This is a genomic window from Halopelagius fulvigenes, from assembly GCF_042662625.1.
GTDB classification, from domain to species: domain Archaea; phylum Halobacteriota; class Halobacteria; order Halobacteriales; family Haloferacaceae; genus Halopelagius; species Halopelagius fulvigenes.
In genome coordinates this window covers 760,242-815,314 of the sequence record NZ_JBHSXH010000009.1, presented here as the reverse complement: position 1 = coordinate 815,314, position 55,073 = coordinate 760,242, and the positions used below count along the sequence as shown (strand labels likewise).

The window sequence follows — 55,073 nt, the reverse complement described above, 5'->3', positions numbered from 1 at the left end:
GATGGCCCACCTCGGCCTGACGCCCCAACGGATGAAGGAGACGGGGTACGGCCGACAGGGGACGAACCGCGACGAGGCGCACGAGATTCTCGATTTGGCGCGCCGGCACGAACAGGCCGGCGCGTTCGCCCTCGTCCTCGAACACGTCCCGTCGAACCTCGCGGAGCAGGTGACCCAAGCGCTCTCGATTCCGACCATCGGCATCGGCGCGGGCGCGGAGTGCGACGGGCAGGTTCTGGTCGTGGACGACGTGCTCGGACTCAGCGACCGGTCGCCGCCGTTCGCGAAGCAGTTCGGCAACGTCCGCGAGGAGATGGCCGACGCCGTCTCGGCGTACCGCGAGGCGGTCGAATCCGGCGAGTTCCCCGGGGAGGAACACGGCCACGTACAGGAGGAGTTAGAGGACCTCTACTAACCCACCTTTTTCTCGAATCCGTTACTCGGCCCGCCGGTCCAGAAAGTCCGTCAGGGCGGCGTTGAACGCGGTGGGCGCTTCGAGCATCGCCAGGTGGGCGGCGTCCTCAACGACGGCCAGTTCGCAGTCGGGCAGTTCGTGGACGAAGTACTCGTGGTATGACCGAGGGGTGAGCTTGTCGTGTTCGCCGACGAGAGCCAGCGTCGGAGCGTCCACGTCGTCTAATTGCCCGCGCACGTCGAAGTCGTGGCAGGTCAGGAAGTCCCGTTCAGTGACCGCCCGCCCTGCCGCGAGCATCGCCTCGCGGGACTGCTCGACGTACTCCTCGGAGGGGTCGTGGAACAGTCGGTCCGGTTCGTGGAGGAACTCGACCGCACGCTCGAAGTCGTCGCGAAGCCACGCGAGCAAGTCGTCCAGAACGGACAGTCTCGCACCCGTGCCCGCGAGGACGAGGGCGTCGAGGGACACCTCGCGTTCGATGACGGCGGTGAGTGCGACCGCGCCGCCCAGCGAGTTGCCGACGAGGACGCTCGCGCCCGTCTCCTCCGTGACCGCCAGCACGTCGTCCACGTACGCAGAGAGCGCCTCGTAGCCCGCGTCGGCGTCCGCGTCGTCGCTCTCGCCGTGCCCGCTCAGATCGAGGGCGACGACCGGGTACTCGTCGGCGATTCGCAACTGCGACTTCCAGACGTCCTTCGTCCCGCCGCTACCGTGGACGAACAGAACCGTCGGCCCGCCCCCACCGCGGTCCGCCGTCCGATAGACCGTCTCTCGCCCGTGGTGTGTGACCGACTCCATACGGGAAGTTCGCTCCGTCGGCGTATAAACCCAACCCCATCCCTCTCCAGGAGGGGTGTGAACCGCAATTCAACCTGATTTCGAGAACCCCGACGCCGTCCACCGATTACCCTGCGACAGATTTAAATGTTCTCGGGCCTAACTTAGGGTTAGGAACCAACATGGACACGCAACAGTTCGCCGGTGGAAACGAGCGTTTCGTCCGCCGCTACGAATACGACGACAGTTGGGTAATCGCCGCGGACACGGGCCTCCCCGAGGAAGACCTGAATGTGGACATCGTCGGGACGACGGCCATCGTGGTCGCCGAATCGGGCGACAGAGTTACCGAAACGGAACTCGAACTTCCCGGAGAGGATGCATCGGTCGAGATGAACAACGGCGTACTCACTATCACCGTTCAAAAATGAAATTAATCGTTAAACCCCTGAAGCAGAAGGACGCCGGTCGAGGACTGGCGGCCATCGACCGCGAGGCGGCCGAGTCGCTCGGTCTCGAAGGCGGGGACTACATCCGCATCGAGAACGACGACGGCACGGCCATCGCTCGCGTCTGGCCGGGGTACCCCGAGGACCGGGGAACCGGCGTCATCCGTATCGACGGCCGACTCCGCCAGCAGGCGGGCGTCGGCATCGACGACCGCGTGCAGGTGGAGAAAGCCGACGTGAAGCCCGCCCAGCGGGTCTCCATCGCGCTCCCGCAGAACCTCCGCATCGGCGGTAACGTCGGGACGTACATCCGGGACAAGCTCTCCGGACAGCCCGTCACGAAGGGGCAGAGCCTCCAGCTTCCGCTGGGCTTCGGCTTCATGACCTCCTCGAACCAGACGGTCCCCGTCCGCGTCGCCTCCACCCAACCGCAGGGGACGGTCGTCATCACCGACTCGACCGAGGTCCAGATAAGCCAGAAACCCGCGGAGGAGATCCGCGAAACCGGCGGCGGCGGCACCGGCGAAGGCCCCTCCGTCGCGTACGAGGACATCGGCGGCCTCGACAGGGAACTCGAACAGGTCCGGGAGATGATCGAACTCCCGATGCGCCACCCGGAGCTGTTCAAGCGCCTCGGTATCCAACCGCCGCAGGGCGTGCTTCTCCACGGCCCGCCGGGCACCGGGAAGACGCTCATCGCGAAGGCCGTCGCCAACGAAATCGACGCCTCGTTCCACACCATCTCGGGCCCCGAGATAATGTCGAAGTACTACGGGGAGTCCGAGGAGCAACTCCGCGAGATATTCGAGGAGGCCGAGGAGAACGCCCCGGCCATCGTCTTCATCGACGAGATAGACTCCATCGCGCCCAAGCGCGGTGAAGCGGGCGGCGACGTCGAACGCCGCGTCGTCGCGCAGTTGCTCTCGCTGATGGACGGCCTCGACGAACGCGGCGAAGTGGTCGTCATCGGGGCGACCAACCGCGTGGACGCCATCGACCCGGCCCTGCGCCGCGGCGGCCGCTTCGACCGCGAGATCGAAATCGGCGTCCCCGACCGGGACGGCCGCAAGGAGATCCTGCAGGTCCACACGCGGAACATGCCGCTCACCGACGACGTCGACATCGACGCGTACGCCGACAACACGCACGGCTTCGTCGGCGCGGACTTGGAGAGTCTCGCCAAGGAGGCGGCGATGACGGCGCTCCGCCGCATCCGCCCGCAGCTCGACCTCGAAGCCGAGGAGATAGACGCCGAAGTGCTCGAATCGCTCGAAGTCCGCCCCGACGACTTCAAGGAGGCGATGAAGGGCATCGAGCCCTCCGCCCTCCGCGAGGTGTTCGTCGAAGTCCCCGACGTGACGTGGGAGGACGTCGGCGGCCTCGAGGACACGAAAGAGCGCCTCCGCGAGACCATCCAGTGGCCCCTCGAGTACCCCGAGGTGTTCGAGGCCATGGACATGCAGTCCGCGAAGGGCGTCATGCTCTACGGCCCGCCGGGGACGGGGAAGACGCTCTTGGCGAAGGCCGTCGCCAACGAGGCCGACTCGAACTTCATCTCCGTGAAGGGCCCCGAACTCCTCAACAAGTTCGTCGGGGAGTCCGAGAAGGGCGTCCGCGAGGTGTTCTCGAAGGCTCGGGAGAACGCCCCCACGGTGGTGTTCTTCGACGAGATAGACTCCATCGCGACCGAACGCGGGCAGAACACCGGCGACTCGGGTGTCTCCGAACGCGTCGTCTCGCAACTGCTGACCGAACTCGACGGCCTCGAAGCCCTCGAGGACGTGGTCGTCATCGCCACGTCGAACCGTCCGGACCTCATCGACTCGGCCCTCCTGCGACCGGGCCGCCTCGACAGGCACGTCCACGTGCCCGTCCCGGACGAGGACGCGCGCCGCGCCATCTTCGACGTGCACACCCAGCGCAAACCGCTGGCCGACGACGTGGACTTAGACGAACTCGCGGAACGCACCGAGGGTTACGTCGGCGCCGACATCGAAGCGGTCTGCCGCGAGGCGTCGATGGCCGCGAGTCGGGAGTTCATCCACAGCGTCTCGCCCGAGGAAGTCGCCGAGTCCGTCGGCAACGTCCGCGTGACGATGGGGCACTTCGAGGACGCCCTCAAGGAAGTCAGCCCCAGCGTCACCCAAGAGGTGCGCGAACGCTACGAGGAGATAGAGGAACGGTTCCAGACGAGCGGCGTCGAACCGGCCTCCGAGGCCGAAGTCAGCCGCACGTTCCAGTAATCGGCTGACCGCGGTCCCGAACCCCTCCCTCTGCCGCTCTGCGGTCTGCTCTCCCCCGTTCTCTCGTTTCTCGTCCCCCCTTCCGTCTCCGTCTCGGCGCTCCGATTCGGGAGCGAACACGATGGGTTTTTATCGCTCACGAGGACTACGTAGAAGTACGGCTTCTCTCGCTCGGACACGAGCAACTAGTTGAGCGTTTATTTCACCGGAAACGTGGTGTGTGAGAGTCACGTCTCTCGGCGCGTTCTCCCTCTCGATAGGGTCCGCAGGAACTCCGGAGTCGGCGTCGAAACTCCGATTCCGGCCGACGAGATACGGAGTCGCGTCCGGCGTTACGCGTCCAGTTCCTCGATGTCGGAGAGGATCTCCTCGGCGTGGCCCTCGGGGGAGACGCCCTCGTACGCGAGGACGACGTCGCCCTCCGGGCCGACGACGTACGTGTTGCGGAAGACGCCGTCGAAGGTGTTTCCGAACATGTTCTTCTCGCCGTAGGAGTCGTACGCCGACGCGACGTCGCCGTCCTCGTCCGACAGGAGGGAGAACGGCAGGTCGTGGTCGTCCTCGAACTCCTTGAGGTCCGAGACGGGGTCGTCGCTGACGCCGAGGACGGCCACGTCTCGCGTCTCGAACTCGTCCCATGCGTCGCGGAATCCGCAGGCCTCGGTCGTACACCCGGGCGTGTTCGCGCGCGGGTAGAAGTAGACGACAACGTAGTCGCCGCGGTAGTCCGACAGCGAAACCGTCTCGCCGTCCTGGTCCTGCAGTTCGAAATCGGGTGCCTCGTCGCCGACGCTGAGCATGTACGCTTCGTCGGTCTCGCGCCCCAAAATCTCGCCGGTTGCCGACCGCTCAGTCGAGTCGCTCCGCCGCCCCGCGTTCGACGAGGGGTTCGGCGTTCGTCGTCGGCAGGGTCACCACGTCCTCCGTCGCGAGGTCGTACTCGCGTTCGTCCACGCCGAATATCTGCCCCACGTCGCTGGTGATGCGGAGGGTCACGCGGTCGGTGTCGTCCGTCGGGGCCGGCGCGGCGGGTTCCGCCGACTCGTCGCCCGCCGGGGGTTCGGCGTCGGCGTCGGCCGTCGCACCCGCCTCGCCGTCCGGACGGCCGGCGTCGTCGGTCACCGCGTCGGCCGCCCCGTCTCCCGCGGGTCGGTCCGGCGTCTCGGCCGTCGGCGTCTCGGCGGCTTGAGCCTCCGCGGTCGGCGCGTCGGCGTCCGAATCGGATGTCTCGCCCGAGGGAGCGTCGCCGCCCATCGCCTCCGCGAGAACGTCGTCGGTCGAAGTCCCGTCCGCCGAGGGTTCGTCGGCGTTCCCGGAGGCCCCGTCGGTCAGTTCGTCGGACTCGGGGGCGGGGGCCGCGTCGCGGACGACCGACGCTCCGTCGCTTTCGCTCGTCTGGTCGTGCGTCGGCATCGGTTCGGTCGTCTCGTGCGGTTCGACCGTCCGCTTGCCGCCGAGAACCTCGAGGACGGTCCGCCGGTTCTCCTTGATGCGGCGCACCATGTCGTCGAACAGCGCTCGTTCCTCGGCGGTGAGGCCGTTGGTGTCGGCGCTCATGTCCGCGGCGGCGAAGGAGGCGAGCTTGACGACTTTGCCGACTCGGCGCTCGTAGATGGCCTCGACGACGTCCTCGGCCGTCTCTATCTCGTCGGTGAGTCGCCCCACGTCGGGGTCGGAGAAGGGGTCCTCGGCGGCCTCGGCGGCGCGCGTTCGCTCCGCCTTCCGTTCGGCGATGTAGTCTGCGACGTCCGCGTAGAACGAGTCGCGGAGGTGCTGGAGGCTGTCCTTCTGTCGCTCCGTCCGTCGGACGCTCCGTAACTCGTCTAAGTTCATTCTCTCACCTTCTCGGCTCTGCCGCGGGCCATCAGGAAGACCCCGAGGCACTCTTCGACGGACTGTCCTCCGCCGCTGAGTGTAAAGGTATCGCCGTCGAACTCCGCGGGTCCGGGGTCCGTCACGTCGATTTTGATCTCGCGCCCGCGGAACCGGTCGGGAACCGCGTCCTGGAGGGGGTCGAACGACTCCACCTCGTCGCGGTCCAACGCCCGGACGCGGAGGCCGGACCCGCCGTGGAGGCTCCCCGGAAGGCGGATGAGGCGCTTCGTGTCCGTCGTCACCGGTTCGTCGATGGGCGCGGTTTCCTCCTCTATCGCCTCCGCCGCGAGGGCGTCCACGAGGATTCGGGTGCCGGGGCCGCCGGCCTCGACGTTCCCCTCGCGGATGGCCTCGAAGTTGTGCCGGAGTTGGCCGTAGATGGTCTTCGCCCGGCCCTCGCCGATTCCCCGTAGTTCCTGCAACCGTTCGAGCGCCGCCTCCTCCTCCATCTCCCTGAGCGTCGAGGCGAGGTCGAGGAGGCGGTCGTGGACGCGTTCGCCCCACCCGCCGCGGCGTCGGAGGACGCGCCGGGTCGTCCCGCGAACCGATTCGGTCGCGATCAATCCGTCCACGTCTACGTCTATCGCGCGGACGTAGTCCACGATTTCGCGGCGGGCCTCGCTGTCGAGGGTCCGGACGCTCTCGTCTCTGACGTGGACGTGGTACCCGCGCCCGCCGGAGAAGACGACCTGCGTCTCCTCGAAGGCGAAGTCGTCCTCGACGAACTCCAGAAGGCGGAGGAGCGACTCCTTGCACGCCGCGAGCATCTCCGCGTACGACGTCTCCTCGGGGTCCACGCCCGGCAGGTGGTCGGCGTCCAAGTCGAAGACCAGGTCGGCCCCCTGCCATCCCTTCTCCTCCATCGTCCCCGCGCCGGGGTCGTCGAACCGCGCCGAGGAGAAGTAGACGTGCCGGGGGGCCGTCCGACGGAGGAAGTCCCCCAGGTCGCCCACGTCGAGGAGCGACTGGTGTCGCACCATCGTCGTCCCCCCCGCACTCCACGGGATGTACCCCCACTCGCGGCGTTCGGGCGCGGGAGGCAGCGAAGCGCCGACGCTCCGGTAGTAGTCCCCGAAACGCCCCTCCAGATACTCGCGTGTGCGCGCCTCCATGTCCTGCGGTGATTTCGAAGGAGGGGCTAAAGCCGTTGCGTCTCCGTCCGCCGCCCCGCCGCGACCCGCGAACGCCGCCGTCTCGCGCCAAACATAACTAACGATTAGAATAAACATTCTTACGCGTGCTATAACGCGGAAGGATTATCCCCGTCGAACGCTTACCTGCGAAAGCGGGCGAACCGTGCGACGGAGTAAGCTGGAGGGACATCGGCTCTAAAGCACGCACGACGGAGGGGAGAGACGGCCGGAAAATTCACCACAACACCGGTAGTATACAGTTCACCACAACGATAGTAGTAAGCGGCACCAAAACTATAAATAATTTTGATTCAAAGACACAGATTGTAATGGTTGATACTGACTCACGGACAGAAAAGCGGAGCCGCGTTTCGCGGCGACGCTTCGTGAAGGCGGCAGGCGCATCTGGAGTTGCGGTCGGTCTCGCGGGGTGTGTGAGCACCGGCGGCGGCGGGGGCGGCGGTGGCGGAAATACCGGCACGTCCACGCCGATAAGCACCAAAGAAGTGACCGAGGACGTCACCGTCCAAATCGCCGGCGACACTCGGATGGGTGACAACTCGAAGGCGTTCAAGAAGGCGCTGCACGACGCCGGCCTCCCGGACAACATCACCGTAGAGATCATCGCCGGCTCGCAGGTGACGAACAACCGACAGAACCAGTATCAGCAGTGGCTCTCCGGCGGTCGGAAGGAGCCGACGCTGATGATGATGGACAGCGGGTGGACGATTCCGTTCATTGCCCGCAACCAGATTCAGAACCTCACGGACGCGCTGCCGAGCGACATGGTGAATACGGTCGAAAACGAGTACTTCCAGGCCTCGGTCCAGACGGCCAAGAGCCCGGACTCGGGCGACCTGTACGGGATTCCGCTGTTCCCGGACTTCCCGACGATGCAGTACCGCAAGGACCTGCTTCGGAACGCCGGCTACAGCGACTCCGACTTCAACAAGTGGGCCACAGAGTCCATGTCGTGGAAGGAGTTCTCGAAGGTCACGAAGAAGGCCATGGAGGCGAACCAGGACATCGGTAACGGGTACACCTTCCAGGCCTCCGTCTACGAGGGGCTGTCGTGCTGTGACTTCAACGAGTTCATGACCTCCCACGGCGGGGCGTACTTCGGCAACCCCGAGAAGAACCTCTTCGGCCCCATCGGCGAGCGACCCATCACCGTCGACGAGCAGCCGGTTCTGGACTCCATCAAGATGGTCCGGACCTTCATCAACGGGTCCAAGGACAAACACTCCCTGGACGGGTACGAGGGCAACATCGCGCCGTCCGCGGTCCTGCAGTGGACCGAGGAACCCTCGCGCAAACCGTTCACCGGCGGCGACGCCATCATGCACCGCAACTGGCCGTACTCCATCACCATCAACGGTGCGGAGGACGTCTTCGGCAAGGACCTCGGCGTCATGCCCATCCCGTACGGCGTGCCCGAGAGCGAGGCGCAGTACCCGATGACCGGCGGTCCGGTCGCCGCGCTCGGCGGCTGGCACATGACGGTGAACCCGAACTCGCCGGGTAAGAAGAAGCAGGCCGCGGTGAAGGTCCTGCAAGCGCTGATGCAGGAGCAGTTCCAGCTCGATATCTTCGGGATCATGGGTTGGATCCCGCCGCGCCCGAAGCTCCTCGACTCGGACAAGGCGAAGCAGGTGGAGGTCATCGGCCGCTACCTGCCGCAGCTGAAGGTGGCCGGCGAGAACGCGATTCCGCGCCCCGTCACCGTGGTCTGGCCGCAGCAGTCCAGCAAGATAGCGAGCGAGGTCAACGCGTCGTACGCGCAGGAGAAGTCGCCGGAACAGGCGATGTCCGACCTCAAGTCCTCGCTCAAACAGATCGAACAGAGCGCTTAAGGGAAGCGCATACACATAAGTTCCCTCAACCACGTTATTATTTGTCATGGCGACCGAACAGGAGTCAGGTGAGGCACTGCGGGAGAGCTCCCGGAGTGGGCCATACGTGGCGCTCATCCGATGGATGGAGTCTCTATCGGAGACTGCGTACGCATACCTCCTTCTGGCGCCGGCGCTACTCCTCTTGTTAGTCATAGCGGTGTACCCCCTCATACAGACGTTCGGCTACTCGCTGTTCGCCGATCAGCTGACGGGGTCGTCGCGACTGGGGGAGTTCGTCGGACTCCAGAACTACGTGGCCCTTTTAACCGGTGCACGCAACTTCGCACTCCCGTCGAACTTCCTCCCGAATCTCACGTCACAGTTCCCGTTCATCAAGAACGTGTACAGCAGCGCGCTGATGGTCACGCTCATCTTCACAGGGTTCAGCGTCCTGTTCGAGACCCTCGTCGGGTTCGCACAGGCCCTCGTCCTCGACCAGGACTTCCGCGGTCGTCGGTGGGTCCGCGTGGCCATCATCATCCCGTGGGCCGTCCCCATCGTCATCCAGGGGATGATCTTCTACCTGATGTTCCAGCCGAACATCGGGTTCCTCGTCGGGACGCCGCAGGACCCGGCGTTCCTGAACCAGATCGGCCCGCTGAGCATCAGTTACACGCCGCTTCGGAACACCGCGGACTCGTTGTTCCTCATCATCATCGCCGACGTCTGGAAGACGTCCGCGTTCATGGCGCTTCTCATCCTCGCGGGTCTGCAGAGCATCGACCGCTCTCTGTACAACGTCGCGAGGGTGTCGGGCGCGACCAAGTGGCAGCAGTTCAAGATGATAACGTTCCCGCTCATCCTGCCGACGGTGCTGGTCGCGATGCTGTTCCGCACCATCGCGGCGATGCGGGTGTACGGTATCATCGAGACGATGGCGGGGTGTACGACCGTCCCGTCGCTGTCGTGTCTGGTCGTCACGACGTTCAACAACTCGTTGTACGCGACGTCCGCGACGGTGGCGTTCATCACGGCGGTGCTCATCGGCATCGTCGTCTCCGTGTACATCGTCAAGTTCGCGGACGCCGAAGGAGGGTTCTGACCATGCCAGGAAAGACACGACCCGACGGCGGAACGAACGTCGGAACGAGGCAGGATGCAGAGATCCACCGTGGCCCGTTCGAGCGGTGGGTGAACAAGGCCATCAAGAACCCCGAGCGGGCCAACAGAGCGATGTTCTACGTCGCGACCATCTTCTTCCTGGTCACGACGCTGTTCCCGTTCTACTGGCTGTTGGTGCTGGCGCTGACGCCGAACAACCTCATCACCGACATGGGGTTGGTGCCGAAGGGGTTCAACCCCGAGGTGTTCGTGACCATGTTCCAGCGGGTGCCGTTCCACTGGTACATGTTCAACAGCTTCGTGCTCGGCATCGCGACGACGGCCATCGTGCTGGTGTTGGCCAGTCTGGCGGGGTACGTCTTCGGTCGCCTCAACTTCCCCGGGAAGTCGGTGCTGATGCTGGCCATCCTGGCGATATCGTACTTCCCGCCGGCGGCGTTCTTCCTTCCGCTGTTCGAGCTATTCACCGGTAATCTCGCCATCTCGATCGGCCCGGTTACCGTCTCCAGCCCGGACCTGTTCAACACGCCAGCGCCGATGGTGCTACCGTTCAGCGCGCTGTTCATGCCGCTGTCCATCTTCATCCTCACCACCTTCTACGGGCAGATCCCCGACGGGTTGGAGGACGCGGCGCGGGTCGAGGGGACGACGCGGCTCGGAGCCCTGTTCCGGGTCATCATCCCCCTCTCCGCGCCGGGCGTCGCCACTGCGGGCGTCCTCACGTTCATCAGCGTGTACAACGAGTTCTTCTTCTCGTTCCTGATGAACAACGGCGAGGCGTCCTCGTGGGCACCCATCGTCGCGGGTATCCTGAAGTACCAAGGGCAGTTCGACACGCCCTACAACCTGATGGCGGCGGCGAGCATCGTCGGCGTCCTCCCGGTCGCCATCCTCGTCATCATCGCACAGGAGAAGATCGTCAGCGGACTAACCGCCGGAGCACTCAAGGAGTAAACCAATGGGAGAAGTCAAACTCGAACACGTAACGAAACGATACGCCGACGTAACGGCCGTAGACGACATGAACGTCGAAATAAGGGACGGCGAGTTCGTCTGTCTCGTCGGTCCCTCGGGCTGCGGTAAATCGACGACCATGGAGATGGTCGCCGGACTCACCAAACCCACGGAGGGCGAGGTGCACATCGCCGGCCGCAACGTGACGAACCTGCCGCCGAAGGACCGCGGGATCGCGATGGTGTTCCAGAACATCGCGCTGTTCCCGCACATGGACGTCTACGACAACATCTCCTTCGGTCTTCGCCTCCGCGACTTCGACAAGGAGGAGATAGACCGACGGGTCGACCGCGCCTCCGACATCGTCCAGTTGGAGGGCATGCTCGACCGCATGCCCGACGAGATGTCGGGCGGCCAGCGACAACGCGTCGCCATCGCGCGCGCCATCGTCCGGAACCCCGAAGTGTTCCTGATGGACGAACCGCTGGCGAACCTCGACGCGAAGCTCCGCGTCCACATGCGGACGGAGCTCCAGCGCCTCCACAAGGAGCTGGACACGACCATCATCTACGTCACCCACGACCAGGCGGAGGCGATGACGATGTCCGACCGCATCGCGGTCATCGACTCGGGGCAGCTCCAGCAGATAGACCCGCCGTTGACCTGCTACAACGAGCCCGCGAACCTGTTCGTCGCGGGCTTCATCGGGTCGCCCGCGATGAACTTCGTGGAGGGAGAGGTGGCCGAAAACGGCTTCGCCAGCGAGAACGTCGAAGTGGCGTTCGACCCCGCCGACCACGGCCTCACGGTGGGCGACGAAGTGACGCTCGGGGTCCGCCCCGAGGACGTCTACCTGACGCGGGACTCCGAACTCACGACGCCGACGCAGCCCATCGACGCGAAGACGGACGTCCTCGAACCGATGGGCGACGAGATATTCGTCTACCTCCTCTTAGACGAGGAGGCGGGCACGGACCTCGACGACATGGCCGGCGATGCATTCGCAGGCCAACTACTGATGAGCGTCGCACCCGACTCGGAAATCGAAGAAGAGGAGGACGTCGACGTCGTACTCGACCGCTCGCGCGTCCACCTGTTCGACACGAACTCCGGCGAAGCGATCGTCCACGGCATCACCTCGAAGATGCCGACGACGAGTGCGGACGAGACGCCCGCCGAGGGCGACGACTGAAACGGAACGGCGCGCGAAACGACCCGGCACGATAAGTGCCACCAATCCCTCCTTCAGAACATGGTCAACGAACTCGGGTGGCTCTATCTCGGCGGGATGACCGTGCTGTTCTTCTTCTGGGCGTACGGCATCGTGTCGTTCGTCCTCGACCTGAAGAACACCATCGTCCCGAAGACGAGACAGTACATCCGCGGCCGCCGCCGCCTCAAAGAAGAAGAGGAAAGAGAGAAGGAGAGGGAGGAGCGTGAGAAACAGCTGTACTGATTCCGCTTCGAGCAGAACGCCCGGAGCAGGACGGAACGAGTCACTTAACAATACGAGTAGTAAATGATTGCAACATGAATTCCGAGACCCCCGTACGCGTCGGCATTATCGGCCTCGGCAACATCGGCCACTACCACGCTGACAGATTACTCGAACTTGGAGCCAACCTCGTGGGAGGGTTGGATATCCAAGCCGATGCCCGCCGTCGCTTCGCCGAGAAGTACGACGTGAACACGTACGAAGAGAAGGGACAGCTGTTCGCGGACGCGGACGCCGTCATCATCACCACCCCGAACAGGTTCCACGAAGAGTACGCCGTCGCGGCGTTGGAGGCCGGTCTGGACGTACTTCTGGAGAAACCGCTCGCGCACTCGCTGGAATCCGCCGAGAACATCGTCGAAGCCGCAGAGGCCGCCGAGGGCTTCTGCATGGTCGGGTTCAACAACCGCTTCGGAAGCCCGGTGGAGGTCATAAAGCACCACCAGTCGCAGGGCCGGTTCGGCGAGATTCAGCACATCGAAGCGAACTACATGCGCCGCCGCGGCATCCCCGGGCGGGGGTCGTGGTTCACCTCGAAGAGCATCGCCGGCGGCGGGTCCGTCATCGACATCGGCGTCCACGCCATCGACCTCGCCCTCTTCTTCCTCGATTTCCCCGAGGTGGAGGAAGTGTCGGCGATCACCCGGTCGCAGTTCGGTAACCGCGAGGACTACGCGTTCGTCGAGATGTGGGGCGAAGACGTCGGGCCCGAGGGGTTCAACGTGGACGACTCCGCCTCGGCGTTCATCCGGTGCGCCGACGGCAAGACCATCTCGCTCGAAGTCGCGTGGGCGACGAACCGACCGACGAACGACGAGTTCTTCCTCCGCGGGACGGACGCCGGCGCACTGTTCGACCGGGGGAACCACGAACTGACCATCTACGAGTCCGGCGTCGGCGGCCGGAACCACCTCACCGAGAGTCAGGTCGAGACGCAGTCGAACGACACCCACAAGTCCGAACAGAAGATCTTCCTCGACGCCGTCCGGAAGGGCGAAGCGCCGGGCGTCAACACGCCCGAACAGGGTCTCGAAGTCCAGCGCGTCATCGACGCCATCTACCGCTCCTCCGAGATGGGACAGGCGATTCAACTCGACGGGGCGAGCGCGACGCCCGAAGCGACGCCGAGCGACGACTGACGGCCCCGCGTTCTCCCCTTCTTTCCCTCTCCTCTCTCCGGTCTACCCTTCTCTCCCTCTCCTCTCTCCGGTCTACCCTTCTCTCCCTCTCCTCTCTCCGGTCTCTCCTCCACCCTCTCTCCGAAACCGAACGCCGCAGTCGGGAAAGGCTGAAGCGTTCGGCCACTCCACGCACTGGTATGTCACTACTCGACTCGCTCCGTCGGCCGGAGTACACGGGCGAGAGACGCTGTTGGCCGTGTACCGCCGTGAACGGGTTCGTCGTCGTCGTCGCCGCCGGGATTCTCGCCATCCTCTCCTTTCCCGTCGGCGTCCTCGCCCTCGGCGTCGGGGCCGCCCTCGTCTACCTCCGCGGGTACGTCGTCCCCGGCACGCCCGAGTTCGCGCCGCGCCTCGTCGCGTCGCTCGGGGTGGAGTCGCTGTTCCCCCACGCCGACGGGGGGCGGACGCGGCGCTCCGACGACCTGACCGACGAGGCGGTGGACGGCGAGGAACTCGTCGGTGTCCTGTTCGAGACGGGCGTCGTAGAGGAAGCTCCGGACGGAGCGCTCGAACTCTCCGAGGAGTTCGACGAGTCGTGGGAGCGAGAGATGGCGGCGCTCCGCGACCGCTCCGACGACGAACTCGCGGCCGTCGTCGCCGACGCCGCGCCGTTCGAGGCGGCGGGCGAACGCGCCTACGGCGGACTGAGCATCGAGGGACCGACGCGCGCCGTCTGGCTCTCGCGGGTCCACGGCATCGCCGACGCCGCCGCGGTTCGCGCCCTCGCGGAGGCCGGCGTGCCGGAGCGATACCGCGCCCACGCGACGACGCCGCTTCGGATGTTCGTCGAGACGTGCCCCGACTGCGGCGGCGACGTGGTGGAGACGACGAAGAGCAACTGCTGCGGCGGGTCGGGGAGCGTCTACGAGTCGCCGGACGACGAGGTGTTGGCGTGCGAGTCCTGCGGCGCCGTCGTCTACCAGTTCGACGAGGAGGTCGCCGACGGGGACGAACCGGAATCGGCGTGAGAAGGCGGTCTCAGATGGTGTGCTCTCGGTCCGGCACGGAGTCGCGGCCGAGCAGGATCTCCTGCGCTTCGACCTCTTCGAGTGCGGCGACGAGGCCCCCCACAGAGACGGTTCCGTCCGGCGTCTCCACTTCGAGCGAGGCGACTTCCTCGGACTCCTCGAACTGCGTCTGGTTGACGCGCCCCTCGACGACGACGGGGTCGCCCGTCTCTATCTCCCGCCCCGCGACGGAGGCGTAGAACTCGCCGTCGAGTTCGCGGACGTCCTTGACGGCGCGGCGGATGGAGGCGTACCGCCGCGGGAACGGCCGGCGCTTCCCGTTGGCGGCCAGCGTCTCGGCCGTCGTCCAGAGGACGGTGCCGAAGAACCCGGAGACGAGGAACCCGAGCGCCGAGCGGTTGAAGATGACGCCGTAGCGGTCCCGGTCGTCGCGGAGGGCGTCCTGCGTCGCGTAGATGGAGTACTCGCCGTCGGCGACGGCGAGGACGGGCGTCGTGATGCCGCGACGGGCGCGGGCGCGGGTCGCCACTTCGAGGTAGTCGAACTCCTCGGGCGAGGGTGCGCGCGCGGCGGGTGTCACGAGCAGGTCGATACTGACGCCGCCGTCGATGGCCTCCGCGAGGTCGTCGCGGAACCGACGGAGGAGGTCCGGCGTCAGAGAGAGGACGAGTTCGTACTCCGCGTTGTCGATAATCTCCTCGATGTACCGGAGGATGGTCGAACGCGACTTCACGAGGGAGACGGCCTCGGTGTCGCGGGCGGGGGCGGTGTACCGCGCTTCGAGTTCGTCGATGAGTTCGCCGAGCGACGTCTGGATGTTGCCGAAGGCGTCCTCGGGGTTGACCGCGACTATCTTCATCGGGCGGGACTCGCGGAGTTCGACCAGCCCCCGGTCCGAGAGGCTCCGGACCGTGTCGTACACCCTCGGTTGCGGGATGTCCGTCCGGTCTGCGATTTCGGAGGCGGTGAGTTCGCCGTGTTCCAGAACCGCGAGGTAGGCGTCTATCTCGTACTCGCCGAGGTTGAACCGGTCCCCGACGCGTTCCATCGTCAGCCGAAGATCGTCTGCCATACCACGTAGTATTCTTCATGGACCTTGATGTTTACTATGGTTCGAGTAGCACCGATTTTCGGAACATCGTGGTATCCCACGGTCCCGAACGGCCGCTTACATGTACATCCGGTCTTCCGACAGGTCCGCCTCCTGTTCGTGCATCCGCTCTTCGATTTCGCTGTAGTGTTGGCGCACCTCCGCGGCGAACTGTTCGAGGGGGCCGGCGTCCACGCCGAGTTCGTAGACGGACTCGACGGCTTCGACGAGTCGAATCGACGCCTCGACGTCCGGCGCCTGCGCGTGAACGGGCGTGACGTAGACGCCGACTTCGAGCGGGGAGGTGAGGCCGCGTTCGACGAGTGCGCCGTTCACGCCGTCGAGGAAGCCGTTGCCCATCGGCGTGACGTCCGTCTCGTCGAGTCGCCGTTCGCGGTAGCCGTCGGTGGCGACGAAGTACGTGCGGTGTTCGTCGGGGCCGTGTGGCATGGGGACGCCGGCGAGGACGGCCACGTCCGCGACGCCGTTCTCCCCCGCCCACGCCGCGACGGCGTCGGCGAACGTCTGCCCGACGGGGGCGGGCACGAACAGGTCGCCGACGAGGACGGTCACGTCCAAATCGTCCCGCGAGAACAGTCGCGTGTGGTGCCGCGGACGCCCGTTCTCGAACGGCGTGACCGAGGGCAGACCGTCCACTTCGAGGTGCCCCCGTTCTTCGAGGCTCAGGTGGTTCACGAGGTAGTCCGCGGCGGTTCGCCCCGCGAACCCGAACGAGGAGAGTCCGACGAGAAGCGTCTCGCTCGGGTCGCTCTTGTGGGCGATGCGAAAGTCGGGCGACTTCTGGAAGCGGCCGAACATCGGTACTCCGTAGGCGGCGCCTCGACTTATTCTTCCCTCGTGTCTCACCCGAACAGTCCCGTTCCCGTGGGAGGGACGAACGCAACGAGCCGAGAGCCACGACCGGCGACGAGTGTGGGCCTTTTTTCTTCCGGTAGCGCCGAGGGTGTCCGTATGCAGTCGGGCACGACTACGGGGACGACGGGGACGACCACGCCCGGAACGCCCGGCGGCCCCGTACAGACGCCGCCTACCGAGGCCGGCGAGGCGTTGGGGAACGTCCTCCCCGAATGGCTGTTCGTTCCGGGGTGGCAGTACGTCGCCGCCGCCGTCGTCCTCGTGGCCGGGTACGCCCTCTCGCAGTACGCCAGTCGGTTGCTCGGGCGACGCGTCGCCCGACGCTTCCGCAGGCAGAGCGTCGCCCAGACGGTTCTCAGGCTGATTCGGTTCTCGGTGATGGCCGTCGCCGTCGCCGTCGCCATCAACCTCCTCGGCTTCGAGTTCGGCGACATCGTGCTGTCGGTGACGGTGTTCTCGGCCGTCCTCGGTGTCGTCCTCGCGCCCCTCGTCGGCAGCATCATCAGCGGCCTGTTCATCCTCGCCGACGAACCGTACGAGATCGGCGACATGATAGAGTTGGAGGACGGGCGCAGGGGGTTCGTCGACGAGATCACCATCCGCTACACGAAGGTGTACACGCTCGACAACACCTCGCTCGTCATCCCGAACGCGAACATGCGCGAACGGTTCGTGACGAACTACTCCGCCGAGGACGAGCGAATCCGCCTCAGCCTGCAGGTTCTCGTCACCTACGAGTCCGACGTGGAACGCGCGCGGACACTGATGGAGAACGCCGCCAGCGGCGTCGATGAGGTCATCGAGGGCGGCCCGAACATCCGTATCGGAAGCGCGCGCTACCCCGCGCGGCCGACGGCGTACATCGACGAGTTCGCAGACAACGGCATCCTCGTCACCCTCCGGTACTGGGCGAAGAAGCCGTACAAACTCCTCACGGTTCGCTCCCGCATCCAGACGAAACTCTGGGAGCAGTTCGAGTCCGACCCCGACGTCGAGATGGCCTACCCCCACCAGCACGTCGTCTTCGACGACACCAGCGGAACGCTGCACGCCGAGATGACGGCGAACGGCGAGGCGGAGAACCCGACGGCGTCCGCGCCGGACGCCGCCGCGAATCCGGACGAGGGGACGTCGTCGCCCCGCGGGACGAACTCCGGCGACGTCGACGGACGGACCGGCGGCCCGTCGGACGGGGTCTGACCGCGGCGCGCCGAACGGTCCGTCCGACCGCCGAACGGGCGACGGACCGCGGACCGAGAAGGGAGGGACTTCGGACGCGAAACGCCGCTCTTCCGACCGTCTGGGGCGCTACTCGCTGGCCACCTGCCCGGGTTGCACCGTGATGACGGTGCAGTCGAGTTTCTGTCTGAGGTACGTCTCGATGTCCGGGTCGTCGAGGAAGCGCCGGAGCATCCGCCGCCACCGACTCGCCTGCTTCGACCCGATGACGACGATGTCGGCGCGTTCGGCGGCCACCTCCTCCAGGATAGTCTCCTCGACGAGGAAGCCGCGGCGGACGACGTAGCGCGTCTGTTCGAGCGATCCGAACTCGCGTTCCACCGCGCGCTTGAGTTCGGCGCGAGTCACGCCCCGGTTCTCCTGATACAGGTCGACGTGGAGGACGGTCAGTTCCGCCGTTCGCTCCTCGGCGATGCGGGTTGCTTCGGTCAGCGTCGCTTCGGAGTGTTTCGTCAACGGGTACCGGACGGGGACCACCACACGGGTCATCGATTTATGAAAGTGCCCGCCTGTTCTCAACCTTTCCCCTTCGGAGAGCAACCCCGCGACTCAGTCGTCGTCCGCGGGCGCGCCCTGGACGCGGCGCATCCGCCCCTCGACTTCGGGGCTGACGCCGCACTCGCGGGCATACTCCGCGAGGACGTCGTGGAGGATGTCGCCCTCGCCGACGCGGTGGGACTCCTCGATGGTCGGGAACTCGTGGTCGGAGTGGAGGACGTAGTCGGAGGTGGCGACGGTGTACGTCGCCTCGGGGTCCACGGGGTCGCCGCCGACGCGGGCGGCGAGGACTGCCGCCGTCTCCTCGTCTAAGACGAACGACGCGCCGCTAACGTGACCGTGCCACCAGTCTGGTTCGCCGAAGTCCACCGTCGCCGACGAGCACTCGCTGAACACCCGCTTCAGTTCCGCGCCTGTCAACTCGACGGTGACGAGGGGTTCCTCGAACGGGACGAGGCTGATGCAGTCTTTCAGCGTCACCTCCCCCGAGATGGCGGGGCCGTCGCGGATGCCCCCGCTGTTTTGAAGCCCGACGTCCGCGCCGGAGGCCCACCGGTAGGCGTCCGCGACGAAGTTGCCGACGCGGCACTCCCCGCGGTGGACGGCTTGGTCCGACCGTTGGATGGGCGTCTCGACGGTTGCGACCACCTCGTCCAGTCCGGCGGCCTCGATTCGCCCCCGCAGTCGGGATGCGACGGCGGCGACGGGCGGGGCATCCACCGTCTCGTGTCGCGTCGCAGTCGCGCCGTCGTCGCCGAGTTCAACTTCGTAGACGGCGTGACCGTTGACCCCCGGCCGGAGAAGGAGCGTGTCTGCGACGCGCTCGTGCCGCTCTGAGTGGACGTGTCCGCCGAGGACGACGTCCACGTCCGCCCGGCGGGCCAGTTCGTCGTCGCCGCCGCCGAGGTGCGAGAGGGCGACGACGTAGTCGACCCCCTCGTCTCGAATCGCCGCGACGGCGCGTTCGGCCGCCTCGTAGGGGTCCGAGAAGGAGAGGTCCGCCGCCATCGGATTCAGCGAGGGCGTCGCGGGGTCGGTGACGCCGAAGAAGCCGACGCTGTCGCCGTCCGCTTCGAGGACGGCGTAGGGGTCCACGTGGTCCGCGGCGAACCGGTTCCCGTCCTCCTCGCGGACGTTCGCGGACACCCACGTCTGCGGGGCGTCGGCGACGAGGGACCGCGCCGCCGCGGGGCCGTAGTCGAAGTCGTGGTTGCCGAACGTGGAGATATCGGTGCCGACGGCGTCGAAGAAATCCAGCGCCTGCCGCCCCCGGTCTACGAGGGGCAGGACGCCCGGCGACGTGTTGTCGCCGCTACCGCAGACGAGAGCGTCCTCGTCGTCGAGTGCGCGGATGCGCCCGGCGAGGCGGGCGACGCGTACGGGGTCGTCGTAGACGTTCTCGATGTCGGAGTAGTGGAGGAGACGCGGCATCCACGTGTGGTGGCCCTGCGACGGAAATGAATTCGTCGGTTACTGTCAGAACGACGCTCTATCGCGTGATCTGATCCGTCTCCGGACGAGACGGTTCGGTCGGCGTCGGTTCGAGGCACCGTCCGGTCGGGAGAGCGGGTTACTCCTCCGGCGATTCGAGTTCGAAGGCGACGGTGACTTCCGCTTGGTACTCTCGGTTCTCCACGGCGGCGATCTCGACGCCGAGTTCGTCCACCTCCAACCACTTGACGTTGTTCAGCGTCTCGTCGGCGCGGTCTATCGCGTCGTCCACCGCGCGGTCGAAACTCTCCTCGCTCCGCCCGATGAGCGTTATCTTCTTGAACACCATGTTCGCGGTATTGTTATCGGTCTGTTATGATAAAGAACGGGGCCGATTCGACGACCGGCGGTCCCTCGGACCGGCGGACGCCGCGGTTCACCCCCTCCGCGGGCGCGAGGACTCCAGTTTCGCGACGAGGTGTTGGACGACGACGCTCAGCTGACTGCTCCCCCAGAGGGCGACGACGACGCCGCCCACCATATCGAACACGAGGTCCATCATCGAGTCGCCGAGTCCGTACTGCGTGAGGACGGCGTCCGCCCCCAGCAACTGCGCCGCGAGACCGATGAGGAACTCCAGAACCTCCCAGAAGACGCCGGCGGCGACGACGAAGAGCAGGATGAACACCAACATGAACTCGTCGGGGAGGTAGATGCTCGCCGTGTGTTCGTCGAGGGCGCGCGCGACGGAGTAGCCGACGGCCGCCACGAGGGTCGCAGAGAGGGTGTGGGTGAGGTGGTCCCACCCCGGGACGTTGGCGTAGAAACTGCCGACGCCGGGGAGGCCCACCGTCCCCCACGCATGGAGGAAGACGGCCCCGGTTATCCAGAGGACGAGTCCGGCGTCGAGGGGGACGGAGTAGTCGTGTTCGAAGATGCCGGGGAGGAACGTCACGCCGAGTGCGAACAGCGTGTTGACGATGACGCCGACGTTGCGCTCCCAGAGTCCGACGAACAGGAAGCCCACGAGGGCCGTCTGCATCGCGCCGACGAGTACGAGTTCCTGCTCCGAGGAGAGGTCGAGGTGGAAGACGTCGCGCCACTTCATCGCGCCGCTTCCTCGCTCTCGCGGATTCGCTCCGTCTCGGGAAGCCGCCGTTCGAGGTGCGCGCGGCGGCGGAAGTAGTACTCGAAGAGGACGCCGCCGAAGACGCCCGCCACCGTCGCCGCGACGAAGTCCCACATCAGCATCTCCTCTATCACCTCCTCGGGGCGGCCGTCGTAGAGGAACGACGTCCCGAGGAGCACGTCCGAGAGCCATCGGACGACCGCCCAGATGCCCGCGGCGGCCATCGTGGCGACGACGACGAACACGAGCGCGAAGGTGTAGTTCATCCGGACGGGGGTGAACACGTCGAGTTCGACGGCGACGATGAGCGCCACCGCCGCGACGGCGACGTACGTCGTCACTCGCCCGGTGAACGTCATCCCGCCGACGGTTTCGCCGACGATGAGGGCGCGTCCGAGAAACGGCAGCGCCGCGATGAAGAGCACTTCCCACGGGAGCATGGCGCTGGAGTCGCGGAACGCCACCGCGGGGACGACGGCGACGGCGGCGACGGCCACCGCGAACCCGGCCCACTCCAGTTCGCCGAGGAGGAACCGCGTGGCGCCGACCGCCAAGAGAGCGACGACGAGAATCCATCCGAGCACCGCGTTGACCCGCCGACTCTCGACGACGCTACGCAGTCCGGTGTCTGGCATGACTCACGATTGGTTCGCTCGCACAGAAAAGAGTTACCGCACCGTCGTCACCGCGCTTCGGGGTGGACCACGTCGTAGTCGCCGCCGTCCTCGACGCCGATGACCGCCCACTCGAACGAGGGGTCGGCGCTGCGCAGCTTCTCCGTGAGGTTCCCCGTCGCCTCCTTCCACGTGACGAAACACCGGAGACCATAGCCGTCGTCGGTGTCCGCCGGCGAACCGCCGTCCGCGATGGCGCGCCGTCGTAACTCTACCGTATCGGTATCGAGTGCGGTCACGCGGACCGTTCGCCACTTTCTCTCGGCGACGAAATCGGAGCCGTCGCCCGAGACGGTGTACCCGAGTCCGCTGAATATCGACTGGGCTTCCTCCGCGGGAGGCATGCTGACAGGGGGCATGTACTCGACCGTACTACTCCCCGGAGCATAAACCTTGTCACGAATTCACACACGTGCGGAACGACGTACCGTCCGTTCGGCCGTCACTCGTGGGCGGCGTCCCACTCGTCGGGCTTTCGGATGTTCCCGCAGACGTTGCACTCGATACGACCCATCGTGTCCATTGCGTTGTCGAGGGAGTCGCAGTTTCCGCAGAAGTAGCCCCAGCGATGTTCCCTGTTCGGGTCGGAGTACACGACGAAGAACGGTCCCTTCGCGCCTCTGTCGGCGTCGCTCCGGTCGAGAAACAGCGTCTCTCCGTCCTCGGTCCGCACTCGTTCCAGTTCGGTCTCCATGCCCCCGTGTTCGGCGGCCGGAGGTTTATGCCTGACTTCCCCGCCGAACTACGTCCGGAACGACTCGCCGCACCCGCACTCGCTGACGATGTTGGGGTTCTCGACGTGGAAGCCCGCCCCCTGCAGGCCGCCCTCGAACTGCAGGGTCGAACCGCCGATGTAGTTGATGCTGGCGGGGTCCACGAAGACGCGGAGTCCGTGCTGTTCGACCACCGCGTCGTCCTCTTCGGGTTCCGCCTCGAAGCGCATCCCGTAGGAGAGGCCCGCGCAACCGCCCTGCTGGACGAACAAGCGGAGGCCGCCCACGTCGGTGTCCATCCCCTCCGACTCCATGAGGCGGCGCGCCTCCTCCGCGGCCGACTCCGTGACTGTCACGCGGGTGCCGGACCCGCTCTCGGCCGATTCTGTGCTCATGGATACCGATACCAGATGGAAGATGTTAACGTTGACGCCGGTGGAACAGATTCGACGGGTCACTCGCCGTCTTCCGCCGCCCGCCGGAGGATCCGCTCTACGGTCTCGTACTCCTCGAACTCCCCCGCGGGCTGCTTTCCGCGCACGGACTTGAACGCGGCCGGATGAGCGGTGGTGCTCTTCGTCCCCGTCGCCGGGAACTCGACGCTCTCGCCGTCGTACGTCACCCGCACCGTCACCTCGTCGCCGGGACGTATCTCGGGAGCGTCAGCGTCCTCGACGTGACCGTTTATCGCCACCCCCGGGTTCCCGCCCGCCGCGTCCGACTCTCCGAGGGCCCCGCACGTTATCCGCCCCTCGCCGAGTCGGTACCGCCGTTCGTCGGCGAAGCGAATCTCCGCGTCGAGTCCGCCGGTGCCGATTTCGACGCTCGTCTCGGACGTGTCTGACATGAATCGTGGAAGGGGACGAGCACACAATCTCCTTTCGGCCCGTCGACGGCGGCGTTCGACCGTCTCGACGCCTCCCGACCCGCCTCACTCGCCCGTCTCCACCGGCCGGACCGCACTGGCGACGAACGCCCCTTCGCCGCCCGCGTCGGCGGACACCTCCGCGTCCGCGAACCCGGCTTCGCGGAGGGCGGTCCGGACGCTCTCGGGGTCGTACGTCCGAACCCGCCGTCGCTCCGTCGTCACCGCCGTCTCGCCGGTTCGCCGGTCGGTGACGCGGTAGTCCGACCGGACGACGACGGGGTTCCGCGCCACGTCCACCGCGCGTTCGAGGTGGTACCTCGCGTCCCGGAACGTCTCGACGCCCGAGGCGTCCACCGCGCGGGCGTCCGACGGCGCGTCGAAGACGAGTATGCCGCCCGGACGGAGCGACTCGCGGGCCGCCTCGCAGAACTCCCCGAGGGGGGCGGAGGCGGCGCGGTAGTCGAACGCGCAGGCGGCGTCGAACCGGCCGCGGAACGGGAGGCGCGTCGCGTCGCCGAGGACGACGTTCAGCGACCGCATAGCCGCGAAGGAGAGCAGTTGCGGGTACGAATCCACGCCGACGGCGTCGTACCGCGCCGAGAGGCGGGCGAGGAGTTCCCCCACGTCGCAGCCGAGTTCGAGGACGCGCGACACGTCCGCCGGCAGTCGAGCGTCGAGGATTCGTCGCCGCGCGTCGAGCGTTTCGTCGTCGCCCGCTTTCAGGCGCGCGTACAAGGGTGCGAGCGTCGTGTACAGCGAGTGCTCGCCGTCGGGGTCCGAGAGGACGGCTTCGCACATGTCGCCGAACGACGGCGGACGGGACCGTGATGGACTCACGCCGTCACTCGCCCGCGCCCGAATCGTCGCCGAGGCGCGTCCGGACGCTCTCCGCGTGCGCGCCGAGTCCTTCCGCCTCGGCGAGCGTCGTGATGGTGGGAGAGAGGTCCGAGAGCGCGTCCTCGTCGAGTCGTTGCACCGTCGAGGAGCGCAGGAACGTGTCCACCGAGAGGCCGCCGTAGCGCTTCGCGCCGCCGGAGGTGGGGAGGACGTGGTTGGTGCCGGAGGCGTAGTCGCCGGCGGCGACGGGCGTGTACGGGCCGAGGAAGACGCTGCCCGCGTTGGAGATGCGGTCCAAGAGGGCCTCGTCGTCGTCGGCCTGAATCGAGAGGTGTTCGGCCGCGTACTCCTCGGCGAACAGCACCGCCTCGGACATCGACCGGGCCAAGAGGACGCCCGAGGCGTCGTTCGAGAGGGCGTCTTCCACCACGTCGGCACGTTCCGCGTCAGCCGCCCGCGCCGCGGCGGCGTCCGCTATCTCCGCCGCGAGTTCGGCGTCGGCGGTGACGGCGACGACGGAGGCGTTCGGGTCGTGTTCGGCCTGCGCCACCAAGTCGGCGGCGACGTACTCGGGGTTCGCCGTCTCGTCGGCGACGACGAGAATCTCCGAGGGGCCGGCGAGGAAGTCGATGTCCACGTCGCCGCGGACTTCGGCCTTCGCCGCGGTGACCCACCTGTTTCCGGGGCCGACCACCTTCTGGACGGCCTTCACCGTCTCCGTGCCGTAGGCGAGCGCTGAGACGGCCTGCGCGCCGCCGACGCTGTAGACGGCGTCCGCGTCCGCGACGTGTACCGCGGCGAGCGTCACGGGGTGTATCGGTTCGGCGGGCGGGGTGGCGACGGCGACGTGTTCGACGCCGGCCACCTTCGCCGGGATGACGCCCATGAGGACGCTGGAGGGGTACGCGGCGGTGCCGCCGGGGACGTAGACGCCGACGCGTTCGAGGGGGCGGAAGCGACGCCCGAGTTCCCTGCTTCCGGAAGAGCGCTGCTCTTCCGACGTTGCGTTCGCGTCGCTCACGCGACTCTCGAACGATTCGCGCCAGTCCTCCGGCATCTGGCGTTCGTGGAACTCGCGGACGTTCTCGGCGGCGGTTTCGATGGCCTCCCGCACGTCGTCGTCTATCTCGTCGAAGGCGCGTTCGGCGGCGTCCGTCACGTCGATGTTGCCGACTTCGACGCCGTCGAACTCCCGGCAGAACTCCCGCACCGCGACGTCCCCCTCCTCGCGGACGCGGGAGACGATGTCGCGGACGTCCCCGCGAACGTCGGCGACGCCGGCGTCGCGTTCGAAGAGGGACGCTCGTTCGTCGGGCGAGAGTTCGGCGACTTCCCGAACGTCGAGGTTCATGCCTCGCGGTTCGACGCGCCGGCCTAAGGACGTTCCGAAAGCACGGACCGAAGCGGCCGCGCTTCCGTTCCACCTCGCCGTTCCGCGGGGTTGACGTACCTCCGCGACGTTGCGGCCCACATGCTTCGCTCGCCCGTTCGGGTTCTGAGTTTCAACGTCCGCTACGACACCGACAGCGACGGGCGAGACGCGTGGCCGAACCGGCGCGACGCCGTCGTCCGCCTCCTGCGGTACCACCGCCCGGACGTGGTCTGCCTGCAGGAACCCCTCCCGCACCAGTTCCGGGCCGTTCGGGACGCCACCGACCGCTACGAGTGGTTCGGCGTCGGGCGCGCGGGCGACGAGGAGGGCGAGTTCGTCCCCGTCGGCTACGACGCAGAGCGGTTCGAACGCGAGGACGAAGGCGCGTTCTGGCTCTCGGCGACGCCCGACGAACCGGGGAGCGTCGGGTGGGACGCCGACTACCCGCGCGTGGTCACCCGCGTCACCCTCAGAGAACGGGAGACGGGTAGCCGCTTGCACGCCGCGAGCGTCCACTTAGACCACGGCGGCGCGAGGGCGCGCGCGGAGGGCGCGTCGCTTCTCCGGCGGCGACTCGGCGAACTCGACGGCCCCCTCGTCGTCGCGGGCGACTTCAACTGCGAACCGGACTCCGCGCCCTACCGCCGCCTCGTCGGCGACGACGGAGGCGGCGAGGGAGGCGGGACGGACGGCGACAGCGACGCCTCTCCGCTCCGAGACGCGAGGACGCTGGCGGAGGCGGGCCACCACGGCCCCGAGAGGACGTTCCACGGGTTCACCGGCGACGCGACGGAGCGAATCGACTACGTGTTCGTCCGCGACTGCGACGTGTCGCTGACGGCGACGCTCACCGACAGGCGCGACGGCGGCGCGGACGGCGAACGCTACCCGTCGGACCACTTCCCCGTCGCGGCGGACGTGCGCCCGCGGTAGGGACGCTTACTTCGACGACCTACGGCAACCTACGACGACCCGGCGACGCGCCGGTACTCCCAGTCGTCGGTGTACGCGTCCACGAGGCGGGAGCGCATCGTCCGGTTCGCCGCCAACTTCGCCAGGAGGACGGGGCGTCGGAGGAGGCGCGAGACGGCGTACCTCGGCTCTCTGTCCACGTCCTCGACGTCGATTCCGGAGACGGCGTCCATGACGCCGCCGAGGATGTCGGGGCGGCCGTCCTCCAACGCGCCGCGGACGACGTACGCGAGGCGGTACTCGTCGCGCATCCGCCGGTACAGTTCTCCGGGGTAGTCGCCGATTCGCTCCTCGGCGACGAGGCGCGCCAGCAGGTACGACGACTCGACGGCCTGCGAGATGCCCTTGCCCGTGAAGCGGTTGGCGATGCCCGCGGCGTCGCCGACGCGGGCGACGCGCCGCCGGGGGTCCCACGTCCGCGAGTGGTCGAGACTCGGCCCGCGCGGGATGGTGTAGACGTTCGTCGCCGACCGGTCGGGGACGGGCCACCCGTTCCGTTCGCAGGCCGCGACGAACGCCTCGTAGTAGTTCTTGGGGAGGGTGCCCTCGGCCCACCCGATTCCGACGTTCGCGCGCGTCTCGGACTTCGGGAACGCCCACGAGTAGCCGAGGTAGTTCTCGAACAGGATGTGCGCGCGGGGGTACAACTCCGAGAAGTCGCCCTCAACGTCGGCGTTCAGCGCGGTCATCCGGCCGGCGTACTCGCCCGTCCGCCTCTCGGCTTTGCTCGTCAACGAGGGTTGGCCGGTGGCGTCCACCACCAGGTCGTACTCCTCGGAGAACGCGCGGAACGCCGCCTTCGTGACGCCCGCGCCGTCTCGCACGTCCACGCCCGCGTCGGCCACCCGTTCGGCCCACCGGCGTTCGACGACGTTCCGGTCGGTCACGTACCCGTCGCGGGAGGGGAAGACGCCGCGCCCGGCGAGCGTTCGTCCGGCCGTGTCGCCGGTGTAGACGCGCACCTCGAACTCGGGCGGTCGGTTCGCGAAGCCGTACTCGGGCGTCTTCGGGAGGGGAATCGAGGAGGCGTCGGTCATCGCCTCGCCGCAGTTCACCCGCTTTTCCTCGTAACGCTGTCGTTCGTGGAGGGTCACGTCCCACCCCAGTCCGGAGAGCGCGTGGGCGGCCGCCAGACCGGCCATCGCTCCCCCGACGACGACGGCGCGCCCCGCGCGTTCGCGGGCGGCACGGACCGTCTCGCGGTCCAGACGGTCCAAGAAGGGGTCGCCCGACCCGCCGATTCCGTTCATGTCGAGTTATTTGACGTACTCCTCAAAAAACACTCGCGACGCGGCGGTCACTCCCCGGTCGTCGTCAGACCGATCGCGACGCTCTCGACGAGGAGGTCCACCACCGCGTCGTACCGGTCCCGGCCGATGTCCTCCTCGTGTAGCGTCAGGAACGTCACCGCCCGGATGGCGGCCGCCACGGTGTCGGCGTCGTCGCCGCGGACCGCGCCGCTCTCGACCCACGGTTCGACGTACGGGCGGACGAACGCTATCGACGCCTCTCGGTCGGCCTCGACGGCCTCATCTCCCACCTCCCGCCGAAGGTCGTCGAGTTCGTTCTCGACGACGACGCGCCGGGTGAGGGGGTTCGACTCTATCTCCTCGACGACGGCGCGCAGGAAGCGTTCGATGGCCTCGCGGGGGTCGTCCGTCGCCTCGAACGACTCTTCGAGGATGCGCCTCGCAACCTCCTCGCCCTCCGCCTCCAGAATCTCGACGTAGAGTTCCTCCTTCGAGTCGAAAAAGCGGTAGAACGTCGACGGCGCGATGCCGACGGGGTCCGTCAGGTCCGCGATGGTCGTCTTCCGGAGACCGTACCGAGAGAACAGTTCCCGCCCTGTCTCGCGGAGTTCTCGACGGATACGCTCCCGTTCGCCGTCGCTGAAGCCACTCATCACCGCCCCTACGAACGCGTGAATACTCTATGTTTCCGTTTTCGAGAGCCGCCCCGCCGTCGAAAAACGAACGAACGAAATATTCATGAGTTCACGGGACGACGGTTCCCTCGGAGTACACGCGATGAACGACAGACAGACGGCGACGCCTTCGGCGGCCGAGGCGGACGACTCGCGGACGGCGGAACGGGGCGCGGGGAGTCCGGTCGTCCAGGTGAGAGACCTCAGATTCACCTACCCGGGCGCCTCCGAGGAGACGCTTCGCGGCCTCGACTTCGAGATACGCCCCGCCGAGGTGTTCGGCTTCCTCGGCCCGTCGGGGGCCGGGAAGTCGACGACGCAGAAGGTCCTCGTCGGCCTCCTCGACGACTACGAGGGCGAGGTGTCGGTGTTCGGCCGCGACGTTCGCTCGTGGGGCGGCGCGTACTACGAACGGGTCGGCGTCTCCTCGGAAGCGCCGAACACGTACCTGAAACTCTCGGGGCGGGAGAACCTCGCCCTCTTCGCGTCCCTCTACGAGGGCGAGACGCGCGACCCGGAGGAACTGCTGGAACTCGTCGGTCTGACGGACGCCGCGGACCGGCGGGTGTCGGGCTACTCGAAGGGGATGAAGATGCGCCTGAACTTCGCGCGGTCCCTGCTTCACGACCCCGACCTGTTGTTCCTCGACGAACCGACGACGGGATTGGACCCGAGCAACGCGCGGCGCATCAAAGACGTCGTCTCCGACCTCCAAGCCGGCGGGACGACGGTGTTCGTCACCACCCACGACATGGCCGTCGCGGACGAACTCTGCGACCGCGTGGCGTTCATCGTGGACGGCGACATCGCCGTAATCGCGCCGCCTGAGAGTCTCAAGCGGCGGTACGGCTCGAAGCGCGTGCGCGCCGAGTACGTCGCGGAGGACGGAACGACGCGAACCCGCGCGTTCGACCCCGAGGACCCCGCCGACGGCGATTCCCTCGCCGACCTGATCCGCGAGGGGCGGTACGAGTCGCTTCACACCGAGGAGGCGACGCTCGAGGACGTGTTCATCGAGGTGACCGGGAGGGGCCTGCGGTGACGCTCTCGGCCGCCCGCCTCGCGACGCTGATCCGTTCGGACGTGACGCTCCAGCGTCGGTACGGCTTCTACGCCGTCTACGTCTTCGTCACCGTCGCGTTCGCCCTCGGCCTGCGGGCCGTCCCCGACGCGGAGTTGCCGCGCTTCTTCACGCTCGTCGTCCTCTCGGACCCCGCGCTTCTGGGGTTCTACTTCGTCGGCGCTCTCGTCCTCTTCGAGAAGGGCGAGGGCGTCCTCGACGCCCTCGTGACGACGCCGATGTCCGTCTCGGAGTACCTCCTCTCGAAGGTCGTCTCGCTGACGGCGCTGGCGCTTCTCGTCTCGTTCGGCATCGCCCTCCTCGCGGCGGGAACGGCGTTCGACCCCGTCGCCCTGTTCGTCGCCGTCGGTCTGACGGTGCCGTTCTACGTCCTCGTGGGGTTCGTCGCCGTCGCCCGGTTCGACACGCTGAACGCCTACTTTATGTCGGCCATCGTCTACATGACCGCCCTCTCGCTTCCCGTACTGGGCCTGTTCGGACTGGTCGAGTCGCCGCTGTTCTCCCTCTTTCCGGTGCAGGCGTCTCTCGTCCTCCTCGCCGCCGTCTTCGACCCCGCGTCGGCGACGACGCTGGCGTACGGCGTCGGCTACCTCGTCGTCGCCACCGCCGTCGCGTGGGTCGCCGCGCGCCGCGCCTTCGTCCGGCACGTCGTCCGCGGGGGAGACGCGGGCGGCGCGAGCGAACCCGCGACGCCCGGCGGTTTCTCGCGCGCCCTCGGCGACCGGACCCTCGGCGGACGCCGCCTCGGTCCCGTCGGGACGATGGCCGTCGCCGACCTGCGGAAGTGGGTGCAGGACCCCCTGTACCTCTACATCGGGCTCGCGCCGGTCATCCTGGCCGCCGTCACCCGATTCGGCACCCCCTACGTCGCGGCGCGACTCGCCGGGACGTTCGATTTGACGCCGTACTACCCGCTGGCCGTCGCCTTCGTCGCCGTGTTCGTCCCCGGGACGTTCGGGTTCGTCGCGGGCTTCTTCGTCCTCGAAGAACGCGACCAGGGCCTCATCGCCGCGTTCCGGACGACGCCGCTCACCGCCGAGGGCTACCTGCGCTACCGCGTCCTCTCGGTCGTCCTCGTGAGTTTCGTCGTCGCCGCCGTCTGCGTCCCCCTCGCGGGCCTCGTCGCCGTCTCGCCCGCGGTGTACGTCCCCGTCGCCGCCGTCTCGGCGCTCTGGGGTGCCGTCTCCTGCTTCCTGATGGCCTCGCTCGCGTCGAACTCCGTCGAGGGCGTCGCGGTGAGCAAGGCGCTCGGAATCCTCGTGACGATTCCGCTGTTCGGCGTCGCCTTCGTCCCCGAACCGTGGCAGTACGCCCTCGGCGTCTTCCCCACGTTCTGGCCCGCGAAGGCGTTCCTCGTCGGCGCGGCGTCCGGCGTCACCGCCGAGTTCGCCGGACTCCTCGCGGTCGGTGCCGTCGTCCACCTCGTCGCCCTCGCCGCCCTCCAGCGACGCTTCCTCGCCCGCGCCGACTGATCCGAGGCGGCGGACTTCGTTCGGCCGGGTCGTTCGTGAATCCTGATAAAAAGTTAATTATAGTTCGGAGAGACGTCGAACCATGTCAGATGAACACAACCTGCACGATTACGACGAACTCCGCGAGTCCTTCGAGTGGGACGACGTCTACGCGGAGGCGGACTGGGACGCGCCCGATTCGCTGAACATCGCTCACGAGGTGTGCGACAGGCACGCCGAGGATCGGTCGCGCGTCGCCCTCTACTACGCCGGGGCGGACGGGGAACGCGAGACGCTGACGTTCTGGGAGCTCGAAGAGCGGTCGAACCGGTTCGCCAACGTGCTGGAGGACCTCGCGGAACCCGGCGACCGGGTGTTCTCGTACATGCCGCGGCGGCCGGAGCACTACGTCGCCCTCGTCGGGACGCTGAAACGCGGCGCGGTGTGGGGGAGCGTCAACGAACGGTTCGGCCCCGACGGCATCGCCTACCGCCTCGACGACTGCGACGCGAAGGTGGTCGTGACGACGGCGGAGAACCGCGAGACCATCGAACGCGCCCTCGAAGACGCTCCCTCCGTCGAACGCGTCGTGGTCGTCGGCGGGGGCGAAGAACCCTCGGCGGGCGATTTGACGCAGACCGACGAGGAGACGGCCCCGAAGTCGGACGACGTTGCCGAGGGAACCTCGGCAGCCCGCGAGGCTGCGTCTCGCGACGTCGACTTCGCCGAGGCGACGGCCGCGGCGAGTCGTGAGTACGACGCCGCCGACACCTCCGGCGAGGACGACGCCCTCCTCTACTACACGTCGGGAACGACGGGCCCCGCGAAGGGTGTCCTCCACAAACACCGCTGGGTCGCGGGCGTCGCCGCCACCCAACGCTTCGCCGTGGACCTGCAACCCGGCGACTGCTACTGGAGCACCGCCGACTTGGGGTGGCTGACCGGCCCGATAAACACGCTCGGCGCGTGGTTCTGGGGCGCGACGCTGTTCACCTACGAGGGCGAGTTCGACCCCGAGACGTGGGCCGACCTGTTGGACGAGTACCCAATCTCGGTGCTGTTTTCGGTCCCGACGGCCTACCGGATGCTCCGCGCCAACGAGGAGGCGTTCGACGGTGTCAACCTCGATCTGCGCCACGCCCTCTCCATCGGCGAACCCCTCTCCGCGGGCGTCGTTGAGTGGGGCGAGGATACCCTCGGCGTCACCGTACACGACACCTACGGCCAGACGGAGACGGGCAACATGATAATCAATAACTACCCGACGATGGAGGTGCGCCCCGGCAGCATGGGCAAACCCCTCCCCGGCATCGAGGCGGCCGTCGTGGACCCCGACACGGGCGAACCCCTCGGCCCCGGCGAGACCGGAGAGATAGCCCAACGGCCGGGCTACCCGTGCTTCTTCGCAGAGTACTGGGAGAACCCAGAGAAGACGGAGGACTGCTTCGAGAACGGGTGGTACCTCTCGGGCGACTTGGCGCAGGTGGACGAGGACGGCTACTTCTGGTTCGAGGGGCGCGCCGACGACGTGATAATCAGTTCGGGCTACCGCATCGGCCCGTTCGAGGTGGAGAGCGCACTCGGGGAACACGCCGCCGTCGCGGAGGCGGCCGTCGTCCCCAAACCCGACGCGGAACGCGGGAACATCGTCAAGGCGTACGTCGTCCTCACCGACGACGCGGACCCGAGCGACGACCTGAAAGAAGGAATCCGACAGCACGTCCGAGATGAACTCGCCGCCCACGAGTACCCCCGCGAGATAGAGTTCGTCGACGACCTCCCGAAGACGGTGACGGGGAAGATCCGGCGGACGGAACTCCGCGACCGGACGGCGGACCCGGCGGCCTGACCGTCTTACTTCCCGCCCGTCCGCCGGGACGCTTCTTCGACGGCGTCCGGCGCGTAGACGATGCCCGCGCCGATTTCCGGACTGCTCGACCCGTTACTGAAGCGGGCGGTTCGCTCGATTATCTGCTGAACCTGCTTGGCGTTCAGGTCGGGGTTCACCTCCCGAACGAGGGCCACCAACCCGGCCACCTGCGGCGCGGCCATCGACGTTCCGGCGTACCAGTCGTACTCGGCACCCCCGTTCAGTTCCGCGGGGACGCTCGATAGGACGAGGTTCGTCGGGTAGGGGTACTCGGTGTCGTCGGACAGCGACTTCTCCAACGTCTCGTACCCGCCGCCGGGCGCGCCCACGTCCACGTCGCTGGTTCCGTAGTTCGAGTAGAACGCGAGTTCGTTGGTCGGCCCCGTCGCGCTGACGCTGACCGCCCCCGGAACGCTGTTCGGGAGCGTGTAGTAGCCCCCCTGCTGGAGGTTCGACTCGGCGTTGCCCGCACTCGCGGTGACGACGGTTCCCCGCTGGACGGCGCGTTGCACGACGGTCTGGTAGGCGACGTGTTCGCCGGACTTGTGGGCCGACCCCTTGACGACGCCGCCGCCGAGACTCATGTTCGCCGCGTCCGCGCCGATGTCCGCGGCGTAGCCGATGGCGCTGAGGATGTCGAAGTCCGTCGTGAAGAGCGTCGTGACCGTCAGTTCCTCCTCCGTCCCGTCGTCGCGTTCGTGGACGTAGCCGGTCATCTCCGCCCAGTAGAACACCCGCAGGGGCACGACGTCCGCGTCGGGTGCCATCCCGGCGATTCCCGTCGTGCCGTCGTTCTTCCCGGTGGCGATGCCGGCGCAGTGACTCCCGTGGGACTGCACGTCGTCGGCGGCCGCCTGTTCCCGGGTGGTCGGCGCTCCGCGGTAGACGTACGGTTCGAGTTCCTCGGCGCTCCCGTCGGTGAATCCCTGCGGGAGTTTCGCGTCGATGGTCGTATCGCCGGGGACGAACGAGTCGCCCGACGGACTCGTCTCGCCGTCCGCGCGGAACAGTCCGCCGCGCCCGGCGCGCGTCCGCAGGTCCGGGTGCGTCGTGTCGATCCCCGTGTCGATGATGGCGACGGTCGAACCCTCGCCGGTCGCCGCGTCGTGGGCGGCGAACGCGCCCGTCGTCTCCTCCGTCTTGTCCCACTGGAGGTCGGCCAACTCGTCGTCCACCGACGCCGCCGTCTCCCGCAACGCCGGGCCGACGGGACGATACCGCTCGTTCGGTTCCACCGCGCGGACGCCGCCCACGTCGGCCACCGCCGACCGGGACGCCGCGGCGACGAGGAGAACGTCGCCGTCGGCGGTTTCGCCCCGCATCTCGATTCCCTCCCGTTCGAGGCGCTTGCGCGCCCCGCCGCCGGGCGCGGTCACGACGTACTCCGCGCGGCCGTCCGCCGCGCTCGCCACGCCCATCGAACTCAGGACGACTGCGCTACCCGCGATACCTTTGAGGACACCCCTTCTGCTGTGGTTAGACATACCACGCTGCCGTTCGACGGAAGGTAACAAATTCGTTCTCGTTGACACCAATCTGTGGTGGATGTTCTCACGTGACGAAAAACGGAACGTTTCGGGGAGGCGGTACCGCCGCCCGCCTCGAACGGGCGAACTCCGGACGAGCGCTCCGCGAGTGCGGGCGGAGTCAGGGCGATTCGGCGGCGAGTAACTGCCCGACGCCGAACGCGGCGGCGAACGTGACGGCGACGCCCGCGACGCCGGAGACGAATGTCCCGGCGTACGGTCCGACGCCGGCGACGCGGTAGTCCGGGAACAGGCCCGGCACCGTCCGGTAGACGTGCGCCTCCGCGCCGAACCGCGCGGCGAGGTTCCCCATCGGTTCGGCGTACCCGACGACGCCCGCCGCCCACGCGAAAAGCGGCGAGAGCGCCACGAGGCACCCGACGAGGAGGAGCGTTCGCCGCGTCCACGCGGCGTCGACGTTCACGCGGCCACCTCCTCCTCGGCGTCGCGGCCGAACGCGGCGGGCGCGCCGACGGCGCGGAAGAACCGAACCCCGCCGACGGTCAGCAGTCCCTCCGTGAGGCCCAACGCGGCGTGCGAGAGCGTCATCGTCGAAACCGTCTCGGCGAGGCGGTAGTCGAACGCGGCGGACGCGCCGAGTTGGAGTCCCGCGAACAGAGCGGCGGCGGTGACGCCCACCGCCCCGGCGGCGAAGACGGCCGCCGTCTCGTTTCTGCCTGCGAGGACGCGGTACGCCGCGTAACCGACGAGGACGTTCACGACGGCCATGTTCCAGACGTTCGCGCCGAGGACGACCAGTCCGCCGTCGGCGAACACGACGGCTTGGACGGCGACGACGACTGTCATCGCCACCACGCCCGCGGCGGGGCCCAAGAGGATGCCCGCCAACGCGCCGCCGACGAAGTGAGCGCTCGTCCCGCCGGGAATCGGCCAGTTCAACATCTGCGCGGCGAATATCGTCGCCGACGCGAGGGCGAACAGTCTCGCTCGCTCCCCCGAGAGGGTCCCCCGCGCGCGGCGGAACGCCTCGCCCACCGCGCCCGTCGAGGCGACGGCGAAGAGCGTTGCGACGAACGTACTCAGCATTCCGGTGAGAATGTGCATCTGTATTCGTGCCGACAGACGGCAGGTCGATAAATAATGCTCCTGTTTCGAGGGTCGGTTTCGTCCGCCGTGGACCTCAGAGTTCGACGCAGACGGGCGTGTGCGGCACGCAGAGGTACCGACGTTGGGCGGGTTCGCGTCGCCGAAGTCTCCGACCCGCGGTGACCGCCGCCGCCGCGGCAGTCACCGCGACGAGGGCCGGTAGCAGTTCGCTCGCGGCCCACAACGCGAGGGGAACCGCGGCGACGAGGAGGTACGAGACGACGAGGCTCCGCGCCGTAACTGTTCGGTCGTACGCTTCGACGGTCGGAATCGGTGGAAGCGGCTTCATCACAGGTAGACAGACGGCCGCCGACCCCATAATCATAATCTGAATTACATTTTTGTAGCGGGGATTACTGAAACGCGGATACGTAGAGATTCTGATGCGAGGGTCGAATCGCCGCTCCGACCCGCTCAGACGCTCGGCGGGGACTCGGCCGACTCGCGCGTCGTCTCCACCACGTTCAGGTCGCCGTCGACGGTGACCCGGAGCGTCTCGTCGGCTATCTTGATATCGACGCGCAGTCGCCACGGGTCGGTCGATTCGACGGTGACGGGGGCGTCGCTCACGCACCAGTCGAGTCGCCAGTACGGCACGTCCGACAGCGTCTCGCCGTGGTCGGCGTAGAAGTTGCCGACGGCGGACTGGTCGAGGAGGGCCAACCCGACGGCGGCGCACCGTTCGTGGGCGCACTGGCGGCAGACGTGACTCGCCCTGAGCGTCCCGCCGAGGCAGCACTCCTCGCCGCGTTCGATGGTCGTCTCCATGCGCCCGTTGCACTCGGGGCAGACGCCGTCCTTGGCGAGGCAGTTGAGGTGGCGCACTCGCTGGTCGAACGCGTCGAGAACCTCCGCGTCCGTCCTGTCGTGGAGGCCGCCCGGCGGGAACGAGTACTCGCCGTGGCCGTGCCCGCAGGCGGGGCAGTCGATGCACAGCATCTCGTCCTCGTAGTGCGCCGTCAGCGTCTCCCCGCACCGGACGCAGGGGTCGTCGATGTCGAGTTCCCGGCGGGGGTGTTGGGTGAACGACCCCGCGAGGACGGCCTGTACGACGCGCCGACCGGCGGTTCGGAGTTCGTACCCCTCGTCGGTCTTCCGGACGAACTGCCCGGTGAGTTTCCCGAGGTGGTAGTTGAACTGCGCGCTGTCGCGCATCTGTATCTCGTTGCGAACGTCGGAGAACCGCGCCGGCCCGTCGAGTCGCCACAACGCCTCCAGAATCGACAGTCGCGTCTCGTCGCCGACCAGCGAGAAGGCGTCCGCCGGTTCCATGCAGTCGTCGCACGATTGGAGTCCGTCCGCCCTGCTCATGCTCGGACGGACGGAGCGTCGAATCTAAAGTGTTCGCTAAGTCGTATTTTTGTTCGAAATGTGAGACGACGGACGACGGCGGGGTCGGCGGACGGTCGGAGGGGCCGGCGTTACTCGCCCAACGCCTCGCGCATCGCGGCGAGGCCGGCGTCCACGTCCACGTCCGCGCCCTGCGCCTCCAACGCCTCGCCGAGCGTCGTCAGGAGGAACGAGACGTTCTGCGGCCGCGCGGAGTGGCCCATGCAGCCGATGCGGAAGATGTCGCCCGACAGTGCGCCGAGGCCGCCCGCGATTTCGAGGTCGTACTTTTCGAGGAGGTAGTCGATGGCCGCGTCCGCGTCCACGCCGTCGGGGACGAGGACGGCGTTGAGGCTCGGAAGCCAGAACTCGTCGTCGGGGTTGAGTCCGAGGCCCATCGCCTCCGCGCCGGCCTTCAACGCGCCCGCGACGTGCAGGTGCCGGTCCCAACGCTCCTCGATACCCTCCTCGGCGACGAGTCGGAGGGCCTCCCGGAGGGCGTAGACGTTCGTGATGGGCGCGGTGTGGTGGTACGCCCGTTCCTCGCCCCAGTAGCCCTCGAGAAGCGAGATGTCGAGGTACCACGAACGGGGGTCCTCCTCGCGGGAGAGCACCTTGTCCATCGCGCGGTCGTTGAGCGTCAACGGACTCGCGCCCGGCGGACAGGAGAGGCATTTCTGCGGGCCGGCGTAAGCCACGTCGATGCCCCAGTCGTCCACCTCCAACTCGACGCCGCCGAGGGAGGTGACGGTGTCCGCTATCACGTAGGCGTCGTGGTCGTGGGCGACGCTCGTCAACTCGGGGACGTTCGGTTGCTTCACGCCCGTGGAGGTTTCGGCGTGGACGAAGCCGAACACGTCCGGTTGGTGTTCGTCGAAGGCGTCCCGCACGTCGGCGGCGTCGAGGGGTTCGCCCCACGGGGCGTCGACGGTGACCACCTCGCCGCCGGCGCGGCGGGCCACCGACGCCATGCGGTCGCCGAAGTAGCCGTTCGTCGGGACGAGCATCGTCTCGCCCGGTTCGACCACGTTGCCGATGGCCGCCTCCATCGACGCCGACCCGGTACCGGAGACGGGAATCGTCCACTCGTTGTCCGTCCGGAACGCGTAGCGCAGGAGTTCCTGCACGTCCTGCATGATGTCGATGAACGAGGGGTCGAGGTGGCCGACCAACGGCGTGGACATCGCGCGGAGGACGCGTGGGTGGACGTCGCTGGGTCCGGGGCCCATCAACGTGCGGTTCGGGGGCGTCAACTCTCCGACCTCTGGTGCGTCCGTCATACTCTGTCACTACCTCGCCCCGGACGGGATAAAAGCGGACGGTTCGAAGCGTTCCGCGCCGCCGTCTGCGGCCCTCACGTCGGCCGTCGGTCGGCGTTCGGGAGCGTCTCGGCCACCTTCTCTATCGGGTGGGGCGGTTTCTCCGCGCCCTCCCTGTCGCCGAGTTGCGTCCGGCAGGACGTCCCCGGCGCGACGACGGTGTCGCCCCGACTCGCATCGACTTTGGCGAACAGTATCTCGCCGATGGACCGCGAGAGGTCGTAGTGTTCGTCCTCGTAGCCGAACGACCCCGCCATCCCGCAGCATCCGGAGTCGATGGGGTCCACGTCGTAGCCCACCCTCCGGAGGACGCCGACGGCGTGGTGGTCCTTGTTCAGCGCCTTCTGGTTGCAGTGGCCGTGGTACGACAGCGTCTCCGCGGGGCCGCCGTCAGCGACTGCCGCGTTCCGTCCGGCCGCCGCCGTCGCGTCCGCCCCGGCGGTCAGTTCCTCGTCCAGTCTGAACGCGTCCACGAACTCCAACACGCCGTAGGAGGCGGCGCTGAGGGTACGGACGGACTCGCGGTCCAACAGGTCGAGGTACTCGTCTTGGAACATCACGGCGTCGGAGGGTTCGACGAACACCACCGACCACCCGTCCTCGACGTACGGCGCGAGTTCGGCGGCGTTCCGCGCGGCGCGCCGGCGCGCCACGTCCAGAAAGCCCATCGAGAACGCCGCGCGACCGCTGGGAGCGACGTTCTCTGCCAATCGGACGTGGACCCCCGCCGCTTCGAGGACGCGGACGGCGTCTCTCCCCACCTTCGGGTACGAGTAGTTCGTGTAGGTATCGGGGAACAGCAACACGCGGTGATCCGCCTCCGCCTCCGAGACGGCCGGTTCCCGCTCTCGCATCCACTTCTCTAAGGTGTCGCGGGTGAACGTCGGCAGTTCTCGCTCCTCGGCGATGCCGAGCGTCTTCTCCATCGCCGCCCGCGCGCCGGGCACCTTCGACGCCGCGTTCGAGAGGGGCGCGAGGGCGCTTCCGACCCGCGCCGCGAGGTCGACGTTCGCGAACACCTTGTCGCGGAGCGACGACCCCTCCTCGCGGTGGTACTCGTGTTTGACCTCGGCTTTCAACTTCGCTAAGTCCACGCCCGTCGGGCAGTCGTTCTTACAGCCCTTGCACCCGACGCAGAGGTCCAGAATCTCCCGCTGGAAGCGTTCGGAGTACATCTCGTCTTCGGGCAGGTCGCCGCTTATCGCCGCGCGGAGCATGTTCGCCCGGCCGCGGGTCGTCTCCGCCTCGTCCTTCGAGGCGCGGTACGTCGGACACATCGTGTCCGACCCCGTCTGGCGGCACGTCCCGCACCCGTTGCACAACTCGACGAGGTGGGAGAACCCGCCCTCCTCTTCGAAGTCGAGCGTCGTCGCCGGTTCGAGCGAACTGTACGCCGCGCCGTAGCGCAGGTGGTCGCGCATGTCCGTCGGGTCCTCCTCGCGGTAGACAACCTTCCCCGGGTTCATCAGCCAGTCCGGGTCGAACGCCGTCTTCAGTTCCTGGAACGCCGACCACAGCTCCGGTCCGTACATCTTCGGGTTCCACTCCGTCCGGGCGAGGCCGTCGCCGTGTTCGCCCGAGAACGCCCCGCCGTGGTCGAGAACGAGGTCGGTCACGTCGTCCGTGATGCCCCGCATCGTCTCGATTCCGTCCGCGTCCTTCAGGTTCAGGATGGGCCGGATGTGGAGCGTTCCGCTCCCGGCGTGCGCGAAGTACGCCGCGGAGGTGCCGTGGTCCGCCAACACCGCTTCGAACTCCGTGACGTACTCGGCCAACTCCTCCGGCGGCACCGTCGCGTCCTCGATGAACGGGTACGGCTTCGGGTCGCCCTCCAGGGACATCAGGAGCGGAATCGCCGCCTTCCGGAGCTTCCAGATGTCGGCCTGCGCCTCCTCGGTGTAGGCTTCGATGGCCTCGAAGGCGCGTCCGCCCGCGACGGTTCCGTCGGGACTCCCCTCGCCCCGGAGGAAGTGGTCGTTCGTCTCCCGCACCGCCGCCTCGAAGTCGTCGTGGAGTTCGGAGTCGAACTCCAGCATGAGAGCGGCCGCCGTCCCCTCCGGGATGGGTTCGACGTACTGCGCGTACTCGCCGGATTCGGCGGCCATTCGGAACACCTCGTCGTCCATCAGTTCGACCGCGCTGACGTCGAACTCCAACGCGTCCGGCACCGCGGCCATCGCGTCCACCAGGTCCTCGTACGCGTAGAGGACGAGTGCCGTCTCCTCGGGGACGGTCACCAGAGAGACGGTGGCCTCCACGACGACGCCGAGGGTGCCCTCGCTCCCGACGAACAGCTTCGTGAGGTTCATCACCGTCTCGCCGTCGTCGTTCTCGGAGACGACCTTGTGGAGATTGTAGCCCGAGACGCACCGCTTCAGTTCGGGGTAGCGCTCGTCTATCTCCGCCTCGTTCTCCTCGACGAGTCGGCGGACCGTCTCGTAGACGTGCGCCTCCCGGTCGTCCTTCGAGACGATGTCGTCCCACTCCTCGCTGCCGACCACCACGTCGCGGGTGTGGATCACCGACCCGTCGGTCAGCACGACGCGCAGTTCGTCGGTGTACGCGTCGGTGATGCCGTACCTGACCGAGTGCGCGCCCGTCGAGTTGTTCCCGATGCCGCCGCCCACCGTCGCTCGGTTCGAGGAGGCCGGGTCGGGTGCGAACTTCAGACCGTACTCCGAGAGTCTGTCGTCTAAGTCGTCCTGTACGACGCCGGGTTGGACCGTCGCCGTCCGCCCCTCGGGGTCTATCTCCACCACCTCGTCCATGTACTTCGAGAAGTCCACGACGACGCAGCCCGGCCCGACAGTCTGTCCCGCAAGCGACGACCCCGCGCCGCGGGGGAGAACCGGCACGCCGTGCTCGGACGCTATCCGGACCGTCTCCCGAACGTCATCCTCGTCGCGCGGGATGACGACGCCCGCGGGGCGCGCGCCGTATATCGACCCGTCGGTGGCGTACAACACCTGCGCGTACTCGTCGAACCGAACCTCGCCCGAGACGGCGTCGCGCAGATCCGACGCCACGTCCGCGTACTCCGCTACGTCCTTGACGTCGTAATCGCCCGCCGCTTGGAATGCCTGAAAGTCGTGCGAATCGGCGCTCTCGGCGCTGTGCCCGTACCGCGTCTTCGGTCGGCGTTCCTCGGAGGCCATTAGGATGAATTATCATGTGGGTTCTGATAAAACTGTGTGCCGTGTGCGAACGGTACGCACCCTCAGGTCGGCCGAGGATAGTACCGCCCGCCGACCCGCACTCGAACCGCGTTCCTCCCGCGGTCAAAAGGGCGTATCCGCCGCCGCGTGGACTTGTCTCGTCACGCTGACGACGAGGTACAGGACCGCACCGACGAAGGCGACGGCACCGAACGCGCTGGAGACGCCGGGGAGGGTCCACGCGACGAACTCGGGCAGACCGTTCGAAGACAACGGTATCAGTAGGAGGGCGACGCCCCGGCGAATCGACCGCTGTATCTCGGAGTCGGACACGGTCGGGCGTCGGGAGATTCGATATAAAATGGTTCCGAGACCGACACGCCCGACGGAGGGGGGCACCGGCGACGGTGCGCTCAGGACTCGGCGTAGAGGACGGCGAGGACGGTGAACAGCCCGATTTCGGCGGCTTTCGACGCGGCGGCCCAGAGGTCGGTCGTGAGGTGGGAGACGACGTTCTCCATCGGCGAGAGGCCGTGGAGGAGCGGTTCGCGTCCCGGGAGGAAGCCGCCGTGGCCGGTGAAGTGCCACGCGAAGTAGCCGACGACGTAGAGGGCCGACAGGAGCATCCCCGCGAGGTAGTAGGGCCGTCGGTCCCGCGCGTTGCGACTCAGCGAGACGCCGACGAGGAGGGCGGTTCCGGAGAGGACGAACGCCACCGGGCGGGGGTCGTACTGCAGGAGTCGCCAATCGCCGTTGAGCGCGGCGAACAGTTCCACCATCCCGTGACTCGGGTGCAGGAGGTGGAGGAGGGCGACGAGGACGGCCAGGCCCGCGCCGGCGTACGAGAGCGCTCTCGTCGGCCCTTCGGAGTCGTTCGCGGACCACGAGGCCGTCGAACTGTCGGACGTGTTCATTGTCGGCCGGAGGGCGGCCAAGTATAACTGTCTCATCCTTTGTCCTCGAGGTGCGACGGACGCACCACACTCCGCGGACGGTGGCGCACCCGGCCCTCGGACGCCCGAGTCGCGCCGACCCTCACAACTCGACGTTCGGGACGAACTGCCCCGTCTCCCGGCGCACGCCGCCGAGGAGCAACACGGCGGCCGCGAGGGGGAGGAGCGCGCAGGCGAGGTACACCGGGAAGAAGCCCACCGCCTCTATCAACGGGAGAGCGACTATCGGGCCGAATCCGCCGCCGATATCGCCGAACACGTTGTTCGTGCCGACGGCGCGACCCATCCGGTCGTCGGCGACGAGGTCCGCGAGGAGGGCCATCAACGGTCCGCTGGTGCCGCCCTGTCCGGTGCCGACGAAGAGGCAGGCGACGGCCAGCGTCGCCACCGAGTCCGCGAAGGCGAGGAGGAGAAAGCCGAGCGACGTCGTCCCGAGGAACACGAGCAGGACCGGGACGCGCGACTGCCGCCGGTCGCTGACGTACCCGCCGAGGTACATGGAGACGCCCGCGGCGACGACGGTGACGGCCATGAAGATGCCCGACGACCCCTGCGAGTCGAACCCGAACACCCCGATGTCGTTCCGGTCGAGGAAGAGCACCAGCGTGGCGAACAGCGCGCCGATGTAGACGAACAGGACGGCGAAGTTCACCGCGCCGACGGTCAACGCGGGGAGGCTCGTGTCCACGTCCCACGGCTTGACCGACTTCCCCGAGCGCTCCTCGACGTGCGTCTCCGGCACCGTCGCGTACGCCACGACGCTGGCGAAGAACGCGAAGACGGTGGCGACGGCGAACGCGGGGACGGTGCCCCAGAACTCGCTGACGACGCCGCCGACCACCACGCCCGTCGGGAAGCCGAACAGGACGCCGCCCCTGATGAGGCCCATGCTCGCGCCGCGGGAGCGGTTGGTGCTCACGTCGGCGGCTATCGTGTACGCCGTCGCGAAGACGAGAGCGCTGCCGACGCCCCAGAGGATGCGCGCGGCCATGAACCACCCCGCGGGGAACGGCGCGAGCATCGCGGCGACGTACCCGGAGGTGGCGAACCCCTGGACGAACATCCCGACGACGAACGGCGTCCGCGTCCCGATTCGGTCCACGAGGACGCCCGCGGGGGCGTTGGCGACCAGCCGAGAGAAGCGATTCGCGCTCAGGATGAGACCGACGAGGAACGGCGAGATGCCGAGCACCGCGCCGAGGTTCGGCAGGATGGGGAAGATGACGCCGCCGCCGAAGCCGATGAAGAACGTGCTGACGATGACCGCCCCGACGACGACGGACCGTTCGCTCGCGGCCCCGCGGACGCGGTTCGACAGTCGCTCGATGGGACCCGCTTTTGACACGAGAGACGACCTCAGACGCGCTCTCCGCGGCGTACTCGCGGTACTGCTCGCGCCGGAGTGGAGGCCCCGGCGGCCCGACTCGCCCGCGGTTTCCAGAACGGACCCCGTAACGGCGTCGAGACGGAGACGCCGCCGCTAACGTGCATTCCCGATTGTTGGCCGAATTTTCTCTAAAGGGTTTGGGTACGCCGCCCGATTCGCCGGCTTCCCCGCGCTCCGGCGTCCCCGCGTCCCCTCATCCCGGCGGCGGCGGCGAGTCTCACGTCTCGATGTTCGGGCGAGCGGGGTGGTTCGCGTCCGAACCGCCGAACGACGACGGCACAACAGTTTTGCCGAACCGCTCGACACTCACTGTTACAACCAATGAATACACAGGTGGACACGTACCTCGTCACGCAGACGAACCTCTCGGGCGACCGTTCGACGGCGGACGTCGTCCGGGCGGCCATCGCCGGCGGAGTGGACGCCGTTCAGCTCCGCGAGAAGCACGCGACAGCCCGCGAGCGGTACGAACTCGCTCGGGAACTCCGGCGGATAACCGCCGAGGCGGGCGTCCTCTTCGTCGTCAACGACCGGGTTGACATCGCCGTCGCCGCCGACGCCGACGGCGTCCACCTCGGGGATGACGACCTGCCAATCTCGGTGGCCCGCGACCAACTCGGCCCCGAGGGCGTCGTCGGCCGGTCCGTCTCGACGGTCGAAGGCGCGCGGAACGCCGAGGCGGCGGGCGCGGACTACCTCGGCGTCGGCGCGGTCTTCTCGACGTCCTCGAAGGACGTGGACGACGACGAGGCCGAAATCGGCACCGAGACGGTCGCCGCGATAGCCGACGCCGTGGACGTGCCCGTCGTCGGCATCGGCGGCATCACTCCGGAGAACGCCGCCGACGTGGCCGCCGCCGGGGCGGACGGGGTGGCCGTCATCTCGGCCATCGCCGGGTCGGACGACCCCGAGGAGGCGACGCGCCGTCTCGCGACCGCGGTCCGCGAAGGGAGGGCGAGCTGATGACTCCCGACGTGAACCTCGCGGACGCCCTCTCGACGGTGCGCGAGGAGCAACCGCTGGTCAACTGCCTCACGAACGTGGTGACGGTCAACGAAGTCGCCAACGTGACCCTCCACTGGGGCGGCCTCCCCGTCATGTCCGACGACGAACGGGAGGTGAGCGACATGGTGGCCATCGCGGACGGATGCCTCCTGAACATGGGGACCGTGAGCGAACGCGGCGAGGAGGCGATGGTGACCGCGGGCGAGGCGGCGAACGAACACGGCGTCCCGGTTGTCGTAGACCCCGTGGGCGTCGGCGCGACGCCGACGCGCGACCGGGTCGCGGAACGCCTCGTCACCGAACTCGAACCCGCCGTGATCAACGGCAACTACGGCGAGATAACCGCCCTCTCGGGCGACGACGCGGAAGTCCGGGGCGTCGAGTCCGTCGGCGAGTACGCCGACATCGCCGCGAACGCGACGGCACTCGCCGACCAGACGGGGGCCGTCGTCGTCGCCTCCGGCGAGGTGGACATCGTCGCCACCGCCGAGGAGGCGTACCGCGTGGAAGTCGGCCACGAGATGCTCTCCACCGTCGTCGGCACCGGGTGCATGCTCGGCGTCACACTCGCCGTGTTCGCCGGCGCGTTGGGCGACGACGCGGAGGCGGCACTCGCCGGGACGGCGGCGTTCGGCCTCGCGGGCGAGGCGGCCGCAGCGGGCGAGTACGGCGACTACGCCGGCCCCGGGAGCTTCGAGACGGCGTTCCGCGACGCGGTGGCCGATTTCGACGGGGAGGACGCCGACGCCGGCGACCGAATCGAGGCCGTCGCCACCGAGTGACCGACCCCCGAGAGCGCGTCGTCCGACCCGCTCTTCTCGGAAGTCCGACATACCGGGGAAATCGCCGGGCGGGAGGGGGACGAGCGACGGGCTAATTTTTAGGCGAGGCGAAAACATGTCGAGTAAGCGTAAGGTTTGAGTACTCCGGGCACCTACGACGGAGTGATGAGTTCCCAAGAGACCGCCACCCGGAAAGCAGGAAGCATCGAAGACAACCCCGTTCGCCTCGAACGGGAGAAAGCCGAACAGATAATCGGCGCGCTGAACACCGACCTCGCGGACGCGTACGTCCTCTACCACCAGCTCCACAAGCACCACTGGAACGTCGAGGGCGCCGAACACCTCGGCCTCCACCGGTTCTTCCAGGAGGCGTACGAGGACGTCGAGGAGGCGGCAGACGAGATAGCGGAACGCCTCCAGACGCTCGGCGGCGTCCCCCACGCGAGCATGTCCGCCCTCTCCGAGGCGGCGACGGTCGAACCCGAGGACGAGGACGTCTACGACGTCCGCACCTCGATGGAGAACGACCTGGAGATGTACGGCGACATCATCGAGAGCTACCGCGAGCACATCACCCTCGCGGAGGGGCTGGGCGACCACACGACGGCCCACATGCTCCGCGAACAGCTGACCGAGTTAGAGGAGCACGCTCACGTCATCGAGCACTACCTCGCCGACGACTCCCTCAAGCAGTAAAGCGACCTGCGACGGAACTCGGCGGTCCACTCCGACCCGTCACGGCGACGGGTCGATTTCGTCGCTGAGAAGCACTTCGGCCAACCGTTCTGCGACGTCCGGACTCACCGTTCCGACGAGTGCCGACGCCTCCGCCTCGTACTCGTCGATGCGGAGGACGTCCCGACAGAAGCGACAGAGGATCTCGTACGTCCGGGCGAGTCGGTCCGCGCGCGACTCCCCTTCTTCGGTGAGGACGACTCCCTCGTACGGTTCGTGGTCGACCAACCCCCGTTCGTCGAGTCGTTCGGCCATCTCCGTCGCCGCCGCGGGCGACCGACCGAGTTCGGCGGCTATCGACCCGGTGGAGACGGGCGCCGTCTCGTTCGGTCGCAGTCTACGGATAGCGAGGAGATACCGCGCGTCGGGGACCATCTCGGCGTGGGACTGGGCCCGCCGAGTTACTCCCGCGGTTCCACGACCGTATCGGTCCCTATCCAGCCGTCGGAGTTTCCGGACTCGATGAAGACGTACGTCCCGGGAGAGCCTTCGCAAACGCCGATTTCGGTCTCTTCGTCTGATTCGTTCGACCGCTCGTCCTCCGGTTGGGAGAGTGGAGGCGTCGCCATTGAGAGTTGTTTAGGCAGACCTAAAATAAAAACGTTCGGTCTTCCGTGCCACGACGGTACAGGGTTCGGACGTATCAGTCCCGCGGACGCGTTCGTCGGTCGGCGCGCAGTGAGGGGTCACGCGGAGTCGCCGACGCGGACGGACGCCAACCCGCGCGGCCGGTCGCGACTGCGCACCGTCACCGTCACGCGGAGGGACGACGCGGGGTCCGACTCCTCGGAGACGGACAGAGACGGGTAACCGTCGCCGAATCCCGTCCGCCCGTCCGACCGACGCCGCCCGTCGGCGTCCCTGAGGAGTTCGATCACCAACGGAAGCGTCGGGACGGTCCGCCGGTCGTCGCGGAGTCTGTAGCCGTCGAGGGTGATGCGGCGAACCGCGCCCCCCGAATCGCCCGCCTCGACCGTCTCCACCTCGTAGACATCCACGACCGACTTTGCCCGGAGGCGCGCGAGGGCGGCCTCCACCGGGCGGTCCGAGGAGTCCACCGCCGAGAGCGTCGCCGCCGCGGTTTCCAGGACTCGGGCCTGTTCCGTCGGCGAGAGGTGGTCGTCGATGTCGCGCGCCATGCACCGCAACAGGGCGACGCAGAGTTCGTGCCTGTCGGCGACGGTTTCGGCGGCGTCGAAGTACGAGTCCATCACCGCGTCTTCGACCGTTCGGTACCCGTGCACCGAGAGGGCCTCGAAGACGGCGGCGGCGACGTCGTGGCAGAACTCGACGAGTTCCGAGGGGACGACGCCCCCCGCCGTCGGTTCGGGCGGCGTCGTCCGGTCCGCCTCCGAAGCGGACGGGGCGGACGCCTCGCAGACGATGGGGTCGTGGACCATCACCCGCGGGTCGTACCGCCTGAGGGCCGCCCGGTACTCCTCGGCCAACCTCGCCGCCGACGCCGCCGCCGCGCGGTCCTCGAATCGGGCGTCCGCGACGGGGACGATTCGCTCGCCCGTCCGACCGCAGACGATGCCGTACCGGCCGTCGGCGGCGGCGAGTTCGTCGATGCGGTCCCGTATCTCTCGGAGTGACCGGCCGACCATCACCGACCCTCCGAGGGTCGGACTTCGCTCCCGGCAGTCGGTCGCAGTCGCGCCACCTCCGAGTTCATCGTTGCCGTTTTAGGACGGCCTAAAATAAATAAGTACGTCATCGCCGCGACGAGTGCGCTTCCCGAAACTACTATGATGTTTTAGGCCAGCCAAAAACTATGAGCGACGAACGACGGCACTACGAGGTGGTCGTGGTCGGCGGCGGTCCCGCCGGATGCTCCGCGGGCGTCTTCACCGCCCGGTACGGCCTCGACACCGTCGTCTTCGACCGGGGGAACTCCTCGCTGCGTCGGTGCGCGTATCTGGAGAACTACCCCGGCTTCCCCGCCGGTATCGAAATCGACGCGTTCTACGAGTTGCTGCACGCCCACGTCGAGGAGGCCGGGTGCGAACTCCGCGCGGAGATGGTCGAGTCGGTGACCCGCGAGGAGGGGGCGTTCGTCGTCGAGACGCAGGAGGGCGGAACCGTCACCGCCGACCGAGTCGTCGCCGCGGCGCGGTACGACGGGTCGTACCTGCGTGCGATGGACGAGGAGGCGATGACGACGACGACGGAACACCTCGGCGAGACGAGAGAGCGGTTCGACCCCGACTACGCGGACGCCGACGGGCGGACGCCGATAGACGGCCTCTACGTCGCCGCGCCCGCCGGCGAGGCGAACGCGCAGGCGATACTCTCGGCCGGTCACGGCGCGCGTATCGCCCGGAACCTCATCGCGGACGTGCGCCGCGAGGCGGGGTACCCCGAGGAACTCGCCGCCCACTGGGACTGGGTCCGCCCCGAGGCCGAACGCGCCGAGGAGTGGGCCTCCCGCGACCGGTGGCGCGAGTGGTTCGACGACCGAGTGCCCGACGACCACCCCCTCGACGGCGACGAACTGGCCGACCTCCGAGAGGCGGAGGTCGAACGCAGGTTGGGCGCGTACGTCCCCGACGACGACATCGACCGCCGGGCCGAACGCGGGTACGACCGACTCCTCGAACGGATCCCCGACGACCGAATCGAGGCGTACCTCCGCGGGCGAACCCGCGCGGGCGACGCCGATGCCGACGACTGACCGTCTCCGACGGTCGCGACTCCCTCGACGGGCGGTCCCCCTCGAACGCTTCGGCCCGCCGCCGCTTTCGGCCCTCCACTCTCCCCGCTGACTTCTCTCCTCTCACTCCGGTACCGGGCGTCCTCGACGGTCACTCCTCGGCGGCGTCCGCCTCCCAGCCCTCGGTGTAGATGTGGTCCTCCTCGACGCCCGCCGATTCGAGGAGGTCGCGCGTCTCGACGACCATCGCGGGGACGCCGCAGACGTAGAAGTCGGTGCCGTCCAGACCGACCGTCTCCTCCAGTGCGTCCGGCAGGTGGTCCTGCACGTGCCCCGTCCGGCCGTTCCACCCCTCGTCGTCGGCGCGCGAGAGGACGTACTCGGCGGAGACGTTCCCGTGTTCCGCCCGGAGTTGGTCGATGCTCTCGCGGAAGATGACGTGCGACTGGCCGCGTTCGCCGAACACGAGGTGGGCGTCCCCCCTCCCCTCGGCGGCGTACTGCTTGAACATCGGGTAGAGGGGCGTGATTCCCGTGCCCGTCGCGACGAACGCGGCGTCGCGGTCGAAGTCGCGGACGTAGAGGTTGCCGTCCACCGGTTCTATCTCTATCTCGTCGCCCGGCGTTCGGTCGTGCATGAAGACGGAGGCGTTCCCGTCGTCGTAGCGCTTTATCGCGAGGACCATCTCGTTCGTCCCCGGGAGGGTGGCGGCCGTGTACGGCCGCGTCCCCTCCTCGTCGTCGCTCTCGAAGTGGACCGCCGTGTGCTGGCCCGGTCGGTAGTCGAACGTGTGGTCGTCGGCGACGAGTCGGAACTGTCGCACGTCCGGCGTCATCCGGTGGACGTCCGCGACGGTGACGGTAATCGACATAGGCGGGCTTCGAAGAGATGTCAAAAATGCGTGGTGGCGGCGCGGTCGTCGAGAGGCGATTCGCGGCGGTTCACCCGCCCGACTCGCGGGCGCCCATCGCCTGCGTGATGTGCGTGAAGGTGACTAATCCGAGTCCGCCGACGAGGTTCCCCGCGGTGACGAGAGCCGTCGTCTCCGCCAGTTTGACGAGGCCGATGGGCGCGCCGAACAGCATGCCGAAGACGACGTGCAGCATCGTGACGACGACGTGGTCGAACGGCCCGAGCGTCAGGAGGACGCCGACGATGTAGGCCATCGCGATGCGGCTTCCGACGCTGTTGACAGCTTCGAGGAGGAACGAGAGCAGGACGACGAGTGCGCCGCCGACGATGGCCGCCGCGAACTCCGTTATCGCCGGGCGGTGAACGAACTCCGTTGCGAACGTGCGCAGGGCGTGGACGGCCCCCTTCGGCAACACGCCGTGGACGGAGAAGATGTACGCCATGAGGACGCCGCCGACGAGGTTGACCGCGAAGGTGACCGACCACAGGCGGAGGAGCTTCGAGACCATCCACGAGTCGGCGTCCACCGCCTTCGCCACCGGGTCGTAGAAGTTCTCGTTGAACAGTTCCGCCCGGCCGACGACGAGGAAGACGAGGCTCACGCCGAACGCGAGTGCGCCGGCGATGGTGGCTATCTTTCCGAACTGCGGTTCGACGAACGCGTGGACGATACCGAGGGCGACGATGCCGAACACGACGGTGAATCCGGCGATGAAACTGGTCGAGACGAGTTCGAGCATCGGCTGGTCGAGGCGGCGTTCGCCCTCCTCGACCGCCCTCTCGAATATCTCCGACGGGTCGGGCGCGACGGGCACTTTTCGACTGTCTCCCGACACGATGAAAAGCGACGTGGCCAGCGTCCGCGGGAAGGGACGAAGGGCGCGTTCGACGCCGGCGCGTCCGGGGCGGTGCTCAGTCGTCGCTCGGAATCTCGGCGTCGCTTATCGAGACGTCCGGTCGGAATACGAGGGTCGGGTCGAGTTCGTCGAGCGTCTCGCCGCGGCGGACGCGGTCCGGCCAGTCGTGGTTCGCGAGGGCGGCGGTGCCCTGCGTCACGATGTCCGCCCCGTCGGCCAGCGCCTCGCGCGCCTTCTCGGGGTCGCCGAGGCCGCCGTTCGCGAACACGACGGTGTCGCCGTGTCGGACGGCCAGTTCGGTGAGCGTCGGCCCCTCGTCGCCGAACGCCGGTTCGGTCACCTCGGGTTCGGTGACGTGAAGGTAGTCCGCGCCGGCGTCGGTGAACGCCTCGAAGACCGCCTCCGCGGTCGCCTCCCCGTCGGGCCACGTCCGTTCCTCGTCCGTGACCGCGCCCTGAGATACGCGGACGCCGACGACGAACTCCTCTGGGGTCGCGTCGCGAATCGCCGCGACGACTTCGGCCGGGAAGCGCGCCCGCGCCTCGGGGCTGCCGCCGTACTCGTCGTCGCGTTCGTTCACGAGGGGGTCGACGAACTCGTGGAGCAGGTAGCCGTTGGCGGCGTGGACCTCGACGCCGTCGAACCCGGCTTCGACCGCACGCTCGGCGGACTCGACGAAGCCCGTCTTCACCTCGGCCAGTCCGCCGTCGTCCAGCGCCTCGGCCTCGGGGAACTCCCCGGACCCGCCGTACACCTCCGCCATCTCGCCCGGCGCGCGGTACGGCGACGGGGCCACGAGGCCCTCGCCGTAGCGGCTGCCCTGCCCCTGCGCGCCGGCGTGCATGACCTGCGCGAAGATGGGGCTCCCCTCCTCGTGGACCGCATCGACGACCTGCGACCACGACGCCGCCTGCTCGTCGGTCGCGAGACCAGGCTGGTTGTGGTACCCCTGACTGTGGGCCGTGTCGGGGTGGACGCCCTCGGTGACGAGCACGGAGAACCCGCCGCGGGCGAACGAGGCGTAGTAGTCGGCCATCCGTTCGGTCGCGCACCCCTCGTCCGTCGCGCTCGTCCGCGTCATTGGCGCAAGGCCGACGCGGTTGTCGAGGGAGAGTCCCTTCCACTCGAACGGCTCGAAGAGCGGGTCGTCTGTCATGGTTCGAGGTTGTCGCCGTCCGGACTAAAGCCGCAGGCGCGGATGTGCGCTCCACGCACGACACGTCTGGTATCGCACGGCACGCGCACGGAGAACCCCGACGTGCGCCTTCTCCCGAACGTCGGAAAAGCGGCAAAAGTTATTTGATAATTGGTACCGAATGTCATAATGCGCCGGCGCTTCCGGCGCGACGCGGTGACGACCGAACCTTCCAACCATGCGAATCGGAATCGAAATCGAGTGTTGGCTCGTCGACACCGACGGCCACCTCCGTCCGGCCGACGAGGTGATAGCCGCCTGCGAGGGGGTCGACTCCGAGATGGTGACCCCGTTGTTGGAGGTGAAGACGCCTCCCTGCGATTCGCTCTCGGAACTGGCTGCCGTCCTCGGGGACCGACTCGGGCGCGTCCGCGAGGAGGCGCGGGTGCGCGACAAGCGCCTCGTGCCGTTGGGCACGCCGTTGAGCGACGAGCGACTTCCGCGGCGGACGAGCTCACGAATCGACGTCCAACGCGCCGTCCTCGGCGACGACTTCGGCCACGCCGGGTACTGCGCGGGCACCCACCTGCACTTCGAGCAGACGAGCGTCGCCGACCAACTCCGCGTCCTCACGGCGTTAGACCCGGCGTTCGCCCTCGTGAACACCGCGCCCTACTACCGCCGTCGTCGGGTCACCGCGTGCGCTCGACCGCACGCGTACCGGCGACTGTGCTACCGGTCCTTCCCCGAGTACGGCCAGCTGTGGCGGTACCCCGAGTCGGCCGCCGAGTGGCGAGGGCGAGTCGAGAGGCGGTTCGACGCCTTCGTCGAGGCCGCCGCGGAGCGCGGAATCGACCCCGAGACCGTCGAGTCAGAGTTTTCGCCCTGCGACGCGGTCTGGGCCCCGGTCTGTCTCCGGGACGACCTCGGAACCGTGGAGTGGCGGACGCCCGACGCCGCCTCTCCGCTTGAACTCTGCCGTCTCGCCGCCGACGCGACGCGAATCGTCGAAACCGCCGTCGAGGACGGCACCCGTATCGGCGACGGTGGAGACGACGGTGCGCTGTCGCTCCCGCCGTTCGAGCGGCTTCGAGGGCACGTCGATGCGGCGATCGAACGCGGACTCGCGGCACCGCGCGTCGAGCGACACCTCTCTCGGATGGGCTTCGAGTCCGAGGAGTACCGGCCGTTCGGGGCGGAAATCGACGGGCGAAGACGGCTCGACGCCGACGGGGCGAGGCGGCTCCGCCGCCGGGCCGCGGACCGTCTCGAACGCGACATCGAACGCCTGCGCGAGACGACGGCACCTCGGGCGGAACTGTCCCGAGGGTGAGTACTGCTCGGCGGGCGTGACGCGCCCGTCCGGCGGGGCGTCCGCGGCGAATCAAAAGTACCATGGAACCGCGACGCACAGGGGACCTTACTTAGGTGTTTCACGTGACCGAGAAACGCGAATACGGAGACGACTATCCCGACAAGACGCTGTACATCCCCGGTCCGACCGAGGTGCGCGAGGACGTCGTCGAGGCGATGTGCGAACCGATGTTCGGCCACCGCATGGACCGGATGACGGACCTCTACACCACCATCGTCGAGGACACGAAGGAGTTCCTCGGCACCGACAACGACGCGATAATCCTCACGGGGTCGGGCACGGAGTTCATGGAGAGTTCCGTCCTCAACCTCGTCGACGAGAACGTCCTCGTGACGACCTGCGGGAGTTTCAGCGAGCGTCAGGCCAACGTCGCGGAGCGGTTGGGGAAGAACGTCGATACGCTGGAGTACGAGTGGGGACGGGCGGTCAAGCCCGAAGACGTCCGCGAAACGCTCGAAGGGAGCGACACCGACTACGACGTCGTCACCTGCGTGATGAACGAGTCCTCGACGGGCGTCCGCAACCCGATAGAGGAGATCGGCGACGTGGTCGCGGAGTACCCGGACACCTACTTCGTCGTGGACGCGGTGTCGTCTCTGGGCGGCGACTACGTCGATATCGACGCCCACGGCATCGACGTCGTCTTCACGTCGGTCCAGAAGGCGTTCGCCATGCCGCCCGGCCTCGCCGTCTGCATCGTGAGCGAGGACGCCTACGAGCGAGAAGTCGAGAAGGAGTCGGCGTCGTGGTACGGCGGGTTCCAGCGCTCGCTCGACTACTACGACCGGAAGGGACAGACCCACTCCACGCCCGCGATTCCCATCATGCTGGCCTACCGAAAGCAGATGAAGCACATGCTCGACGAGGGCCACGAGGCGCGCGACGAACGCCACCGCGAGATGGCCGAGTACACCCGCCGGTGGGCGCGCGAGCACTTCGACATGTTCCCCGAGGAGGGCTACGAGTCCCAGACGGTGAGCTGCATCGAGAACACGCGGGAAATCGACGTCGCCGCGACCATCGAAGAGGTCTCCGAGGAGTACGACATGGTGTTCTCGAACGGGTACGGGTCGGCGCTCGGCGAGAAGACGTTCCGCATCGGCCACATGGGCGAACACGACGTCGAGTCGATTCGGGCCCTGACCGACGCCATCGAAGACGTCGCTGGGCTCTGATTCGGGTCGAGCGTATCGAACGTCGCCCGTAGTGCGACCGGGCGAACGTCGACCGGTGGACTCGGCGACACCGAATCCGACCGCACCGTTTCTCGGTCAGTCCTCCCCGAACGCGTCCGCGATGTCGTCGGCCACGTCCGCGATGGCGGTGCGGGCCCGGTCCACCTCGCGCATCGTCATGAACCCGTGGACCATGTCGTCGTAGTTCTCGTAGCGCGTGGGGACGCCGTCGCGGACGAGTTGTTCGGCGTACGCCTTCCCGCCGTCGCGGAGCGGGTCGAATCCGGCGGTGACGACCGTCGCGGGGGCGACGCCGGAGACGTCGGCGGCGTTCGTCGGGTCGGCGTACGGGTTCCGTCTGTGGATATCGCTCACGTAGTAACAGCGCTCGAACCACTCCATGTCCGCTCTATCGAGGACGACGCCGGCGTGCTCTCGGACGGACTGCTGATCCTCCTCGACGCCGACGGCGGGGTAGAGGAGCGTCTGGTGGGAAATCTGCGGGCCGTCGCGCTCGGCGGCCACGAGGGCGGCGACGGCGGCGAGGTTTCCGCCCGCGGAGTCACCCGCCACTGCTATCTCCCTGGTCCCGCGGACGGCGTCCGGGTTCGCGGCCGCCCACTCGACGGCGGCGTAGGCGTCTTCCACGGCCGCGGGGAAGGGGTGTTCGGGGGCGAGTCGGTACTCGACCGAGAGGACGGCGCAGCCGCTCTCTCGCGTGAGATGCCGGCAGAGCCAGTCGTGCGTGCCGATACTTCCGAGGACGAACCCGCCGCCGTGGAAGAACACCACCGTGGGGTGCGGTCCGTCCGCGTCCGGGAGATAGAGGCGGGCGTCGAGTTCGCCGGCGGGACCCGGAATCGTTCGGTCGGCGGTCGCACCGACGCTCGGCGGGTTCCGGTTCCGCATCCGCGTGACCGCGCGGGTGACGAGTCGGAGGAGCTTCAACCCGCGGCGACTGTGCGGAAGCGGGAACCGGTCTTGGCGTTCGACCGCCGCCTTCGCCTGCGGGTCGATGTCGTCGGCGTGCATCACCGAGAGTTTGGGTAATCGACACTAAACCGCTTGTGCTCCGCGGAGTCGATGCGCTGTCGTCGTACAGAAATGTCGCCCGAGACACTAACGGCCGGCATCATCCCGAGGCGGCGCGCCGCGTCAGCCGGGAAACCCTCGTGTCAGGCGGTCCGTCTTTCGGG

General features: G+C 67.8%; 57 protein-coding genes (1 of these 57 only partly in view). 21 read left to right on the top strand and 36 right to left on the bottom strand.

What is annotated here, in order from left to right:
• Window positions 1-415, top strand: partial view of a 3-methyl-2-oxobutanoate hydroxymethyltransferase gene (gene panB, locus ACFQEV_RS06680; RefSeq protein ID WP_379693919.1) — the 3' portion only. 395 nt of this gene lie to the left of the window's left edge; only the last 415 of its 810 coding nucleotides appear in the window; its start codon lies off the left edge, out of view; its stop codon occupies window positions 413-415.
• Between the two features lie 21 nt (window positions 416-436).
• Here panB and ACFQEV_RS06675 read toward each other — a convergent pair whose 3' ends face one another.
• A complete protein-coding gene (locus ACFQEV_RS06675) occupies window positions 437-1,213 on the bottom strand; it encodes an alpha/beta fold hydrolase (RefSeq protein WP_379693915.1) in 777 nt (258 codons plus the stop codon).
• 161 nt (window positions 1,214-1,374) lie between these two features.
• Between ACFQEV_RS06675 and ACFQEV_RS06670 the strand changes: the two genes are divergently transcribed.
• Both ACFQEV_RS06670 and ACFQEV_RS06665 read left to right on the top strand, forming a co-directional pair.
• Window positions 1,375-1,623 carry an Hsp20/alpha crystallin family protein gene (locus ACFQEV_RS06670; protein WP_379693912.1) on the top strand — a complete coding sequence of 83 codons (249 nt, stop codon included), beginning with the start codon at window positions 1,375-1,377 and terminating at the stop codon, window positions 1,621-1,623.
• Window positions 1,620-3,884 (top strand): CDC48 family AAA ATPase, encoded by a 2,265-nt coding sequence (locus tag ACFQEV_RS06665; RefSeq protein ID WP_379693910.1) that lies wholly within the window; start codon window positions 1,620-1,622, stop codon window positions 3,882-3,884. The genes ACFQEV_RS06670 and ACFQEV_RS06665 overlap by 4 nt, the downstream gene beginning before the upstream one ends.
• A gap of 332 nt (window positions 3,885-4,216) precedes the next feature.
• Here the strand turns inward: ACFQEV_RS06665 and bcp are convergent, their stop codons facing one another.
• Genes bcp through priS form a run of 3 tightly spaced genes read right to left on the bottom strand, consistent with a single transcriptional unit; the run spans window position 4,217 to window position 6,871 of the window.
• Window positions 4,217-4,684 (bottom strand): thioredoxin-dependent thiol peroxidase, encoded by a 468-nt coding sequence (bcp, locus tag ACFQEV_RS06660; protein WP_379693908.1) that lies wholly within the window; start codon window positions 4,682-4,684, stop codon window positions 4,217-4,219.
• Window positions 4,685-4,733: 49 nt separating this feature from the next.
• Window positions 4,734-5,717 carry a DNA replication complex subunit Gins51 gene (locus ACFQEV_RS06655; RefSeq protein ID WP_379693905.1) on the bottom strand — a complete coding sequence of 328 codons (984 nt, stop codon included), beginning with the start codon at window positions 5,715-5,717 and terminating at the stop codon, window positions 4,734-4,736.
• Complete coding sequence (gene priS / locus ACFQEV_RS06650; RefSeq protein WP_379693903.1) at window positions 5,714-6,871, bottom strand: DNA primase small subunit PriS; 1,158 nt, start codon at window positions 6,869-6,871, stop codon at window positions 5,714-5,716. The genes ACFQEV_RS06655 and priS overlap by 4 nt, the downstream gene beginning before the upstream one ends.
• A 407-nt stretch (window positions 6,872-7,278) precedes the next feature.
• On the opposite strand from priS, the gene ACFQEV_RS06645 reads away from it, so the two are divergent.
• From ACFQEV_RS06645 to ACFQEV_RS06615, 7 genes are all read left to right on the top strand, one after another.
• On the top strand, window positions 7,279-8,745 hold the full coding sequence (locus ACFQEV_RS06645; RefSeq protein ID WP_379693901.1) for an extracellular solute-binding protein: 1,467 nt from the start codon (window positions 7,279-7,281) through the stop codon (window positions 8,743-8,745).
• A 124-nt stretch (window positions 8,746-8,869) separates the two neighbouring features.
• Window positions 8,870-9,829, top strand: a complete 960-nt coding sequence (locus ACFQEV_RS06640) for a carbohydrate ABC transporter permease (RefSeq protein WP_379694567.1) — start codon at window positions 8,870-8,872, stop codon at window positions 9,827-9,829.
• Window positions 9,830-9,831: 2 nt separating this feature from the next.
• Window positions 9,832-10,803, top strand: a complete 972-nt coding sequence (locus ACFQEV_RS06635; RefSeq protein ID WP_379693899.1) for a carbohydrate ABC transporter permease — start codon at window positions 9,832-9,834, stop codon at window positions 10,801-10,803.
• A gap of 4 nt (window positions 10,804-10,807) precedes the next feature.
• On the top strand, window positions 10,808-11,995 hold the full coding sequence (locus tag ACFQEV_RS06630) for an ABC transporter ATP-binding protein (protein ID WP_379693897.1): 1,188 nt from the start codon (window positions 10,808-10,810) through the stop codon (window positions 11,993-11,995).
• Between the two features lie 60 nt (window positions 11,996-12,055).
• Entirely contained in the window at window positions 12,056-12,259 is a 204-nt protein-coding gene (locus tag ACFQEV_RS06625; RefSeq protein WP_379693895.1) for a hypothetical protein, read from the top strand.
• A gap of 74 nt (window positions 12,260-12,333) precedes the next feature.
• Complete coding sequence (locus ACFQEV_RS06620; RefSeq protein ID WP_379693893.1) at window positions 12,334-13,437, top strand: Gfo/Idh/MocA family protein; 1,104 nt, start codon at window positions 12,334-12,336, stop codon at window positions 13,435-13,437.
• A 179-nt stretch (window positions 13,438-13,616) separates the two neighbouring features.
• Window positions 13,617-14,447, top strand: a complete 831-nt coding sequence (locus ACFQEV_RS06615; protein ID WP_379693891.1) for a DUF8054 domain-containing protein — start codon at window positions 13,617-13,619, stop codon at window positions 14,445-14,447.
• A gap of 10 nt (window positions 14,448-14,457) precedes the next feature.
• Here ACFQEV_RS06615 and trmB read toward each other — a convergent pair whose 3' ends face one another.
• Together trmB and ACFQEV_RS06605 are read right to left on the bottom strand one after the other, a co-directional pair.
• The gene (trmB, locus tag ACFQEV_RS06610) at window positions 14,458-15,519 is read right to left on the bottom strand and encodes an HTH-type sugar sensing transcriptional regulator TrmB (protein ID WP_379693888.1); all 1,062 of its coding nucleotides are present in this window, start codon (window positions 15,517-15,519) and stop codon (window positions 14,458-14,460) included.
• A gap of 96 nt (window positions 15,520-15,615) precedes the next feature.
• Window positions 15,616-16,356, bottom strand: coding sequence for a proteasome assembly chaperone family protein (locus tag ACFQEV_RS06605; RefSeq protein ID WP_379693886.1), 741 nt, complete (start codon window positions 16,354-16,356; stop codon window positions 15,616-15,618).
• 153 nt (window positions 16,357-16,509) lie between these two features.
• Between ACFQEV_RS06605 and ACFQEV_RS06600 the strand changes: the two genes are divergently transcribed.
• Window positions 16,510-17,613 (top strand): mechanosensitive ion channel family protein, encoded by a 1,104-nt coding sequence (locus ACFQEV_RS06600; RefSeq protein WP_379693884.1) that lies wholly within the window; start codon window positions 16,510-16,512, stop codon window positions 17,611-17,613.
• A 108-nt stretch (window positions 17,614-17,721) separates the two neighbouring features.
• Here ACFQEV_RS06600 and ACFQEV_RS06595 read toward each other — a convergent pair whose 3' ends face one another.
• From ACFQEV_RS06595 to hisD, 11 genes are all read right to left on the bottom strand, one after another.
• Window positions 17,722-18,141, bottom strand: coding sequence for a universal stress protein (locus tag ACFQEV_RS06595; protein ID WP_379693882.1), 420 nt, complete (start codon window positions 18,139-18,141; stop codon window positions 17,722-17,724).
• 60 nt (window positions 18,142-18,201) lie between these two features.
• A complete protein-coding gene (locus ACFQEV_RS06590; RefSeq protein ID WP_379693880.1) occupies window positions 18,202-19,581 on the bottom strand; it encodes a bifunctional metallophosphatase/5'-nucleotidase in 1,380 nt (459 codons plus the stop codon).
• A 139-nt stretch (window positions 19,582-19,720) separates the two neighbouring features.
• The gene (locus ACFQEV_RS06585) at window positions 19,721-19,930 is read right to left on the bottom strand and encodes a dodecin (protein WP_379693878.1); all 210 of its coding nucleotides are present in this window, start codon (window positions 19,928-19,930) and stop codon (window positions 19,721-19,723) included.
• Window positions 19,931-20,017: 87 nt separating this feature from the next.
• Complete coding sequence (locus tag ACFQEV_RS06580) at window positions 20,018-20,689, bottom strand: DUF2238 domain-containing protein (RefSeq protein ID WP_379693875.1); 672 nt, start codon at window positions 20,687-20,689, stop codon at window positions 20,018-20,020.
• The gene (locus tag ACFQEV_RS06575; protein WP_379693872.1) at window positions 20,686-21,345 is read right to left on the bottom strand and encodes a hypothetical protein; all 660 of its coding nucleotides are present in this window, start codon (window positions 21,343-21,345) and stop codon (window positions 20,686-20,688) included. Before ACFQEV_RS06575 ends, ACFQEV_RS06580 begins: the two co-directional genes overlap by 4 nt.
• 47 nt (window positions 21,346-21,392) lie before the next feature.
• On the bottom strand, window positions 21,393-21,743 hold the full coding sequence (locus ACFQEV_RS06570; RefSeq protein WP_379693869.1) for a DUF7116 family protein: 351 nt from the start codon (window positions 21,741-21,743) through the stop codon (window positions 21,393-21,395).
• Between the two features lie 83 nt (window positions 21,744-21,826).
• Window positions 21,827-22,078, bottom strand: a complete 252-nt coding sequence (locus ACFQEV_RS06565) for a DUF5816 domain-containing protein (protein WP_379693867.1) — start codon at window positions 22,076-22,078, stop codon at window positions 21,827-21,829.
• A 48-nt stretch (window positions 22,079-22,126) separates the two neighbouring features.
• Window positions 22,127-22,492, bottom strand: coding sequence for a HesB/IscA family protein (locus ACFQEV_RS06560; RefSeq protein ID WP_379693864.1), 366 nt, complete (start codon window positions 22,490-22,492; stop codon window positions 22,127-22,129).
• Window positions 22,493-22,551: 59 nt separating this feature from the next.
• Window positions 22,552-22,944: a hypothetical protein gene (locus tag ACFQEV_RS06555; RefSeq protein WP_379693862.1), complete on the bottom strand. Its 393-nt coding sequence runs from the start codon at window positions 22,942-22,944 to the stop codon at window positions 22,552-22,554.
• Between the two features lie 84 nt (window positions 22,945-23,028).
• Window positions 23,029-23,802, bottom strand: coding sequence for a class I SAM-dependent methyltransferase (locus ACFQEV_RS06550; protein ID WP_379693859.1), 774 nt, complete (start codon window positions 23,800-23,802; stop codon window positions 23,029-23,031).
• A 4-nt stretch (window positions 23,803-23,806) separates the two neighbouring features.
• The gene (hisD, locus tag ACFQEV_RS06545) at window positions 23,807-25,153 is read right to left on the bottom strand and encodes a histidinol dehydrogenase (RefSeq protein WP_379693856.1); all 1,347 of its coding nucleotides are present in this window, start codon (window positions 25,151-25,153) and stop codon (window positions 23,807-23,809) included.
• A 120-nt stretch (window positions 25,154-25,273) separates the two neighbouring features.
• On the opposite strand from hisD, the gene ACFQEV_RS06540 reads away from it, so the two are divergent.
• Window positions 25,274-26,107: an endonuclease/exonuclease/phosphatase family protein gene (locus tag ACFQEV_RS06540; protein ID WP_379693854.1), complete on the top strand. Its 834-nt coding sequence runs from the start codon at window positions 25,274-25,276 to the stop codon at window positions 26,105-26,107.
• 29 nt (window positions 26,108-26,136) lie between these two features.
• Here ACFQEV_RS06540 and ACFQEV_RS06535 read toward each other — a convergent pair whose 3' ends face one another.
• The gene (locus ACFQEV_RS06535; protein WP_379693851.1) at window positions 26,137-27,396 is read right to left on the bottom strand and encodes an NAD(P)/FAD-dependent oxidoreductase; all 1,260 of its coding nucleotides are present in this window, start codon (window positions 27,394-27,396) and stop codon (window positions 26,137-26,139) included.
• A 47-nt stretch (window positions 27,397-27,443) separates the two neighbouring features.
• Window positions 27,444-28,049 (bottom strand): TetR/AcrR family transcriptional regulator, encoded by a 606-nt coding sequence (locus ACFQEV_RS06530; protein ID WP_379693848.1) that lies wholly within the window; start codon window positions 28,047-28,049, stop codon window positions 27,444-27,446.
• A 124-nt stretch (window positions 28,050-28,173) separates the two neighbouring features.
• Between ACFQEV_RS06530 and ACFQEV_RS06525 the strand changes: the two genes are divergently transcribed.
• The 3 genes from ACFQEV_RS06525 (at window position 28,174) to ACFQEV_RS06515 (ending at window position 32,451) form a co-directional block, all read left to right on the top strand.
• On the top strand, window positions 28,174-29,112 hold the full coding sequence (locus tag ACFQEV_RS06525) for an ABC transporter ATP-binding protein (RefSeq protein WP_379693846.1): 939 nt from the start codon (window positions 28,174-28,176) through the stop codon (window positions 29,110-29,112).
• Window positions 29,109-30,623, top strand: coding sequence for an ABC transporter permease (locus tag ACFQEV_RS06520; protein ID WP_379693843.1), 1,515 nt, complete (start codon window positions 29,109-29,111; stop codon window positions 30,621-30,623). The genes ACFQEV_RS06525 and ACFQEV_RS06520 overlap by 4 nt, the downstream gene beginning before the upstream one ends.
• An 82-nt stretch (window positions 30,624-30,705) precedes the next feature.
• Window positions 30,706-32,451, top strand: a complete 1,746-nt coding sequence (locus ACFQEV_RS06515; protein ID WP_379693840.1) for an AMP-binding protein — start codon at window positions 30,706-30,708, stop codon at window positions 32,449-32,451.
• 5 nt (window positions 32,452-32,456) lie between these two features.
• Here the strand turns inward: ACFQEV_RS06515 and ACFQEV_RS06510 are convergent, their stop codons facing one another.
• The 10 genes from ACFQEV_RS06510 to ACFQEV_RS06465 form a co-directional block, all read right to left on the bottom strand.
• Window positions 32,457-33,956 (bottom strand): S8 family peptidase, encoded by a 1,500-nt coding sequence (locus tag ACFQEV_RS06510; protein ID WP_379693837.1) that lies wholly within the window; start codon window positions 33,954-33,956, stop codon window positions 32,457-32,459.
• Window positions 33,957-34,119: 163 nt separating this feature from the next.
• Window positions 34,120-34,422, bottom strand: a complete 303-nt coding sequence (locus tag ACFQEV_RS06505) for a PDGLE domain-containing protein (RefSeq protein WP_379693834.1) — start codon at window positions 34,420-34,422, stop codon at window positions 34,120-34,122.
• Entirely contained in the window at window positions 34,419-35,063 is a 645-nt protein-coding gene (locus ACFQEV_RS06500) for an energy-coupling factor ABC transporter permease (protein ID WP_379693832.1), read from the bottom strand. The genes ACFQEV_RS06505 and ACFQEV_RS06500 overlap by 4 nt, the downstream gene beginning before the upstream one ends.
• Window positions 35,064-35,139: 76 nt before the next feature.
• Window positions 35,140-35,394: a hypothetical protein gene (locus ACFQEV_RS06495; protein WP_379693830.1), complete on the bottom strand. Its 255-nt coding sequence runs from the start codon at window positions 35,392-35,394 to the stop codon at window positions 35,140-35,142.
• Window positions 35,395-35,519: 125 nt separating this feature from the next.
• Complete coding sequence (locus tag ACFQEV_RS06490; protein ID WP_379693828.1) at window positions 35,520-36,416, bottom strand: winged helix-turn-helix domain-containing protein; 897 nt, start codon at window positions 36,414-36,416, stop codon at window positions 35,520-35,522.
• Window positions 36,417-36,526: 110 nt separating this feature from the next.
• Window positions 36,527-37,663 carry a pyridoxal-phosphate-dependent aminotransferase family protein gene (locus ACFQEV_RS06485; RefSeq protein WP_379694564.1) on the bottom strand — a complete coding sequence of 379 codons (1,137 nt, stop codon included), beginning with the start codon at window positions 37,661-37,663 and terminating at the stop codon, window positions 36,527-36,529.
• 125 nt (window positions 37,664-37,788) lie between these two features.
• The gene (locus ACFQEV_RS06480; RefSeq protein ID WP_379693826.1) at window positions 37,789-40,908 is read right to left on the bottom strand and encodes an FAD-binding and (Fe-S)-binding domain-containing protein; all 3,120 of its coding nucleotides are present in this window, start codon (window positions 40,906-40,908) and stop codon (window positions 37,789-37,791) included.
• 123 nt (window positions 40,909-41,031) lie between these two features.
• A complete protein-coding gene (locus ACFQEV_RS06475) occupies window positions 41,032-41,241 on the bottom strand; it encodes a hypothetical protein (RefSeq protein WP_379693824.1) in 210 nt (69 codons plus the stop codon).
• Window positions 41,242-41,321: 80 nt separating this feature from the next.
• On the bottom strand, window positions 41,322-41,858 hold the full coding sequence (locus tag ACFQEV_RS06470; protein WP_379693822.1) for a hypothetical protein: 537 nt from the start codon (window positions 41,856-41,858) through the stop codon (window positions 41,322-41,324).
• Window positions 41,859-41,943: 85 nt separating this feature from the next.
• Complete coding sequence (locus ACFQEV_RS06465; protein WP_379694561.1) at window positions 41,944-43,179, bottom strand: MFS transporter; 1,236 nt, start codon at window positions 43,177-43,179, stop codon at window positions 41,944-41,946.
• 390 nt (window positions 43,180-43,569) lie between these two features.
• Between ACFQEV_RS06465 and thiE the strand changes: the two genes are divergently transcribed.
• From thiE to dpsA, 3 genes are all read left to right on the top strand, one after another.
• Complete coding sequence (thiE, locus tag ACFQEV_RS06460) at window positions 43,570-44,211, top strand: thiamine phosphate synthase (protein WP_379693820.1); 642 nt, start codon at window positions 43,570-43,572, stop codon at window positions 44,209-44,211.
• The gene (gene thiM / locus ACFQEV_RS06455; RefSeq protein ID WP_379693818.1) at window positions 44,211-45,035 is read left to right on the top strand and encodes a hydroxyethylthiazole kinase; all 825 of its coding nucleotides are present in this window, start codon (window positions 44,211-44,213) and stop codon (window positions 45,033-45,035) included. The genes thiE and thiM overlap by 1 nt, the downstream gene beginning before the upstream one ends.
• Before the next feature lie 165 nt (window positions 45,036-45,200).
• A complete protein-coding gene (dpsA, locus tag ACFQEV_RS06450; protein ID WP_379693816.1) occupies window positions 45,201-45,731 on the top strand; it encodes a DNA starvation/stationary phase protection protein DpsA in 531 nt (176 codons plus the stop codon).
• Between the two features lie 39 nt (window positions 45,732-45,770).
• Here the strand turns inward: dpsA and ACFQEV_RS06445 are convergent, their stop codons facing one another.
• From ACFQEV_RS06445 to ACFQEV_RS06435, 3 genes are all read right to left on the bottom strand, one after another.
• A complete protein-coding gene (locus tag ACFQEV_RS06445; RefSeq protein WP_379693814.1) occupies window positions 45,771-46,145 on the bottom strand; it encodes a metal-dependent transcriptional regulator in 375 nt (124 codons plus the stop codon).
• Between the two features lie 26 nt (window positions 46,146-46,171).
• A complete protein-coding gene (locus ACFQEV_RS06440; protein WP_379693812.1) occupies window positions 46,172-46,339 on the bottom strand; it encodes a hypothetical protein in 168 nt (55 codons plus the stop codon).
• Between the two features lie 117 nt (window positions 46,340-46,456).
• Complete coding sequence (locus ACFQEV_RS06435) at window positions 46,457-47,377, bottom strand: DUF7551 domain-containing protein (protein ID WP_379693810.1); 921 nt, start codon at window positions 47,375-47,377, stop codon at window positions 46,457-46,459.
• A gap of 167 nt (window positions 47,378-47,544) precedes the next feature.
• On the opposite strand from ACFQEV_RS06435, the gene ACFQEV_RS06430 reads away from it, so the two are divergent.
• Entirely contained in the window at window positions 47,545-48,444 is a 900-nt protein-coding gene (locus ACFQEV_RS06430; RefSeq protein WP_379693808.1) for an FAD-dependent oxidoreductase, read from the top strand.
• Between the two features lie 130 nt (window positions 48,445-48,574).
• On the opposite strand, the gene ACFQEV_RS06425 is transcribed toward ACFQEV_RS06430, so the two are convergent.
• The 3 genes from ACFQEV_RS06425 to ACFQEV_RS06415 all read right to left on the bottom strand — a co-directional run bounded on the left by ACFQEV_RS06425 (window position 48,575) and on the right by ACFQEV_RS06415 (window position 51,348).
• A complete protein-coding gene (locus ACFQEV_RS06425) occupies window positions 48,575-49,294 on the bottom strand; it encodes a ferredoxin--NADP reductase (RefSeq protein WP_379693806.1) in 720 nt (239 codons plus the stop codon).
• Window positions 49,295-49,364: 70 nt separating this feature from the next.
• Window positions 49,365-50,150, bottom strand: a complete 786-nt coding sequence (locus tag ACFQEV_RS06420; protein WP_379693804.1) for a formate/nitrite transporter family protein — start codon at window positions 50,148-50,150, stop codon at window positions 49,365-49,367.
• 97 nt (window positions 50,151-50,247) lie between these two features.
• Window positions 50,248-51,348, bottom strand: coding sequence for an oxidoreductase (locus tag ACFQEV_RS06415; RefSeq protein WP_379693801.1), 1,101 nt, complete (start codon window positions 51,346-51,348; stop codon window positions 50,248-50,250).
• A 217-nt stretch (window positions 51,349-51,565) separates the two neighbouring features.
• Here ACFQEV_RS06415 and ACFQEV_RS06410 point away from each other — a divergent pair, with 217 nt between their 5' ends.
• Window positions 51,566-52,660: a glutamate-cysteine ligase family protein gene (locus ACFQEV_RS06410; RefSeq protein WP_379693798.1), complete on the top strand. Its 1,095-nt coding sequence runs from the start codon at window positions 51,566-51,568 to the stop codon at window positions 52,658-52,660.
• 104 nt (window positions 52,661-52,764) lie between these two features.
• Window positions 52,765-53,877, top strand: a complete 1,113-nt coding sequence (locus ACFQEV_RS06405) for a pyridoxal-phosphate-dependent aminotransferase family protein (protein ID WP_379693796.1) — start codon at window positions 52,765-52,767, stop codon at window positions 53,875-53,877.
• 96 nt (window positions 53,878-53,973) lie between these two features.
• Here ACFQEV_RS06405 and ACFQEV_RS06400 read toward each other — a convergent pair whose 3' ends face one another.
• Window positions 53,974-54,909, bottom strand: coding sequence for an alpha/beta hydrolase (locus tag ACFQEV_RS06400; RefSeq protein ID WP_379693794.1), 936 nt, complete (start codon window positions 54,907-54,909; stop codon window positions 53,974-53,976).
• Window positions 54,910-55,073 lie beyond the last annotated feature (164 nt).

Excerpts from the sequence above, each read along its gene's own strand:
- ACFQEV_RS06675 (WP_379693915.1), bottom strand. The coding sequence starts at position 1,213 with ATGGAGTCGGTCACACACCACGGGCGAGAGACGGTCTATCGGACGGCG.
- ACFQEV_RS06670 (WP_379693912.1), top strand. The coding sequence starts at position 1,375 with ATGGACACGCAACAGTTCGCCGGTGGAAACGAGCGTTTCGTCCGCCGC.
- ACFQEV_RS06665 (WP_379693910.1), top strand. The coding sequence starts at position 1,620 with ATGAAATTAATCGTTAAACCCCTGAAGCAGAAGGACGCCGGTCGAGGA.
- bcp (WP_379693908.1), bottom strand. The coding sequence starts at position 4,684 with ATGCTCAGCGTCGGCGACGAGGCACCCGATTTCGAACTGCAGGACCAG.
- ACFQEV_RS06655 (WP_379693905.1), bottom strand. The coding sequence starts at position 5,717 with ATGAACTTAGACGAGTTACGGAGCGTCCGACGGACGGAGCGACAGAAG.
- priS (WP_379693903.1), bottom strand. The coding sequence starts at position 6,871 with ATGGAGGCGCGCACACGCGAGTATCTGGAGGGGCGTTTCGGGGACTAC.
- ACFQEV_RS06640 (WP_379694567.1), top strand. The coding sequence starts at position 8,870 with ATGGAGTCTCTATCGGAGACTGCGTACGCATACCTCCTTCTGGCGCCG.
- ACFQEV_RS06635 (WP_379693899.1), top strand. The coding sequence starts at position 9,832 with ATGCCAGGAAAGACACGACCCGACGGCGGAACGAACGTCGGAACGAGG.
- ACFQEV_RS06630 (WP_379693897.1), top strand. The coding sequence starts at position 10,808 with ATGGGAGAAGTCAAACTCGAACACGTAACGAAACGATACGCCGACGTA.
- ACFQEV_RS06625 (WP_379693895.1), top strand. The coding sequence starts at position 12,056 with ATGGTCAACGAACTCGGGTGGCTCTATCTCGGCGGGATGACCGTGCTG.
- ACFQEV_RS06620 (WP_379693893.1), top strand. The coding sequence starts at position 12,334 with ATGAATTCCGAGACCCCCGTACGCGTCGGCATTATCGGCCTCGGCAAC.
- ACFQEV_RS06615 (WP_379693891.1), top strand. The coding sequence starts at position 13,617 with ATGTCACTACTCGACTCGCTCCGTCGGCCGGAGTACACGGGCGAGAGA.
- trmB (WP_379693888.1), bottom strand. The coding sequence starts at position 15,519 with ATGGCAGACGATCTTCGGCTGACGATGGAACGCGTCGGGGACCGGTTC.
- ACFQEV_RS06605 (WP_379693886.1), bottom strand. The coding sequence starts at position 16,356 with ATGTTCGGCCGCTTCCAGAAGTCGCCCGACTTTCGCATCGCCCACAAG.
- ACFQEV_RS06600 (WP_379693884.1), top strand. The coding sequence starts at position 16,510 with ATGCAGTCGGGCACGACTACGGGGACGACGGGGACGACCACGCCCGGA.
- ACFQEV_RS06595 (WP_379693882.1), bottom strand. The coding sequence starts at position 18,141 with ATGACCCGTGTGGTGGTCCCCGTCCGGTACCCGTTGACGAAACACTCC.
- ACFQEV_RS06590 (WP_379693880.1), bottom strand. The coding sequence starts at position 19,581 with ATGCCGCGTCTCCTCCACTACTCCGACATCGAGAACGTCTACGACGAC.
- ACFQEV_RS06585 (WP_379693878.1), bottom strand. The coding sequence starts at position 19,930 with ATGGTGTTCAAGAAGATAACGCTCATCGGGCGGAGCGAGGAGAGTTTC.
- ACFQEV_RS06580 (WP_379693875.1), bottom strand. The coding sequence starts at position 20,689 with ATGAAGTGGCGCGACGTCTTCCACCTCGACCTCTCCTCGGAGCAGGAA.
- ACFQEV_RS06575 (WP_379693872.1), bottom strand. The coding sequence starts at position 21,345 with ATGCCAGACACCGGACTGCGTAGCGTCGTCGAGAGTCGGCGGGTCAAC.
- ACFQEV_RS06570 (WP_379693869.1), bottom strand. The coding sequence starts at position 21,743 with ATGCCCCCTGTCAGCATGCCTCCCGCGGAGGAAGCCCAGTCGATATTC.
- ACFQEV_RS06565 (WP_379693867.1), bottom strand. The coding sequence starts at position 22,078 with ATGGAGACCGAACTGGAACGAGTGCGGACCGAGGACGGAGAGACGCTG.
- ACFQEV_RS06560 (WP_379693864.1), bottom strand. The coding sequence starts at position 22,492 with ATGAGCACAGAATCGGCCGAGAGCGGGTCCGGCACCCGCGTGACAGTC.
- ACFQEV_RS06555 (WP_379693862.1), bottom strand. The coding sequence starts at position 22,944 with ATGTCAGACACGTCCGAGACGAGCGTCGAAATCGGCACCGGCGGACTC.
- hisD (WP_379693856.1), bottom strand. The coding sequence starts at position 25,153 with ATGAACCTCGACGTTCGGGAAGTCGCCGAACTCTCGCCCGACGAACGA.
- ACFQEV_RS06540 (WP_379693854.1), top strand. The coding sequence starts at position 25,274 with ATGCTTCGCTCGCCCGTTCGGGTTCTGAGTTTCAACGTCCGCTACGAC.
- ACFQEV_RS06535 (WP_379693851.1), bottom strand. The coding sequence starts at position 27,396 with ATGAACGGAATCGGCGGGTCGGGCGACCCCTTCTTGGACCGTCTGGAC.
- ACFQEV_RS06530 (WP_379693848.1), bottom strand. The coding sequence starts at position 28,049 with ATGAGTGGCTTCAGCGACGGCGAACGGGAGCGTATCCGTCGAGAACTC.
- ACFQEV_RS06525 (WP_379693846.1), top strand. The coding sequence starts at position 28,174 with ATGAACGACAGACAGACGGCGACGCCTTCGGCGGCCGAGGCGGACGAC.
- ACFQEV_RS06515 (WP_379693840.1), top strand. The coding sequence starts at position 30,706 with ATGTCAGATGAACACAACCTGCACGATTACGACGAACTCCGCGAGTCC.
- ACFQEV_RS06510 (WP_379693837.1), bottom strand. The coding sequence starts at position 33,956 with ATGTCTAACCACAGCAGAAGGGGTGTCCTCAAAGGTATCGCGGGTAGC.
- ACFQEV_RS06500 (WP_379693832.1), bottom strand. The coding sequence starts at position 35,063 with ATGCACATTCTCACCGGAATGCTGAGTACGTTCGTCGCAACGCTCTTC.
- ACFQEV_RS06495 (WP_379693830.1), bottom strand. The coding sequence starts at position 35,394 with ATGAAGCCGCTTCCACCGATTCCGACCGTCGAAGCGTACGACCGAACA.
- ACFQEV_RS06490 (WP_379693828.1), bottom strand. The coding sequence starts at position 36,416 with ATGAGCAGGGCGGACGGACTCCAATCGTGCGACGACTGCATGGAACCG.
- ACFQEV_RS06485 (WP_379694564.1), bottom strand. The coding sequence starts at position 37,663 with ATGGGCCCCGGACCCAGCGACGTCCACCCACGCGTCCTCCGCGCGATG.
- ACFQEV_RS06480 (WP_379693826.1), bottom strand. The coding sequence starts at position 40,908 with ATGGCCTCCGAGGAACGCCGACCGAAGACGCGGTACGGGCACAGCGCC.
- ACFQEV_RS06470 (WP_379693822.1), bottom strand. The coding sequence starts at position 41,858 with ATGAGACAGTTATACTTGGCCGCCCTCCGGCCGACAATGAACACGTCC.
- thiE (WP_379693820.1), top strand. The coding sequence starts at position 43,570 with ATGAATACACAGGTGGACACGTACCTCGTCACGCAGACGAACCTCTCG.
- thiM (WP_379693818.1), top strand. The coding sequence starts at position 44,211 with ATGACTCCCGACGTGAACCTCGCGGACGCCCTCTCGACGGTGCGCGAG.
- dpsA (WP_379693816.1), top strand. The coding sequence starts at position 45,201 with ATGAGTTCCCAAGAGACCGCCACCCGGAAAGCAGGAAGCATCGAAGAC.
- ACFQEV_RS06445 (WP_379693814.1), bottom strand. The coding sequence starts at position 46,145 with ATGGTCCCCGACGCGCGGTATCTCCTCGCTATCCGTAGACTGCGACCG.
- ACFQEV_RS06440 (WP_379693812.1), bottom strand. The coding sequence starts at position 46,339 with ATGGCGACGCCTCCACTCTCCCAACCGGAGGACGAGCGGTCGAACGAA.
- ACFQEV_RS06435 (WP_379693810.1), bottom strand. The coding sequence starts at position 47,377 with ATGGTCGGCCGGTCACTCCGAGAGATACGGGACCGCATCGACGAACTC.
- ACFQEV_RS06430 (WP_379693808.1), top strand. The coding sequence starts at position 47,545 with ATGAGCGACGAACGACGGCACTACGAGGTGGTCGTGGTCGGCGGCGGT.
- ACFQEV_RS06425 (WP_379693806.1), bottom strand. The coding sequence starts at position 49,294 with ATGTCGATTACCGTCACCGTCGCGGACGTCCACCGGATGACGCCGGAC.
- ACFQEV_RS06415 (WP_379693801.1), bottom strand. The coding sequence starts at position 51,348 with ATGACAGACGACCCGCTCTTCGAGCCGTTCGAGTGGAAGGGACTCTCC.
- ACFQEV_RS06410 (WP_379693798.1), top strand. The coding sequence starts at position 51,566 with ATGCGAATCGGAATCGAAATCGAGTGTTGGCTCGTCGACACCGACGGC.
- ACFQEV_RS06400 (WP_379693794.1), bottom strand. The coding sequence starts at position 54,909 with ATGCACGCCGACGACATCGACCCGCAGGCGAAGGCGGCGGTCGAACGC.